The organism is Pseudomonas sp. LFS044, assembly GCF_047978245.1.
Classification (GTDB): domain Bacteria; phylum Pseudomonadota; class Gammaproteobacteria; order Pseudomonadales; family Pseudomonadaceae; genus Aquipseudomonas.
In genome coordinates this window covers 1-54,112 of record NZ_JBFPFX010000020.1, presented here as the reverse complement: position 1 = coordinate 54,112, position 54,112 = coordinate 1, and the positions used below count along the sequence as shown (strand labels likewise).

The 54,112-nt window shown below is 64.3% G+C and carries 57 protein-coding genes, 1 pseudogene and 1 riboswitch (1 of these 59 cut by a window edge); of the genes and pseudogenes, 34 read left to right on the top strand and 24 right to left on the bottom strand.

Annotated features, from left to right (window positions below):
- Positions 1–760, top strand: partial view of a glycerate kinase gene (locus ACNQPL_RS17765; RefSeq protein WP_416467416.1) — the 3' portion only. It extends 380 nt beyond the left edge of the window; the window shows 760 of its 1,140 coding nt (coding positions 381–1,140); its start codon lies beyond the left edge, outside the window; its stop codon occupies positions 758–760.
- Positions 761–792: 32 nt separating this feature from the next.
- Here ACNQPL_RS17765 and ACNQPL_RS17760 read toward each other — a convergent pair whose 3' ends face one another.
- Complete coding sequence (locus tag ACNQPL_RS17760; protein ID WP_416467415.1) at positions 793–1,980, bottom strand: MFS transporter; 1,188 nt, start codon at positions 1,978–1,980, stop codon at positions 793–795.
- A 24-nt stretch (positions 1,981–2,004) separates the two neighbouring features.
- Entirely contained in the window at positions 2,005–3,384 is a 1,380-nt protein-coding gene (locus tag ACNQPL_RS17755; RefSeq protein WP_416467413.1) for a 3-deoxy-7-phosphoheptulonate synthase class II, read from the bottom strand.
- Between the two features lie 296 nt (positions 3,385–3,680).
- On the opposite strand from ACNQPL_RS17755, the gene ACNQPL_RS17750 reads away from it, so the two are divergent.
- Genes ACNQPL_RS17750 through asnB form a run of 7 tightly spaced genes read left to right on the top strand, consistent with a single transcriptional unit; the run spans position 3,681 to position 11,617 of the window.
- Positions 3,681–4,997, top strand: a complete 1,317-nt coding sequence (locus ACNQPL_RS17750) for a phenylacetate--CoA ligase family protein (protein ID WP_416467412.1) — start codon at positions 3,681–3,683, stop codon at positions 4,995–4,997.
- Positions 4,994–6,709 (top strand): prenyltransferase/squalene oxidase repeat-containing protein, encoded by a 1,716-nt coding sequence (locus ACNQPL_RS17745; protein ID WP_416467411.1) that lies wholly within the window; start codon positions 4,994–4,996, stop codon positions 6,707–6,709. The genes ACNQPL_RS17750 and ACNQPL_RS17745 overlap by 4 nt, the downstream gene beginning before the upstream one ends.
- 9 nt (positions 6,710–6,718) lie before the next feature.
- A complete protein-coding gene (locus ACNQPL_RS17740; protein ID WP_416467410.1) occupies positions 6,719–7,126 on the top strand; it encodes a hypothetical protein in 408 nt (135 codons plus the stop codon).
- A complete protein-coding gene (locus ACNQPL_RS17735; RefSeq protein ID WP_416467409.1) occupies positions 7,123–7,407 on the top strand; it encodes an acyl carrier protein in 285 nt (94 codons plus the stop codon). Before ACNQPL_RS17740 ends, ACNQPL_RS17735 begins: the two co-directional genes overlap by 4 nt.
- Positions 7,404–8,399 (top strand): AMP-binding protein, encoded by a 996-nt coding sequence (locus tag ACNQPL_RS17730; RefSeq protein WP_416467408.1) that lies wholly within the window; start codon positions 7,404–7,406, stop codon positions 8,397–8,399. The genes ACNQPL_RS17735 and ACNQPL_RS17730 overlap by 4 nt, the downstream gene beginning before the upstream one ends.
- Positions 8,386–9,771 carry an amidase gene (locus tag ACNQPL_RS17725; protein WP_416467407.1) on the top strand — a complete coding sequence of 462 codons (1,386 nt, stop codon included), beginning with the start codon at positions 8,386–8,388 and terminating at the stop codon, positions 9,769–9,771. The genes ACNQPL_RS17730 and ACNQPL_RS17725 overlap by 14 nt, the downstream gene beginning before the upstream one ends.
- A 10-nt stretch (positions 9,772–9,781) precedes the next feature.
- Positions 9,782–11,617 (top strand): asparagine synthase (glutamine-hydrolyzing), encoded by a 1,836-nt coding sequence (gene asnB, locus ACNQPL_RS17720; protein WP_416467406.1) that lies wholly within the window; start codon positions 9,782–9,784, stop codon positions 11,615–11,617.
- On the opposite strand, the gene ACNQPL_RS17715 is transcribed toward asnB, so the two are convergent.
- Entirely contained in the window at positions 11,606–12,577 is a 972-nt protein-coding gene (locus ACNQPL_RS17715; RefSeq protein ID WP_346613283.1) for a LysR family transcriptional regulator, read from the bottom strand. The genes asnB and ACNQPL_RS17715 overlap by 12 nt on opposite strands.
- A gap of 272 nt (positions 12,578–12,849) precedes the next feature.
- Here ACNQPL_RS17715 and ACNQPL_RS17710 point away from each other — a divergent pair.
- Positions 12,850–13,482 (top strand): annotated as a pseudogene (locus ACNQPL_RS17710) (SDR family NAD(P)-dependent oxidoreductase); the annotation flags it as partial.
- Entirely contained in the window at positions 13,465–14,574 is a 1,110-nt protein-coding gene (locus ACNQPL_RS17705) for an SMP-30/gluconolactonase/LRE family protein (protein WP_416467429.1), read from the top strand. The pseudogene ACNQPL_RS17710 and the gene ACNQPL_RS17705, both read left to right, overlap by 18 nt.
- Here ACNQPL_RS17705 and ACNQPL_RS17700 read toward each other — a convergent pair.
- A complete protein-coding gene (locus ACNQPL_RS17700; RefSeq protein ID WP_346613284.1) occupies positions 14,564–15,544 on the bottom strand; it encodes a site-specific integrase in 981 nt (326 codons plus the stop codon). The genes ACNQPL_RS17705 and ACNQPL_RS17700 overlap by 11 nt on opposite strands.
- Before the next feature lie 117 nt (positions 15,545–15,661).
- Positions 15,662–15,775, top strand: a riboswitch (TPP riboswitch).
- A 78-nt stretch (positions 15,776–15,853) separates the two neighbouring features.
- Here ACNQPL_RS17700 and ACNQPL_RS17695 point away from each other — a divergent pair.
- The 3 genes from ACNQPL_RS17695 to ACNQPL_RS17685 all read left to right on the top strand — a co-directional run bounded on the left by ACNQPL_RS17695 (position 15,854) and on the right by ACNQPL_RS17685 (position 19,101).
- Positions 15,854–16,501, top strand: coding sequence for a TenA family protein (locus ACNQPL_RS17695; protein WP_416467404.1), 648 nt, complete (start codon positions 15,854–15,856; stop codon positions 16,499–16,501).
- A 2-nt stretch (positions 16,502–16,503) separates the two neighbouring features.
- Complete coding sequence (gene tenA, locus ACNQPL_RS17690) at positions 16,504–17,163, top strand: thiaminase II (RefSeq protein ID WP_416467403.1); 660 nt, start codon at positions 16,504–16,506, stop codon at positions 17,161–17,163.
- A gap of 189 nt (positions 17,164–17,352) precedes the next feature.
- The gene (locus ACNQPL_RS17685) at positions 17,353–19,101 is read left to right on the top strand and encodes a BCCT family transporter (protein ID WP_416467402.1); all 1,749 of its coding nucleotides are present in this window, start codon (positions 17,353–17,355) and stop codon (positions 19,099–19,101) included.
- A gap of 5 nt (positions 19,102–19,106) precedes the next feature.
- On the opposite strand, the gene ACNQPL_RS17680 is transcribed toward ACNQPL_RS17685, so the two are convergent.
- The 3 genes from ACNQPL_RS17680 to ACNQPL_RS17670 all read right to left on the bottom strand — a co-directional run bounded on the left by ACNQPL_RS17680 (position 19,107) and on the right by ACNQPL_RS17670 (position 21,719).
- A complete protein-coding gene (locus ACNQPL_RS17680; RefSeq protein ID WP_416467401.1) occupies positions 19,107–20,054 on the bottom strand; it encodes an ornithine cyclodeaminase family protein in 948 nt (315 codons plus the stop codon).
- On the bottom strand, positions 20,051–21,028 hold the full coding sequence (locus tag ACNQPL_RS17675) for a threonine/serine dehydratase (RefSeq protein ID WP_416467400.1): 978 nt from the start codon (positions 21,026–21,028) through the stop codon (positions 20,051–20,053). The genes ACNQPL_RS17680 and ACNQPL_RS17675 overlap by 4 nt, the downstream gene beginning before the upstream one ends.
- Before the next feature lie 76 nt (positions 21,029–21,104).
- Positions 21,105–21,719: a helix-turn-helix transcriptional regulator gene (locus tag ACNQPL_RS17670; protein WP_416467399.1), complete on the bottom strand. Its 615-nt coding sequence runs from the start codon at positions 21,717–21,719 to the stop codon at positions 21,105–21,107.
- A 278-nt stretch (positions 21,720–21,997) separates the two neighbouring features.
- Here ACNQPL_RS17670 and ACNQPL_RS17665 point away from each other — a divergent pair, with 278 nt between their 5' ends.
- On the top strand, positions 21,998–22,984 hold the full coding sequence (locus ACNQPL_RS17665) for a DNA-binding protein (protein WP_346613291.1): 987 nt from the start codon (positions 21,998–22,000) through the stop codon (positions 22,982–22,984).
- Positions 22,985–23,243: 259 nt separating this feature from the next.
- Here the strand turns inward: ACNQPL_RS17665 and ACNQPL_RS17660 are convergent, their stop codons facing one another.
- Together ACNQPL_RS17660 and ACNQPL_RS17655 are read right to left on the bottom strand one after the other, a co-directional pair.
- Positions 23,244–23,495 (bottom strand): hypothetical protein, encoded by a 252-nt coding sequence (locus tag ACNQPL_RS17660; RefSeq protein ID WP_346613292.1) that lies wholly within the window; start codon positions 23,493–23,495, stop codon positions 23,244–23,246.
- A 13-nt stretch (positions 23,496–23,508) separates the two neighbouring features.
- A complete protein-coding gene (locus ACNQPL_RS17655) occupies positions 23,509–24,009 on the bottom strand; it encodes a DUF4142 domain-containing protein (protein WP_416467398.1) in 501 nt (166 codons plus the stop codon).
- 173 nt (positions 24,010–24,182) lie between these two features.
- On the opposite strand from ACNQPL_RS17655, the gene ACNQPL_RS17650 reads away from it, so the two are divergent.
- Genes ACNQPL_RS17650 through ACNQPL_RS17640 form a run of 3 tightly spaced genes read left to right on the top strand, consistent with a single transcriptional unit; the run spans position 24,183 to position 26,824 of the window.
- Complete coding sequence (locus ACNQPL_RS17650) at positions 24,183–24,425, top strand: hypothetical protein (protein ID WP_346613294.1); 243 nt, start codon at positions 24,183–24,185, stop codon at positions 24,423–24,425.
- The gene (gene xth, locus ACNQPL_RS17645) at positions 24,422–25,216 is read left to right on the top strand and encodes an exodeoxyribonuclease III (RefSeq protein WP_346613295.1); all 795 of its coding nucleotides are present in this window, start codon (positions 24,422–24,424) and stop codon (positions 25,214–25,216) included. Before ACNQPL_RS17650 ends, xth begins: the two co-directional genes overlap by 4 nt.
- Before the next feature lie 42 nt (positions 25,217–25,258).
- Positions 25,259–26,824: a diguanylate cyclase gene (locus ACNQPL_RS17640; RefSeq protein ID WP_416467397.1), complete on the top strand. Its 1,566-nt coding sequence runs from the start codon at positions 25,259–25,261 to the stop codon at positions 26,822–26,824.
- Positions 26,825–26,876: 52 nt separating this feature from the next.
- On the opposite strand, the gene ACNQPL_RS17635 is transcribed toward ACNQPL_RS17640, so the two are convergent.
- Positions 26,877–27,590 (bottom strand): MgtC/SapB family protein, encoded by a 714-nt coding sequence (locus ACNQPL_RS17635; protein WP_346613297.1) that lies wholly within the window; start codon positions 27,588–27,590, stop codon positions 26,877–26,879.
- Between the two features lie 412 nt (positions 27,591–28,002).
- Here ACNQPL_RS17635 and ACNQPL_RS17630 point away from each other — a divergent pair, with 412 nt between their 5' ends.
- Positions 28,003–28,470 carry a sterol desaturase family protein gene (locus ACNQPL_RS17630; protein WP_346613298.1) on the top strand — a complete coding sequence of 156 codons (468 nt, stop codon included), beginning with the start codon at positions 28,003–28,005 and terminating at the stop codon, positions 28,468–28,470.
- Between the two features lie 5 nt (positions 28,471–28,475).
- Here ACNQPL_RS17630 and ACNQPL_RS17625 read toward each other — a convergent pair whose 3' ends face one another.
- Positions 28,476–29,375, bottom strand: coding sequence for a bile acid:sodium symporter family protein (locus ACNQPL_RS17625; RefSeq protein WP_416467396.1), 900 nt, complete (start codon positions 29,373–29,375; stop codon positions 28,476–28,478).
- A gap of 195 nt (positions 29,376–29,570) precedes the next feature.
- Here ACNQPL_RS17625 and ACNQPL_RS17620 point away from each other — a divergent pair, with 195 nt between their 5' ends.
- The 11 genes from ACNQPL_RS17620 to ACNQPL_RS17570 all read left to right on the top strand — a co-directional run bounded on the left by ACNQPL_RS17620 (position 29,571) and on the right by ACNQPL_RS17570 (position 38,518).
- Positions 29,571–30,458, top strand: a complete 888-nt coding sequence (locus ACNQPL_RS17620) for a Dyp-type peroxidase (RefSeq protein ID WP_416467395.1) — start codon at positions 29,571–29,573, stop codon at positions 30,456–30,458.
- 82 nt (positions 30,459–30,540) lie between these two features.
- Positions 30,541–31,449 (top strand): aldo/keto reductase, encoded by a 909-nt coding sequence (locus ACNQPL_RS17615; protein WP_416467394.1) that lies wholly within the window; start codon positions 30,541–30,543, stop codon positions 31,447–31,449.
- Positions 31,450–31,453: 4 nt separating this feature from the next.
- Positions 31,454–32,761, top strand: coding sequence for an NTP/NDP exchange transporter (locus ACNQPL_RS17610; protein WP_416467393.1), 1,308 nt, complete (start codon positions 31,454–31,456; stop codon positions 32,759–32,761).
- A gap of 112 nt (positions 32,762–32,873) precedes the next feature.
- Positions 32,874–33,056, top strand: a complete 183-nt coding sequence (locus tag ACNQPL_RS17605; protein WP_346613303.1) for a general stress protein — start codon at positions 32,874–32,876, stop codon at positions 33,054–33,056.
- Between the two features lie 62 nt (positions 33,057–33,118).
- On the top strand, positions 33,119–33,319 hold the full coding sequence (locus ACNQPL_RS17600) for a hypothetical protein (protein WP_346613304.1): 201 nt from the start codon (positions 33,119–33,121) through the stop codon (positions 33,317–33,319).
- A gap of 18 nt (positions 33,320–33,337) precedes the next feature.
- The gene (locus tag ACNQPL_RS17595; protein WP_416467392.1) at positions 33,338–34,672 is read left to right on the top strand and encodes an iron-containing redox enzyme family protein; all 1,335 of its coding nucleotides are present in this window, start codon (positions 33,338–33,340) and stop codon (positions 34,670–34,672) included.
- Entirely contained in the window at positions 34,672–35,625 is a 954-nt protein-coding gene (locus ACNQPL_RS17590) for a methyltransferase (protein ID WP_416467391.1), read from the top strand. Before ACNQPL_RS17595 ends, ACNQPL_RS17590 begins: the two co-directional genes overlap by 1 nt.
- A gap of 5 nt (positions 35,626–35,630) precedes the next feature.
- On the top strand, positions 35,631–36,836 hold the full coding sequence (locus ACNQPL_RS17585; protein WP_416467390.1) for a carboxylate-amine ligase: 1,206 nt from the start codon (positions 35,631–35,633) through the stop codon (positions 36,834–36,836).
- Entirely contained in the window at positions 36,833–37,423 is a 591-nt protein-coding gene (locus tag ACNQPL_RS17580) for a nucleosidase (protein ID WP_416467389.1), read from the top strand. The genes ACNQPL_RS17585 and ACNQPL_RS17580 overlap by 4 nt, the downstream gene beginning before the upstream one ends.
- Positions 37,424–37,521: 98 nt before the next feature.
- Positions 37,522–37,659, top strand: coding sequence for a PSPA7_2676 family Cys-rich small protein (locus tag ACNQPL_RS17575; RefSeq protein ID WP_387523939.1), 138 nt, complete (start codon positions 37,522–37,524; stop codon positions 37,657–37,659).
- A gap of 10 nt (positions 37,660–37,669) precedes the next feature.
- Positions 37,670–38,518 carry a Ku protein gene (locus tag ACNQPL_RS17570; protein ID WP_416467387.1) on the top strand — a complete coding sequence of 283 codons (849 nt, stop codon included), beginning with the start codon at positions 37,670–37,672 and terminating at the stop codon, positions 38,516–38,518.
- Positions 38,519–38,744: 226 nt separating this feature from the next.
- Here ACNQPL_RS17570 and ACNQPL_RS17565 read toward each other — a convergent pair whose 3' ends face one another.
- Genes ACNQPL_RS17565 through ligD form a run of 5 tightly spaced genes read right to left on the bottom strand, consistent with a single transcriptional unit; the run spans position 38,745 to position 44,314 of the window.
- A complete protein-coding gene (locus ACNQPL_RS17565) occupies positions 38,745–39,407 on the bottom strand; it encodes a glycosyltransferase (RefSeq protein WP_416467427.1) in 663 nt (220 codons plus the stop codon).
- Positions 39,404–40,003 (bottom strand): class I SAM-dependent methyltransferase, encoded by a 600-nt coding sequence (locus tag ACNQPL_RS17560; RefSeq protein WP_346613310.1) that lies wholly within the window; start codon positions 40,001–40,003, stop codon positions 39,404–39,406. Before ACNQPL_RS17560 ends, ACNQPL_RS17565 begins: the two co-directional genes overlap by 4 nt.
- Before the next feature lie 11 nt (positions 40,004–40,014).
- Complete coding sequence (locus ACNQPL_RS17555) at positions 40,015–40,770, bottom strand: PIG-L deacetylase family protein (RefSeq protein WP_416467386.1); 756 nt, start codon at positions 40,768–40,770, stop codon at positions 40,015–40,017.
- Positions 40,767–41,810 (bottom strand): acyl-CoA dehydrogenase, encoded by a 1,044-nt coding sequence (locus tag ACNQPL_RS17550; RefSeq protein WP_416467385.1) that lies wholly within the window; start codon positions 41,808–41,810, stop codon positions 40,767–40,769. Before ACNQPL_RS17550 ends, ACNQPL_RS17555 begins: the two co-directional genes overlap by 4 nt.
- A complete protein-coding gene (gene ligD, locus ACNQPL_RS17545) occupies positions 41,807–44,314 on the bottom strand; it encodes a DNA ligase D (RefSeq protein WP_416467383.1) in 2,508 nt (835 codons plus the stop codon). The genes ACNQPL_RS17550 and ligD overlap by 4 nt, the downstream gene beginning before the upstream one ends.
- Before the next feature lie 154 nt (positions 44,315–44,468).
- On the opposite strand from ligD, the gene ACNQPL_RS17540 reads away from it, so the two are divergent.
- Positions 44,469–44,930: a phosphotransferase system, HPr-related protein gene (locus ACNQPL_RS17540; protein ID WP_416467382.1), complete on the top strand. Its 462-nt coding sequence runs from the start codon at positions 44,469–44,471 to the stop codon at positions 44,928–44,930.
- Positions 44,931–44,987: 57 nt separating this feature from the next.
- Here the strand turns inward: ACNQPL_RS17540 and ACNQPL_RS17535 are convergent, their stop codons facing one another.
- The 6 genes from ACNQPL_RS17535 to ACNQPL_RS17510 are packed head-to-tail and all read right to left on the bottom strand — an operon-like array spanning position 44,988 to position 49,691.
- Complete coding sequence (locus tag ACNQPL_RS17535) at positions 44,988–45,368, bottom strand: Rho termination factor N-terminal domain-containing protein (protein ID WP_416467381.1); 381 nt, start codon at positions 45,366–45,368, stop codon at positions 44,988–44,990.
- Between the two features lie 19 nt (positions 45,369–45,387).
- Entirely contained in the window at positions 45,388–45,816 is a 429-nt protein-coding gene (locus ACNQPL_RS17530) for a hypothetical protein (RefSeq protein ID WP_346613316.1), read from the bottom strand.
- 29 nt (positions 45,817–45,845) lie between these two features.
- Positions 45,846–46,805, bottom strand: coding sequence for a lysylphosphatidylglycerol synthase domain-containing protein (locus tag ACNQPL_RS17525; protein ID WP_416467380.1), 960 nt, complete (start codon positions 46,803–46,805; stop codon positions 45,846–45,848).
- On the bottom strand, positions 46,805–48,007 hold the full coding sequence (gene clsB / locus ACNQPL_RS17520; RefSeq protein ID WP_416467379.1) for a cardiolipin synthase ClsB: 1,203 nt from the start codon (positions 48,005–48,007) through the stop codon (positions 46,805–46,807). The genes ACNQPL_RS17525 and clsB overlap by 1 nt, the downstream gene beginning before the upstream one ends.
- Positions 48,004–48,777, bottom strand: coding sequence for an endonuclease/exonuclease/phosphatase family protein (locus ACNQPL_RS17515; RefSeq protein ID WP_416467378.1), 774 nt, complete (start codon positions 48,775–48,777; stop codon positions 48,004–48,006). Before ACNQPL_RS17515 ends, clsB begins: the two co-directional genes overlap by 4 nt.
- Positions 48,774–49,691, bottom strand: coding sequence for a DUF72 domain-containing protein (locus tag ACNQPL_RS17510; protein WP_416467377.1), 918 nt, complete (start codon positions 49,689–49,691; stop codon positions 48,774–48,776). Before ACNQPL_RS17510 ends, ACNQPL_RS17515 begins: the two co-directional genes overlap by 4 nt.
- Before the next feature lie 265 nt (positions 49,692–49,956).
- Between ACNQPL_RS17510 and ACNQPL_RS17505 the strand changes: the two genes are divergently transcribed.
- The 3 genes from ACNQPL_RS17505 to ACNQPL_RS17495 all read left to right on the top strand — a co-directional run bounded on the left by ACNQPL_RS17505 (position 49,957) and on the right by ACNQPL_RS17495 (position 51,300).
- Positions 49,957–50,508 (top strand): ATP-dependent Clp protease proteolytic subunit, encoded by a 552-nt coding sequence (locus ACNQPL_RS17505; RefSeq protein ID WP_346613321.1) that lies wholly within the window; start codon positions 49,957–49,959, stop codon positions 50,506–50,508.
- A 166-nt stretch (positions 50,509–50,674) separates the two neighbouring features.
- Positions 50,675–50,890: a general stress protein gene (locus tag ACNQPL_RS17500; protein WP_346613322.1), complete on the top strand. Its 216-nt coding sequence runs from the start codon at positions 50,675–50,677 to the stop codon at positions 50,888–50,890.
- Positions 50,891–51,030: 140 nt separating this feature from the next.
- Complete coding sequence (locus ACNQPL_RS17495) at positions 51,031–51,300, top strand: DUF6555 family protein (protein ID WP_416467376.1); 270 nt, start codon at positions 51,031–51,033, stop codon at positions 51,298–51,300.
- A 35-nt stretch (positions 51,301–51,335) separates the two neighbouring features.
- Here the strand turns inward: ACNQPL_RS17495 and ACNQPL_RS17490 are convergent, their stop codons facing one another.
- Positions 51,336–51,506: a hypothetical protein gene (locus ACNQPL_RS17490; RefSeq protein WP_346613324.1), complete on the bottom strand. Its 171-nt coding sequence runs from the start codon at positions 51,504–51,506 to the stop codon at positions 51,336–51,338.
- 87 nt (positions 51,507–51,593) lie between these two features.
- Positions 51,594–52,208 (bottom strand): LuxR C-terminal-related transcriptional regulator, encoded by a 615-nt coding sequence (locus tag ACNQPL_RS17485; RefSeq protein ID WP_416467375.1) that lies wholly within the window; start codon positions 52,206–52,208, stop codon positions 51,594–51,596.
- A 115-nt stretch (positions 52,209–52,323) separates the two neighbouring features.
- Between ACNQPL_RS17485 and ACNQPL_RS17480 the strand changes: the two genes are divergently transcribed.
- Entirely contained in the window at positions 52,324–53,934 is a 1,611-nt protein-coding gene (locus ACNQPL_RS17480) for a hybrid sensor histidine kinase/response regulator (protein ID WP_416467374.1), read from the top strand.
- Positions 53,935–54,112: the final 178 nt, after the last annotated feature.

Genomic DNA, 54,112 nt, shown 5'->3' with positions numbered 1-54,112 from the left:
GCGTATCGTGCTGGCGATTGGCGGCAGCGCCACCAACGACGGCGGCAGCGGCATGTTGCGGGCCTTGGGCCTGCGCTTGCTGGATGCCGATGGCCAGGCGCTGGAAGAGGGTGGGCTGGCCTTGGCCGGTTTGGCGCGCATCGATGCCAGCGGCCTCGACCCGCGCTTGGCGCAGGTGCAGGTCGAAGTGGCGGCCGACGTCGACAATCCGCTGTGTGGGCCCAATGGCGCCTCGGCGATTTTTGGACCGCAAAAAGGCGCCAGCCCGCAGCAGGTGCAGGCGCTGGATCAAGCGTTGGGGCACTTCGCTGACCACTGCGCGAAGGTGCTGGGCAAGGATGTGCGTGAGCAGCCCGGCAGCGGCGCAGCCGGCGGCATGGGCTTTGCGGCCAAGGCCTTCATGGGCGCGCAATTCCGCCCGGGGGTTGAAGTGGTGGCCGAGCTGGCCGGCCTCGATGCGCTGGTACAAGGCGCCGACCTGGTGATCACCGGCGAAGGGCGCTTCGACGCCCAGACCTTGCGGGGCAAGACACCGATGGGCGTGGCGCGGGTCGCCAAGCGCCACGGCGTGCCGGTGGTGGTGCTGGCAGGTACGTTGGGTGAGGGGTATCAGCAGCTGTATGCACACGGTATCGATGCAGCGTTTGCCCTGGCCAGCGGGCCGATGACCCTGGAGCAGGCGTGTGCCGATGCGGCGCAGTTGCTGCAGGCACGGGCCGGTGATATCGGCCGGGTTTGGCGTTGTGCTGGGAAACCTTGACCCAGTTGGGATTTTGGGGGCGCTATGCGCCCCTAGGCCTCCCGTTCTACTTGCTGAAACCCAGATCGCGATTTGCCTGGCTGAGCCATCAACAAGCCCAGCGCCAGCAACCCCGCTGCAGCGCCCGCCAACGGCAGGTAAACCAGCCCAACCCGTTCAATCATCAAGCCCCCCAGCGCCCCGCCTAGCGCCGTGCCGAGGTTGAATGCGGCTATGCTCAACCCAGAAGCCACACCGGTAGCATGGGGGGCCAACTGCCTGGCAAGCCCAAGCAGGCGCAGGGTCGACAGGGTGACGATGGCAAAGAAGACTGCTCCCAGCACGCCAACCAGCAGCACCACCGCCCACGCGTGTTCACGGCCCAGGTAAAGCAGTGCCAGGTTGGCAGCCAGCAACCCCAGGGCTATTTTCAGGCAACGCCCGGCTTCGAAGCGGTCGGCCAGAACGCCACCCAGCACGTTGCCGAGCATGGTCGCGGCACCGAACATCAACATTGCCAGGCTCAACAACCTCACGCCGCCTTGCGTCACCTGCAGCAGAAACGGTGACACATAGGTCAGGAACGAAAAGGTTGCCACGCTCACCAGCATGGCGATGCCGGCTGCCGCCAGCAGCGGCCGTTGCATCAGCGCAGCCACGCCTGCCAGCCGACCGCCAGCGGGCAGTGGCGCCGCCGCTTGCCGGGGCATCAGGCGCACCAGCCCGAGCAAACTGAGCAAGCCCAGCACGCCCAGCGCGACGAAGATGGCCCGCCACGACCACAGGCTGCCGAGCAACGTCCCCAGGGGCACACCCAGGGCCAGCGCCAGGGTCAGCCCCAGCCACACCAGCGACAAGGCGCGGCCTGCGCGGGGCGCATCGACCAGTTTGACCGCCACGTCGGCCGCGACCGCCATGAAAACGCCATGCGCCAGGCCGATGACGAAGCGGACAAGGTTCACTGTCCACAACTGCTCGGCCCAGGCGAACGCCAGGCTGCCGACGGCCAGCACGGCCAAGGTCAGCGACAGTGAAGTACGGTCTCGCCAGTTGAGCAGCAAAGCGGTCAGCAGTGGCGCGCCGATGGCCGCGCCCAGGGCATAGGCCGCGATGGCCGAGCCGACGGCGGTGGTCGAAGTACCCAAGTCTTCGGCCATGGCCGAAACCAGCCCTGCCACCACGAACTCCGAAAGCCCGAAGGTGAAGGTACACAGGGAAAACACATAGATGACGGTTGGCATGGGGTGAACGTAATCCTTACAGGTTCAAGGGCGCTGTCGCCACGTGGTGGCGTCAAGGCTCACGCGCAGCGCAAGTTCCATGGCCTGATCGCGATTGAGCCGCGGGTCGACCTGGCTCACATAGCGCCGGGCAAGGTCAGCAGGTTGCAGGTCAGCGGCGCCGCCCAGGCATTCGGTGACGTCGTCACCGCTGGCTTCCAGGTGCAAACCGCCCAGGGCCGAACCATGGCGAGCATGCACAGCGAACGCGCCGGCGACCTCTGCGAGCATGTCGTCGAAGGCGCGGGTCTTGGTGCCGCAGGGCAGGGTGCGGGTGTTGCCGTGCATCGGGTCGCACAGCCACAGCACCTGTGCACCGGTTGCCTGAACCGTTTCGATCAGCGGCCCCAGGTGGTCTTGCAGGTGGGCAGCGCCCAGGCGGTGGATCAGCGTCAGCCGGCCAGGTTCGTTGGAGGGGTTGAGCCGTGCGATCAACCGCGGTAGCTGCTCCGGATCGGTATCAATACCTACCTTCACCGCCACCGGGTTGGCCAGCCCGCGCAGGTACTCGACATGTGCACCGTCGGGTTGTGCGGTACGCAGGCCGATCCAAGGGAGGTGGGTGCCCAGGTTGAACCAGTCGCCATTGCTGTGTTGACGGGTCAGCGCCTGTTCGTATTCCAGCAACAGGGCTTCGTGGGACACGTACAGCTCACGGTGCAGGAATTCGCCCGGCTGGGAGCCTGCCAAGGTGCGCATGAAACGCAGGGTGCCATGGACTTCTGCCAACAGCGGGCGAAGCCGCTGCTGATCCTGCGCCTGTACGAGCCAGTCGAGCGGCCAGCATTCGGCGGGCAACAGGTTGTCGATGCCCTGCGCCTGCAGCGTGTGCAGGTGTTGCAGGGTCAGCGCCGAGTGGGCATGCGCCTGCAACAGGCGCTGCGGGTCAGGCCGACGCGCCTCAGGGCTGAAGGAATACTGGTTGACGATGTCGCCGCGATACACCGGCAGGCTCACGCCATCACGCTGCTCGATATCACTGGAGCGAGGTTTTGCATATTGCCCGGCGAGGCGACCAATCTGCACGATCGGCAGTTGCAGGCCGTGCATCAGTACCTGGCTCATCTGCTGCAGCAGCGCCACTTGCCGCGTGCTTTGCGCAAGATCGTTGTGCTCGAAGCGCTCGGCGCAGTCCCCCAGTTGCAGGACGAACCGCTTGCCCTGTTGGGCCTGGGCGAGCAATGCCTTGAGCTGCAGGATGCGCTCCGCGCCCAACAGCGGCGGGCGCAGTGCAAGCGCGTCGAGTGCCTGGCGCAAAGCGTGCGGGTCGTCATAGCAGGGTTGTTGCAGGGCAGTGCAGCTGCGCCATGAGTCGATCGTCCAGGTTGCCTGGGCGTCCGCCACTGCGGCGGTGGGGGTCAGCATGGTGTGTCTCTCCTGAGAGGTGCTTCGCTTGATCTGCCTGGGGAGCAGCTGGCGGCGATAGTGCGCAGGGCGGACACGGCTTGGGAAATACATTAAATATCTTTGTCTGATATCTCACCGGGTTTGCGAGGTGAATCGACGCTAAAGACCAGAAAATACCCCCGTACCAATCAGAATAAACCGGGTTATAGTGTTGAATAATACTTTTGAACTATCACCGCCGGGTTCAAATAAGTATTTTACTTGGGCCGGGCACTCGCCAATTCTCTGCGCTGTTTATTCGAGAGGGCGAGTCGATGTTAGTTCACAGCGACCAGGATTACGGCGTACTGAAGGACGCGGAACGCGAGCTTCAGCTGCAGGCGGGGCACATTCCCGACGCCGCATTTTATGAACGCAAGTTGCAAGCAGTATGGACGCGAGCACAACACAGCGCCCACTACGCACACATAGGCCAATACAGTTACAGCGCGTTCAAGCACTTGCCACCGACGGCCAAGGGCTTACTCAAAAGCCAGCCGCTGAACTTCTGCACGGTCGAACTTGGCGAGGCAGCGAAGTATTACGCGACCACCGGCACGACCGGCGAGCCGACGCCGACGCCGCGGTTGAAAGAGGACATCATCTGGAACGCCGTCAGCGTCGCCAGCCACTGGCGCGCCGTGCTGCGCCCCGGTGCGCGGGTGGCCAACCTGATGCCATCGGACATCGTCCCGGTCGGCGACCTGATCGCCAACGTCTGCGAATACCTGGACGTTTCCCACGTGCGCCTTTACCCGTTCACCACCGGTATTACCGACTGGGAGCGGGTGTGCAAAACCTTCGATACCTATAAGCCGACGGTGCTGTTCATCGCCCCCGGCGTTCTGGTGCAACTGACCCGCTACCTGAAACAGCGTGAAATGCTGCAGACGTTCGCGGGCTCCGTGCGCGCGATCATGTTGCTTGGCGAGGTCAACACCCAGCCGTTCCGTGAGCGCCTGGCGCGGTGGTGGCGGTGCGAGGTGTTCGACGCCAGCTACGGCAGTACCGAAACCGGTACCCTCGCGGCAGTGGGCGAAGACCTGCACATGCGCCTGGCCACCGCCACCAATTACTTCGAACTGCTGCTGCCCGATGGCCGTCTGGTCACCCCGGCTGAAGGCCTCACGGGCCGGCTGGTGGTGACGCCGCTCAACCTGTATGCCCGGCCGCTGTTGCGCCTGGATACCGGCGACAGCGTGACCATCACCACCCCCTGGGAGCCGGGCCGGGCCAGCCCCGGCCTGCTGATCAACGGGCGCGACAGCGACAGCATCGTGGTTGGCGGTGTAGCCCTGGAAATTCGCGCGGTCGAGGAGGTGGTATACGGCGCTTGCGATGCCACCGGCTATGTCATCGAAGTGGATCGCCAAAGCGACAGTGCTGCGCTGATTCTGGAGCGCGATGTTGGTTGGGACATCAGCCAGGAAGCCCAGCTGCAGGCCGATTTGCTGGAGCGGTCCGAGCAGCACATGGGGCTGCGCTGGAGCCGGGTGCTGTTCGTCAACAACCTGTCGGCGCTGAACAAGAGCGGTGCATCGCAAAAGAGCTGGAAGAAGACCAACCTGCGCTTTGTCGGTGACCAGCAATGATGCCACCGCGGTTTCCCCAAGGGCAGGGCCTGGGCAACGGCCAGCCGGATTTGTGGTGCACCTATGCTGCGATACGCACCTTGGCATGGGTCGAACGGCTCGACCAGGCCGACGCACCGGCGCTGCAGGCGTACATCCAGTCACGGCGCAACCGAGATGGCGGCTTTGCCTGGAGCAAGGGCATGCCTTCGGATGCCTGGGCCACCTTCTACTGCACCGAAACACTGCACGACCTGGGCGTTGCAGTGGAACGCCGTGACGAGACGGCGGCGTGGCTGCATACACTGTTCGACGGCGACGCCTACGCCATGTGCCCGGGGCAGACGGCCGACGTCTGGGCCAGCCACTATGCGCTGCGGACCTTGATCGAAGTTTGCCAGGGCCAGGTGCTGGACACCAAGCGCCTGTACGCCTGGCTGGAGGGCCTGCAATGTGCCAATGGCGGCCTCAGCTGGTCCGCCGATTTTGCCCGGCGCAACCTCGCCGATACCCGCGCCTGCTTCTATGGTGTGATGGCCGCCCGCGCGCTGCAACGCCAAGGCTTGCCGGCCCCCCAATGGGACCTGCCACGGTTGATCGGCTGGTTGCAGGCGCAGCAGATGGAGTGTGGCGGTTTCCGCTTCAGCGAAGCGGCACAAGTACCCTGCCTGTGGGCGACCTATCGCGCCACGGCCAGCCTCGCGGCCCTGCAGGCGCAGCCACTGGGCCGCCGGCGCTGCGCGGAATGGATCGACAGCTTGCGCGGCCCGACCGGCGCCTTCGTGCGCTGGGCAGGTTATGACGGTGAGGATGTCTGGGCAGCGTTCTGTGCCGTAGGGTCACTGAAGGCCATGGGTGAGCCGATGGCGCAGCTGGCTGACGAGGTGGCTGCCTTCGTTGCAACCTTGTCGATGCCCCAGGGCGGCTACACCTATCGCTTGGCTGACACCGCGCACGACGTGCTCACCACTGCGGCTGCGCTGCTGGGTGAAAGTCTGCCGGCGGCGCAGCGCGATGGCGCCTTGCGCTGGATCGAAGGCTGCCAGATGCCCAACGAGCCGGGGATCATGTACATGCCCGGCCGGGGCGCCGAGGTGCGCTGCACCAATTGGGGCCTGGCCGCCGGTGCCTTCGTTGGCAGGCCTGGGCCGCGCCAGGCAATCGGCCACTGGCTGGCCTCGCTGCAGAACCCTGATGGGGGCTTCGGCTTCTGGGAGGGGCGCGGTTCGGACATGGTGTCTACCGCCTCGGCCGTGGCGATCCTGCGCCAGTTGGGCGACAACAGCGGTGTCGATCGGGAGGCTCTCGAAACCTACGTGGCCAGCTGCCGGCAGGTGCAGGGTTATGCATCGTTCCCGCGTGGCGAAACTTCATTGCGCGCCGGCCTGCAGGCACTGGCGTGCCTCGCCTACATTGGCCACGACGTCACGCAGGCAGCCACCGAGCTACTGGCCGCCTACAAGGTGCGGCAGGGTGGTTTCGCCAACCAGGGCCAGCGCATTCCCGACCTGCTGAGCACCTACCAGGCCGTGGCACTGGCCGCTGACCTCGGCCTGACGGTGGACCTGCCGCATTTGCGGTACTTCCTCGACAAGGTCTGCGGCCCCGCGGGCCACGCCTGGTCACCGCTGTTCCTGCAAGGGGTCGATGCCTTGTCGGCCTGCCTGGGCCGCCTGCTCGAGGCCTTTGCCGAGGGCCGACAGCAATGCCTGCCCAGTTTGCAGTTGTCGTAAGGACCTGACATGCCAACCCTCAATGTTTCCAGCGCAGCGCTGCAACCGCTGGCGCGCAAGCGCCTGGCCCTGGCCTTTACCCGGCTGCTCAAAGCCCTTGGCGCAGAGACTGCTCACTGCATGGTGTTCTTCAACCCGTTGCCGGAGGCGTGCGTGTTCAGCGCCGGCATGCCGCTGCCGATCACCGACCACGATGGCTTGCCGGCGCAGTTCCATGTGCGCATTACCCTGGCTGCGGCGCGCGACCGGCAGGCCCACCAGGCGCTGGCCGAAGGGCTGCACGCCTGCCTGCGCACGCACTACCCCAACGCCTTCATCTACCTGCATTTCGACCCGATCCTGCCCGAGCACGTGTTCTTCAGTGCCGGCGCGGAATTGATCAACGCTGCCCACCCACAAGGAAAGACCGGCTCGTGAACGACCTCAGCATTGAACAGCGCATTCGTCAGACCCTCGCCCAGTTGCTTGGCGATGAGGTCGACGCAATCGACAAGCGCGACAGCTTCCGCGACTTCCTTGGCGAGCGCTTCGACAGCCTGATGGCCGTCGAGGTGATTACCGCCATCGAGGGCTGTTTCGACATCGAGGTGGATTACCTCAGCGACGATGTGCGCTTCTGGTTTGAAACCCTGGAAAAAATGGAGCAATTCGTCGGCCAGAAACTGGAAGATCAACTGACCCTGCAGGCCACCGAGTGAGCGCCGAACATCTGTTTACCACCTCCGGCTCCACCGGCGCGCCGCGCCAATGGCTGCGCAGCGTGGCGCAGATGGAGCGCGAGGCAGCCTTGATCCTTGGCCGCTGGGCCCCGGATGCACGGGAGATTTTCTCCTTTGCGCCGGCCAGCCACAGCTACGGGATGATCCTCGGTGATGTCGGTGCGCGGGTGTTGAACGCGCACCTGCACACCTGCTCGTTGGAGCAGCAACGGCTGCCTGCCCTGGATGGCGAGTGCCCGTGCGTGATCCTCGCCATTGCCAGTACCTGGCGTGTGCTGCCGGCGCTGCTGGCCAAGCTCTCGGCGCGCCGTGCGGTGCTGGTGGTGCACAGCGCCTCGTTGCTGCCACCGGACGCCCTGGCCACTGTGCAGCGCCATGCCGGGCCACGCGTGCGCTTTGTCGAACTGCTGGGCTCCACCGAAACCGGCGCCATGGCTTACCGCGAGCTGCAGGCACATAGCAGCCCGGAGCAGGCCTGGACGCTGCTCGACGATGTCACGTTGCTGAGCACGCCAGGCCAGCCGCGTGCACTCGAAGTGGCCAGCCCGCGCATCGCTCGCGAGCACGGCCAACCGCGCCCTGCGGCCACGTACTGCTGCGATGACCAGGTGCTGGCCCTGGATGCACGCCGCTTCACGTGGCTGGGCCGGGCGAGCAGCCTGATCAAGGTCAACGGCCTGCGTGTCGATCTGGCTCGCCTGACCCGCGACCTTGGCCAGCAGCTGAACTGCCCGACGCTGGCCTGCGTGGCGGTGCGTGATGCGCTGCGCGGCGAAGCGTTCGAAGTGCTGTTCAGCTCCGTCACGCTCAGCGAACGCGCGGTACTGGATGCGTTCAGGCAACTGCCCCCAGGCCATCCACGGCCCGTTGCCGTGCGCCGCGTCAGCGACCTGCCTTTATCCGCCACCGGCAAGCCAATGCCGTGGGCGGCCACAACGACTGTCAAGGAATACACCCATGACCCACGCTAATACCCAGGACACCATCACCCAGTACCTCAGCAACTGCGGCGCCGATGCCAGCCGCGGGCGCGAGCAGCCCGAATACCTTGGGCTGAGCCTGCGCAAGCGCCACGAATTGCTGCAGCGCACCCCCGCGCTGGCGGCCGACTGGGCGGCCCAGTACGGCCACTGGTCGGTGCATGCCGACAGCCACTACCGTTGCCTGACCAGCACCCGCGAAGCCCTGGCGCCGTGGTACCGTCTGGGCGTCAAGGACACCGTCGACGTCGCCGGCCTGCCGACCCGCCTGGGCCTGCGCAGCTACCGCCACTACCCGCAGCGCAGTGCCGAGGCGCTGACCTTCCTCGACCCGCGCATCGCCCTGACCAGCAAGGTTGCCACCACCGAGCTGAACATCGCCTTCGGCGCCGGCTGCCGTAACCCGCATTTCCCGAGCATCGACCCGTCCGGCTCCAGCACGGGGTCTGCGGTTTCGGTGGCGGCGGGCCTGTGTGATATCTCGCTGGGCACCGACGTGCTGGGCTCGGTACGCTGGCCGGCCTCGCACTGCGGCATGGTCGGCCTGCGCATGACCCAGAAGGCCGCGAGCCTGGCCGGGGTGTTCCCGTTGTCGCCACGCATGGATGCACTGGGCTGGGTCACCCGCAGCGCAGACGATCTCGATGTGCTGTTCCCGCTGCTGGGGCTGGAGCCGCTGCTCGGCCAGCAACAACCCCTCAAGGACCGCTACCGGGTCGCCATCCTGGAGCACGCGCTGGACCCGGCGCTGACCAGCCCGGCAATGCTCGACATGCTCGGCCAGGCGCGTAGCGCGCTGGCAGACCTGGGCATGGCGCCCGGTGAAGTCGCCATGCCCGAGCTCTGGGCCTGCCGCGGTGACGCCTGGCAACTGTGCGCGCGTGATGCCTGGCTGGCTTCGGCGGCTTGGGCGCGGCGCTTCGACTGCGAGCTGCACTGGTCCACGCTCAGCGCACTGCAGGTAGGCGAGGGCGTCAGCGACAGCGACTACCAGCGCATCCACCAGCGCATGGACACCCTTCGCGGCGGTATCGACGCCTGGTTCGACCAGGCCCAGGTGGACTTCGTGGTGTTCCCCATGGACCCTAACCGGCCGTTCGACCGACGCAACCCGCAGCCAGGCGACTCGACCATCCCGTCGCCGGCCGAACCTGGCTATGAACAGAAAATCAGCTTCACCCCGCTGGCCAGCTTCAGCGGCCTGCCGGCCATCACCGTGCCGATCTGCCTGAGCGCCGACGGCAAAGCGCCGCTGGCCGTGCAGATCATGGGCCGTCGCGACAGCGAGCGGCAGCTGCTGGACATCGCCAAGCGCCTGCAAGCCGTCACCGGCCTGCTGCCAACCCGCCGTCTTCAGGTTTAAGGAGCGCAGCATGTGCGGAATCACAGGCTGGGTGGACTACACCCGCGACCTGGCCCAGGCCACCTCGGCGCTCGGCGCCATGACCGATACCCTGGCCCTGCGCGGGCCGGATGCCAGCGGCAGCTGGCTGCATCGCAATGCCCTGCTGGGCCACCGGCGCCTGGCGATCATCGACCTTGGCGGCGGCGTACAGCCGATGACCTACCGCTGTGCCGGCGGCGAGGAAATCGCCCTGATCTACACCGGCGAGGTCTACAACCACAACGCACTGCGTGAGCAGCTACAGAAGGCCGGCCACCCGTTCCATACCCGCAGCGACACCGAAGTGGTGCTGCATGCCTACCTGGAGTGGGGGGAGCAGTGCTGCGAGCACCTGAGCGGCATGTTCGCCTTCGCCGTGTTCGACGGGCGCGACGGGCACTTCCTGCTGGTGCGTGACCGCCTGGGGGTCAAGCCGCTGTATTACGCCCGCCATCAGCAGGGGCTGCTGTTCGGTTCGGAGGTCAAGGCCATTCTGGCGCACCCGGAGTTCACCAGCGCGCTGGATGTGGTCGGCCTCGTTGACGACCTGAGCTTGTCTCGCGGCACCGTGCGCACAGCCCTGCGCGGGGTCAGCGAACTGCCACCGGGGCATCGTCTGTCCTGGCGGCCCAACGGGCAGCCGAAGCTCAGCCGCTACTGGCAGTTGCAGCGGCGCGAGCATGCGGATGATCTGGCCACCACCGTGGCGCGCACCCGGGAGCTGCTCGGTAATGCGCTGGGCGAGCAGTTGCATGCCGACGTGCCGGTCTGCTCGCTGCTGTCTGGCGGGCTGGATTCGACCATCCTCACCGCCATGGCGCAGCAACGGTTGCAGGCGCAGCAGGGTGGCGCGGTCAATTCGTTCTCGGTGGACTTCGTCGGCCAGGCCGAGCAGTTCCAGAGCGACGAATTCCGGCCGGAGCGCGACCAGCCCTACGCGCTGGCGGCCGCCGAGTACATCGGTAGCCACCACCAGACCATCCTCATCGACAACCGCGAGCTGGTCGCAGGCCCCGCACGCAGGGCGGTGTACCGGGCCAATGACTCGGCGGCCACCTTCGGCGACGTGGACACCTCGCTGTATCTGCTGTTCAAGGCCATCCGCGGGCATTCCACGGTAGCTATCTCCGGCGAGGCGGCGGACGAGGTATTTGGCGGTTACGCCTGGTTCCGCGACCCGCAGGCCATTGCGGCGCAACGCTTCCCGTGGCTTTCGCGCATGCAGTTGCTGCAGCCCGAACTGATCAACCCCGATTTCAACCGCCAGTGCAACTTCGTTGATTACCAGAGCAGTTGCTATCACCAGGCGCTGGACAGTGTCGAGCACTTGCCAGGTGACAGCCCGCAGGAACGGCGCATGCGCGAGCTGTGCCACATGCACCTGCAGCGCTGGCTGCCAATCCTGCTCGACCGCAAGGACCGCTTGAGCATGGCCGCCAGCCTGGAGGTGCGGGTGCCGTTCACCGACCATCAGCTGGTGGAGTACGTGTACAACGTGCCGTGGGCGATCAAGGGCAAGGACGGCGAAGAAAAATGGCTGCTCAAGCAGGCCTGCAAGGACATCTTGCCGCCGGCCGTATTGCAGCGGCGCAAGAGCCCGTACCCGACCTCGGCCAACCTGGCCTACGAACGGTTCCTGCGTGAGCGTGCCCAGGGCTTGCTGGCAGAGGCCGGCAGCCCGGTGTTCGCGGTGATCGACCGGGGCCGGCTGGCGGCTGAATTGCGCCATGCGGAGGGTTATTTCAATTCGCAGCTGCGCCGCAACAACCTGGAGACGGCCTTGGCGCTGGATGCCTGGCTGCGCGAATACCGCTTAACGCTGTAGTTCGCGGTTGTCGCTACCATCCAGCATCACCGGGTTCTGGATGGTGTCGGCATAGCGCCGCGGCGCGCCCAGGTCGAGCATGGAAATGAAACTGCCCAGGGCCGGGGACGCGTTCTGGATGTTCCAGTTCATGTACAGGCCCATGGTCGGCGTAGGCTGGTCCTTGATCGGCCGGATCGGGCGGAACTGCACGCGGTCGCGCAGGGTGGAATAGGCGATCGACTCCGGCACCAGGGCCACGCCGAAGCCGCAGGCCACCAGGCCGATCAGGGTATGGATCTGCGCCGCTTCCTGCACCACCTTGGGGTAGAAACCGGCCGATTCGCACAGGGCGATCAACTGGCTGTGGTAGCCGCTGCCCAGTGCCTGCGGGGTGAACACGAAGTCCTCTTCGGCAAAATCGCGCAGGTCGACCACCGGCTGCTGCGCCTTGGGGTGGCTGGCGGGGAGGGCCATGACGATCTGCTCGTTGAGCAGTAGCCGTGATTCGATGGTGTCCGGCGGCATCGGCAGCTTGCGCATGAAACCGATGTCCGCCTCGCCAGCCATCAACGCCTTGGCCTGGGAAGCCGAGGGCATTTCGCGGATGGTCAGCCGCACGTTCGGGTAGATTTCGCGAAATTTTTTCAGGGTATTGAGCAGTGACTCGTAGTAAGCGATGGAAATAGCGGTGATGGTCAGCTTGCCGCAGATCCCTTCCGAGACGTTGCGCGCGTACTCGATGCCTTGCTCCAGCTCCTTGAGCGTGCGGTAAGCGGTTTCCAGAAACGCCATGCCGGCCGCGGTCAGCTTGACCCCCCGCTTGTTGCGCAGGAACAGGCTGAAACCCAGCTTCTCTTCGAGTCGGTTGATCGCCTGGCTCAGGGGTGGCTGCGCCATGTGCAGGCGAATGGCTGCCTTGTGAAAGTGCAGCTCCTCGGCCACGGCAATGAACTGCCTGAGCAAACGTGTCTCGATCATGCTTACGTTCCTTCATCGAGTCGAACGGGCGCCAGGAAGGCGTTTTCCGGCGGCCGACCCTGCAAGGCGGCCATCATAGTGCGTGACATCGCGGCGACAAAGCCTCTGCTGCCATCGCCTTTTGTAGGGCATCACGCGGGTGGCTGGCGTACATCGGCATGTGGCGGGTTTCAGGTGATATCTCGGAGATATCAAAGTTGCATGCTTTTAATATTAAGTCATTGATTTTTTTATTGTTATCGTAAAAAAAGGAGAATCGGAAGGGCTCTACAATGCCAAGCACAGACCCATTCAAGAATAAAGTGGCCATCGTCACCGGTGCCGCCCAGGGCCTAGGCCTGGATTACGCCATGGCGTTGGCCGCACGCGGTGCGCGGGTGGTCATCAGCGACCTGGGCACTGACCGTTCCGGCGAAGGCCAGGACCCGGCGGCCGTCAGCGTTGCCCTCGACGCCCTGAAAGCCAAGGGGCACGACGTGGTCGCCCATGTCGGCCACCTGGAAAACGAAGAAGAATGCCGCCAGCTGGTCGAGCTGGCCATCAGCCATTTCGGTGCGCTGGACATCCTCATCCACAACGCCGGCTGGGTCGATTACCAAGGCATCGAGACCCAGGAGCAGGCGTTTCTCGAACGCGCCCTGGGTATCAGCGTGCATGCCCCGGTATGGTTGGCCAAGCACGCCTGGAAGCACCTCAAGGCCTCCGAAGCGCCGCGTATCGTGCTGACCACCTCGGACCGCGCCATGTACCAGCGCTACGCCCAGCCGGGCCTGGTTGCCTATTCGGCGGGCAAGATGGCCCAGGTGGGCATCATGAATGCACTGAGCATGGAAGGGCTGGAGCACGGCATCCTGGTCAACGCGATCTCGCCGGTGGCCAAGACCCGCATGTGGGGCGTGACCCAGCCGCCAGAAGAGCTCAAGCCAGAATGGGTGACACCAGGCGTGCTGTACCTGGCCAGCCCGCTGTGCCGGGACACCGGCTACATCCTGCGCGCCAGCAATGGCCAGTTCACCGCCACGCGTTTCAGCGAAAACAGCGGGGTCAGCTACCCGCGTGACCTGGCGCGGGTTGAAGCGTCCAGCCTGGCCGAAGTGGCCGAGCGCTGGAGCCGCATCAAGGAATGCCACTACGTGCCGATCAAGGTCGCCAACACCCGCGCCGACCTGGGCGAGAGCCCGGTGTGGGATGCGCGCACGGGCGCGCTGTATTTCGTCGATATCACCGGCGGGCGTATCCACCGGCTGCTGCCCGATGGTGAGGTCGAAAAACTGTATGAATCGGCTGCGCGCATCGGCGCCCTGGCGCTGACCGACCAAGGCAACCTGATCTTCACCGAGGACGCCAGCGTTGCCATCCTCGATGTGGCGCCGGGCAAGGTGCGCCAGTACTCGATGCCGGTGCACCACCGCCCGAGCTACCGGTTCAACGATGGTGCCTGCGACCCACACGGGCGCTTCGTCACCGGCCTGATGGACGAGGGGCCAAGCGGCAAGACCGGCGCTTTGTTCCGCTTCGACGGCGAGCTGCACGATGAGGTGATCCACGACGGCTTGTCGTTGCCTAACGGCATTACCTGGTCGGCCGACGGCCAGACGGTATTCTTCGTCGATTCCGTTGCCCGCGCGATCTACCGCGCCGAATACCTGCCCGAAGGCCGACTGGAGCAGGTCAGCCTGTTCGCCGAAACGCCGGCCGAGCTGGGGCGCCCGGACGGTATTGCGCTGGATCGTGAAGGCGGGCTGTGGGTGTGCCAGTTCAATGGCAGCTGCCTGTTGCGCTATGACCGCCACGGGCACCTGACCGACCAGGTGGTGATGCCCGTGCCGCGCCCGACCAGCGTCTGCTTCGGTGGCGATGGCATGGACACGCTGTTCATCACCACGGCTCGCGTCGGCATGTCGCCGGCAGAGCTGCGCCACTACCCGGACGCCGGTGACCTGTATGCGATCCGCCCGGAAGTGGGCGGCATCGCGCGCTACACCTTCAAGGAATAAGCGCTTGCACCTGGCTGGCCGGTAACACGGCCAGTTCGCCAAAGCGCTGGGCCGAGTCGATGTAGCGCAAGGCCGACTTGGCGTCCTTCCAGCCCACGTAACTCATCAGCGACTTCAACTCCCAGCCGTTGGCCGTGGCCCAGGTGGCAAAGCCGCGGCGCAGGGAGTGGCCGGTGTACAGCGCGGCGGGCACGCCGCCGCGTTCGAGCATGCGCCGCAGCAGGCCGACCAGGCTGTTGCTGTTGAGCGGTGTGTCGCTCAGGTTGCCCCAACGGTCGAGCTTGCGAAACACCGGGCCGTGGGCGATGCCGGCGACTTCCAGCCATTGCAGGTAGGCCGTGACCGGGCACAGCGCCTTGAGTGCCGGGGTGCGATGCTGCACGCCGAGGGCTTCTCGGTCGCCCTTGCTGCGTGGCAGGAACAGGGTGATGCCGACGCCGGCCTCGGCCTGGATATGCTCGACGCGCAAGCGCGCCAGTTCATCACCGCGAAAGCCCCGCCAGAACCCCAGCAGCAGTAGTGCGGTATCGCGCCTGGCGCGGCGCAACGCCGGCAGGTCGTGGTGCTCGCGGGCCTGCCGGGCTTCTTCTGCAAAATGTTCGACGGCAGTTTGCAGGTGCTGCAACAGCAGCGGCGCGGCCTGCTTCGGCGGCGTCGGGTGCAAGGTGCGGATGCCGCGCAGCACCTGGCGTACCAGCGGCGCCTTGGTCGGGTCGGGGAAGCCTTGGCTGATGTGCCATTGGCTTAGCGCTGCCAGGCGTTGGCGCAGGGTGCTGACCGCATGCTGTTCGGCATGGTCGGCCAGGTAGCGGGCAATGCTGTCGGCAGTGGCCGGCAGAAAGCCGCCCCAGTGCGCCTCGTAGTGCTCGATGGCGGCCTGGTAGCTGCGGCGCGTGTTGTCGCGGGTGGCGGCGCGTACGTAGCGCTCGATGTCGGTCATGGTCGGCGGTGTGGTGATAGACAGTGACACCATAAAGCTTATTGGTTTGCCTGTCCCGGCCCTTTCGCGGGGCTAGCCCACAGATGCGTGACTGGCAGCTCTGGTGACTGGGCCCGTGACAATGCCCGTGCAAGTGCTGTATACCTGCACCCCACCAAGGGGAGTCCGGCAACGGGCTGAGAGACCGCTGGCATTGCAGCGCGGTGACCCTTAGAACCTGATCCGGATCATGCCGGCGAAGGGATGGGACTGCCGACCTGCCTTTTTGCCGGCCTCACTGCGAGGCCGCTCCATGCACCAACGCAACGGTCTCGCTGTCACCCCATGGAGGACAGCACCATGACCTCACGCTTCACCGAAACCCTGCGTCGCCAGAACGAGCCCACCTGGTCGGCTGCCGTTGGCCACCGCTTCGTCCGCGAACTCTGCGCCGGCACCGTGGCGGACCCGATCATGGTTCGCTACCTGGTCCAGGACCATCGCTTTCTCGACAGCTTCCTGACCCTGCTGGGCGCTGCCATTGCCAGCGCCGACACCTTCGAGGCGCGCCTGCGTTTCGGCCGCTTCGCCGGGATGATCTCCAGCGACGAAAACACTTACTTCCTGCGTGCGTTCGAGGCGCTGGACGTCAGCCCCGCGCAGCGCACCGAACCCAAGGACACGGTACCCACTGAAGGCTTCAAGGCAATCATGCGCGAGGCTGCAGCCACCCGTTGCTACGCAGCGGCGCTGGCGGTGCTGAACGTTGCCGAAGGCCTGTACCTGGACTGGGCGACCAAGGCAGCCAAACCACTACCCGGTAATTTCGTGCATGCCGAATGGATCACCCTGCACGACAACCCGGCGTTCGCCGAATTCGTCGGTTTTCTGCAAACCGAACTCGACCGGGTAGGGCCGCAACAGGCTGCACTGAGCAGCGACTTCTTTGCGCGCACCGTGGCCCTTGAGCTTGCCTTCTTTGACGCGATCTACGACGAGGAGGCCTGACCATGGATATCTTTGCGCGCCTGAAAGCTGCCACCGCACCGCAGTGGTCCAGTTACGTGGACCACGATTTCGTGCGGCAGATGGGTGAGGGCACCTTGAGTGAGGACGCCTTCCGGACATACCTGGTACAGGACTACCTGTTCCTCATCCAGTTCGCCCGCGCCTGGGCCCTGGCCGCCTACAAGAGCCGCCTGCCGGCCGACATCCGCGCCGCCCAGGCGACGCTCGGGGCGATCCTCGATGAAACCGAACTGCACCTGCGCCTGTGCGCCCGCTGGGGCTTGTCGCAGGCCGATATCGAGGCGGCGCCGGAGCACCAGGCGACGGTGGCTTACACCCGTTATGTGCTTGACTGCGGCGCGGCCGGTGACCTATTGGAGCTGCACGTGGCGTTGGCGCCGTGCGTGATTGGCTACGCCGAGATTGGTCGCACGCTGGCGGCGCAGATCGGTGACCTGAGCAACCACCCTTACCGGGAGTGGATTGGTGAATACGCGGGCGACGGGTATCAGGGGGTGGCGGCCAATGCACGCAAGCACCTCGATGAGCTGGCGGCACGCAGCATGACCGAGCAGCGCTTTGTCGAACTGGCGGGGGTCTTCGGCCAGGCTTCGCGGCTGGAGGCGGATTTCTGGCAGATGGGGTTGGATAGCGCAGCTTGAATGCTGCGGCATTTTTGTGGGAGTGGCAGGTCGTTGATTGGACGTGCCACGACGGTCCTGGAATAGGGGGCGTCAATTCGGGCACTGGATAATCACGGGGCCTCCCCTGTGGCCGACCCCGGTTCTAGCGCAGGCATCGCTCGCAACTAAAACAACAAAAGCCTGCAGCAAACCGAAAAGGGCCCATCGATGGCAACGCAAGAGAACGTTGAAACACCGGCGCTCGGCGTCACCGACCCGTCCAAGACTGCCGAAGCCAGGCAGGACCGTCACCTTGAAGGCAAGCTCGACTGGGTGGTGTTCGGCTTCACCAGCCTCCTGGCCATCGCTTTCATCCTCTGGGGGTTCGTCAACCAGGCAAGCCTCGCCGCCAGCGCATCCACGGCGCAGTCCTGGGTCATCGTCAATTTTGGCTGGTTCTTCGTCCTCACCTCGACCTTCTTCGTACTCTTCGTGCTGTGGCTGGCCGCCAGCCGCTACGGCCGAATTCCATTGGGGCGTGATGGCGAAGCGCCGGAATTTCGCACGGTGTCCTGGGTTGCCATGATGTTCAGCGCGGGCATGGGCATCGGCCTGATGTTCTTCGGCGTGGCCGAGCCGCTGTCGCACTACGTATCACCGCCGCCGGGCACTGCCGCCGGGCAGTCCGACGAGGCGCTGCAGGTGGCGATGGCCACCACGCTGTTTCACTGGTCGCTGCACCCCTGGGCGATGTACGCCATCGTTGGCCTGGCGATCGCCTATGGCACCTTTCGCCGCGGGCGCTCGCAGCTGATTTCCACCGCGTTCCGGCCCTTGATGGGCAAACATGCCAATGGCCCCATCGGCCGGGTGATCGACATGATGGCGATCTTCGCCACCCTGTTCGGTTCGGCGGCGTCGCTGGGGCTCGGTGCCCTGCAGATCGCCGGCGGCCTGGAATACAACGGCTGGATCGAAAACCCCGGCAAGCTGTACTACATCGGCCTCATCACGTTGCTGACCATCGCTTTCGTTGCCTCGGCGGTGTCGGGCATCGGCAAAGGCATCCAGTGGCTGTCCAACACCAACATGGTGCTGGCACTGGCGCTGGCGGTGTTCGTGTTTCTGGTCGGGCCGACGCTGTTGATGCTCAACCTGCTGCCAACCTCGATCGGCGTCTATATAAAGCTGCTGCCCGAGATGATGGCGCGCACCAGCGCCAGTGGCGGCGATGCGATGGACAGCTGGCTGGCCAGCTGGACGGTGTTTTACTGGGCCTGGTGGATTTCCTGGACGCCCTTCGTCGGCATGTTCATCGCCCGTATCAGCCGTGGACGCAGCATCCGCCAGTTCGTCAGCGGCGTGCTGCTGGTGCCAGGCCTGGTCAGCCTGGTGTGGTTCAGCATTTTCGGCGGTGCCGGCATCGATGCGCTGCGTGAGGGCACCTTCGTGCTGGTCGACGGCGCGGTGAACAGCAACCATGCGCTGTATCAGCTACTCGACAGCTACCCGTTTGCAGCAGCGACTTCGGTACTGGTGATGATCCTTGTGGCGATCTTCTTCGTCTCTGGCGCCGATGCGGCCTCGCTGGTGATGGGGACCTTGTCCGAACACGGCACCACGGAGCCCTCGCGGCGCACCGTGATTTTCTGGGGCGCACTGACCGGCACCGTGGCCGCCATCATGCTGGCCATTGGTAACTCGGGTAACCCGGGTCAAGCGCTTACGGGCCTGCAGAACCTGACCATTGTGGTGGCGCTGCCCTTTGTGGTGGTGATGGTGCTGTTGTGCCTTGCGCTGTACCGCGACTTGCGCAAGGACCCGATGATGCTGCGCCACCTGCGCGGCAGCGAGCTGATTGAAAAAGCGGTGCTGTACGGCGCGGTCAAGCACGGGGAGGAGTTCTACATCGTGGTGCAGGAGAAAAAGGCCTCGCCCAAGGCATCACGGACAGAGGCTGAAGTTTCGCAATCGTAGCGCGCTCACATACCCAGTGAGGCCAGCGCGCAGCTTGAGATCTGGGCGTCCTGCACGGCCACGCCAGTCAGGTCGGCCAGGGTGATCTGCCGATCGTTGTCACGGCCTGGCGCGCGGCCTTCAAGCAGCGCGCCAAGCTCTGCCAGCTGGTGCACGCCGATCAGGCCGGCGTTCAGTGCATGGGAGGCTTCACCGTAGTGGCTGCATTGGTAAATGGAGTCGACAATGATGCGGTTTGCCCGTGCGACCAGTACCGGGTCGAGCTCTTGCTTGCCCGGTGCGTCTGCGCCTACGGCAGTAATATGCGTGCCAGGTTGCACCCAGTCGCTGTGCAGCAACGGTGCGCGCGAAGGTGTTGCACAGACGATCAGGTTGGCGTTGCGTGCCACCCCTTCAACGCTGCGCGTGATCTCGGTTTCATACCCCAGACCCTCGGCGAATGCACTGTAATCAACCAGCGCGGCCTCGCTGCGCCCCCACACGACCACCTTGCGACAAGGGGTGACGGCAGCCAACTGTTCCAGCTGCATACGCGCCTGAGTGCCAGTGCCGAGTATGCCGATGGCGTTGACCTTCGAGGGGGCCAGCAAGCGGGCGGCGATGCGCCCGGCCAGCGCGGTGCGGATACAGGTCAGCCAGCCCTCGTCCTGCAGCAAGGCAATGGGCTGCCCGGTGGTGGCCGAGATCACCATCATCAAGCCGTCGTTGCTGGGCAGGCCTTTGGCTGGGTTGTCATAGAAGCCAGTCGACACCTTCACCGTGAAGGTGTCGCTGCCTTCGACATGCGCAGATTTGATGCAGCAGTCGCCGTTCGCCTGGGGGAACGCGAATGCCTGCACCGGCGGCACCTGGGCCTTGCCTTGCGAGAAGGCGATGAAACCTTGCTCAAGGTGCTGCACCGCCAGGTCCAGGTCGAGCCGGGCAATGATCTGTTCTTTATTGAAGACTTTCATTGGACGGCCTCGAGGAATTTCTCCAGCACGATGTTGCGGCCGCAAATCACCACGGCTACACGCTTGCCACGGTAGTCCTTGGCCAGCTTCTGCATGCCGGCCACCGCGACACCTGCCGCGCCTTCGATGATCCAGCGCTCAGCGCTGGCGACGTCACGCATCGCTGCCTTGATTTCTGCTTCGTTGACCAGCACGGTGCGGGTCAGCAGTGCTTGGCACAGCGGGAAGGTGATGGCGCCGGGTTCGACACCGCCGGCCGTGCCGTCGGAGATCGTATCGGCTTCTTCCATCTCGATGATGCTCCCGGCTTCGAGTGAACGCTGCAGCGTGGGCGCGTTGGCCGGCCAGCAACCGATGATGTCGATGCCTGGGTGGCGTGCACGCAGCGCAGCGCCGATGCCCGCGATCATGCCGCCACCGCCAACCGCGACGAACACTGCATCCAGATCGGGGGCCTGTTCGAACAGCTCCATGCCGATGGTGCCTTGGCCGGCGATGACCTGCGGGTCGTTGTAGGGCGAGACGAAGGGTTTGCCCTGGAGCGCGGCCTGCCGTGCGGCTTCCAACTCGACGCCCAGCGGGTCGAGGTCGAGGCTGACCACCTCGGCGCCGAGCGCCCGAATGGCACCGAGCTTGTAGGCGGACGCCGAAGTGGTGGTGTAAACGGTGACCGGCACCCCCATGACCTTGCCCGCCAGGGCGAGCGCTTGCCCGTGGTTGCCCGACGAGGCGGTGATGACGCCCAGCTTGCGTTGCGCGGCCGGCAGCAGGCGCAGCTTGTTACTGGCGCCGCGGAATTTGAACGAGCCGGTGTGTTGCAGGTGTTCACATTTCAGGTAGACGCTGCATTCGGTCAATGCCGACAGCCGGGCGCTGTAGGTGAGCGGGGTGACACTCACCTCAGGGCGCAGGGCCTGGTGTGCTTCAGCGATGGCGTGGTGCAGGGAGGCGAGGTATTGGGCATCGACGGGCATGAGAACAGAATCCGCTTGTGGAATATGAATCCACAATAGACTCAATATCCACAATGGACAAGTGCTGGACACCTATTCAGACGGGCTGATCCCGCAGCTCCTTCAAGTATTTGTAAACGGTCGCCCGGCCCATGTTCAGCACATTGGCCACATAGTCGGCACCGCTGCGGCCTTCGAATGCGCCTTCGGCATGCAGCGCCTCCACCAGGGCGCGCTTCTCCTTCATCTTTAGTGTGCGCAGCGACAGGTTGCGCGCCTGGAGCCAGGCGTGAAGGAAGGTGTTGATGCGCTCCTGCCAGTCATCCTTGAACAGTGCGTCCGGTTGCGGCACCAGGCGGCTGATCTGGAAGAACGCATCGAGTGCTTCGCGGGCCTGCTCCAGCACCGAGAAATTCAGGTTGATGCACAACAGGTGCTCAGCTTCGCCGTTCGGGTTGTACAGCACGGTGGTAATGGAGCGGATCTTCTGGCCGTCCCAGTTGAGCTTCTCGTAAGGCCCCAGCTTGGCAGCGTTGCGAAAGTCGCCCCGTTCAAGGTCCAGCGCCGAGTCGTCACCCAGTGCACGCTTGGAGAAGTTATTGGCGATGTGGACCACCGTCTGGCTCTTCACCTCGTGAACGATGACCTCTGCGTGAGGGAAGAGCAGCAGCGCGATGCTGTCGGCGATTGCCTTGTAGTTTTCGATGTTCATCTTGGGCCAAGGGTAGGGGCTTGATTGGGCGCATAGCCATTTTGTCCATGGTGGACTCAAGCGCCACCTAACTTCAAGGCGCCTGCAAACCCACTTTTCAGCGCCTTTCGTACTGCTACCGCTACCTCAGCCCAGCTAAACCACCTTTTGCACAGCATCTCATGCGATAAGCCGTGATTATTAAGCCTTAGTAGTCGCTTGAATTAATGCCTAAAAAAAGACAGAATTGATACGTAAATACATGGTACGTACCACAGCACGAAATCGTAGGAGCAAACATGGCCCGGGGCGGCATCAACAAGGCGGTAGTGCAGCAGGCAAGGCAGGTGCTGATCGCCCGGGGTGAGTACCCCAGTATCGATGCAGTACGCATCGAGCTGGGCAACACTGGCTCGAAGACCACCATTCACCGCTACCTCAAGGAGCTCGAAGGGGTTAAGCCTGCGGCGCTGCAGGGCACACCTGCGTTGAGCGACACGTTGGCAAAACTGGTGGCGCAGCTGGCAGAGCAACTGCAGGAAGAGGCGGACGCGCGGGTCGAGCAGGCGCAAGCCAGCTTCAACGAACAGCGCGAACAACTTGAAGCCCAGTTGCAACTGACTCAGCAGGCGCTGGCCGCTGCGCACCAGCAACAGCAGATCCAGGCCGCCGCCCTGGCCGCCGAGTCGGAGCGCTTGAGCGCTACGCAAAGCACACTGCAAGCCGAGCAGCTGCGCGGCGCCAGCCTCAACCAGGCACTTGGCGAGCTGCAGGTACGCCTGGCTGACAAGGAGGAGCAGGTGCGTTCGCTGGAGGAGAAACACCGGCACGCACGCGATGCATTGGAGCATTACCGCAGCGCCAGCCGTGAACAGCGCGAGCAGGATCAGCGCCGTCACGAAGCGCAGGTGCAACAGCTACAGGTCGAAATGCGCCAGCTGCAACAGGGGTTGATCGTCAAACAGGATGAATTGACCCGGCTGCACCGGGACAACGAGCGCCTGCTTGGCGAGCACCGTCAGGCGAGCAGCGAACGCAAGGTTCTGGATGACCTGCTCGAGCAGCGCGATACACAGATCCAGGGCTTGCGCACGATTCTGGCCCAGGCGCAGGGCGCCAGCGATGAAATGCGCCGACAGCTGCAGGCGCAAAACCAGAGCTTGGAGGAGAAGCGGGTACTGTGTGCGGAGCAGGGCAGGCAGTTGCAGTTTCTGGAAGACCAATTGCTCAAGCGCGATGAAGCACTCAAGGCACACCCAACCATTACCGAACGCGAGCCCAAGTAATTTTGTGGGCGATTAACCAGCCCTTCGGGCTGCGCTGTCGCGCAGAGAACAAAGCCCGCGAGTGTTCCGCGGTGGATGGCACCGGCTTCGCCGGTGTTCGCGGCTGAAGCCGCTCCTACAGGGTCCTCGCCAAATCAGTTAGTTAGCGTTTGTGCCAGGAGAGCGGGCTTGCCCCGCGAACACCGGCCAGGCCGGTGCCATTCACCGCGGCGTTTGCATCGTACACAAACCCGCTCCCACAGAGCCTTGCCAGGCGGGTTTAACCCTCAACCTGCTTTGCTGCCTCAACGCCGGCCGCAGACAGCTTGATCGGGTAACTGATGCTCAACGGCTGGTCATTGTCGCTAACCACGCTGCCGTCCTGGATCAACCCGTGCTGCTGCAAGGTATGGAGCACATCAGCGACCGCCTTCTCGCCGCGGTAGTTGTCGAGCACTTCCTTGCCCAGCCCGTGCGGGTGGGCATGCAGCAACCGAGTGAGGATTTCGCTGCGCAAGCTATCGTTAGTCATCTGGGTCCTCCAATTACTTGCCGTGGGTGGCCTGAAGCGCCTTGGCTTGCTCCAGGTGGTGCTCCAGCGTAGGCAGCGTTTCACTGGCGAAAGCCTTCAGCTCAGCCTTGTCGGATGAGGCGGCTTCCTTCTTGAACAGCTCCACGGCTTTCTCGTGGGCATCGACCTGATTGTTGACGTAAGACTTGTCGAACGACTCCTCGCGCCATTCGAGGATCATCTTCTTGACCTTATCGGTCAGTGCAGCCTCGTCTGGCACGCTGATATCGAGTTTTCGGGCGATGTCGCCAAGTTTCTGGTTGGCCTTGGTGTGGTCGGTGACCATCTGCTGGGCGAAGGTCTTGATCTCGGCGTTCTGGCTTTTCTCCAGCGCCAGGTTACCGGTGACCATCTCGGCGATCCCGGCCTCGGTGGCCGCGTCGACGAAATCATCGGAGGACGCCGCCAGTGCCTGCCACGACGCCATGCCCAGCACCAGCGACAAACCTGCGCGCTTGATGAACAGATTGTTCATGTTTCACTCCTTGCTATCGGTGGCGCGACCTCAGTGTCGCTAACGGTTGAGCCGCGCGCAGGGCCATAGGTTTAATTTTTTTTTGCGGCCAGGGCGACCACCACGGCATTGCGGTTGAACGATGCCCGGCAGCTAAGCTCACACATTCAAAGGTTGCCGCAAAGGAGCAGAGGATGAGCATCGAACGCAGCATTCCCGAGCTTGAAGCCTGGTACGCGCAGTACGACGATGACAGTTACCGGCGCGAATCGCCGGATGCCTATCACCATGAACTGGTGCGCACGGCCGAAGCGCTGCGCGACGATGGCGCCATCGACTGGGACGACTGGCTGGCACTCAAGGCGCTGGCGGATGAAGCCCACCTGGGCGCGCTGCAAGCGGCGGTGCAGGCCCATGTTGAAGACCCGGACGCATGAAAGCGCTGCGCATCGCCACCTTCAATATCAACGGCATCCGTAGCCGCCTGCCGGCGCTTCTGGCGTGGCTGGAGAGGGAACAGCCCGATATCGCTTGCTTGCAGGAACTCAAGGCAGCCGATGCCCAGTTTCCGGGCGACGCCTTTGAGGCGGCGGGCTATGGCTACCTGCATCACGGCCAGCCGTCGTGGAACGGGGTGGCGATCCTGGCGCGCGACAGCCAGCCTTTGGAAGTGCGCCGCGGGCTACCGGGCATGGAAGACGACGACCAGAGCCGTTACCTGGAGGCCGCAGTGCACGGGGTGCTGGTTGGGTGCCTCTACCTGCCCAACGGCAACCCGCAGCCGGGGCCGAAATTCGACTACAAACTGCGCTGGTTCGAATGCCTGAACGCCCACGCACGCGGCTTGCTGAGCAGTGGCCACCCAACGGTGCTGGCGGGCGACTTCAATGTGGTGCCGACTGATTTCGACATCTATGACCCGAAATCCTGGCGCAAGGATGCCTTGCTCCAGCCCGCGTCCCGCGATTGCTACCAGTCGCTACTGGAGCAAGGCTGGACCGACGCCCTCCGCGCGCTGTATCCCGAAGAGCGCATCTATACCTTCTGGGATTATTTCCGTAACCACTGGGCACGCAACGCCGGGCTGCGTATCGACCATCTGTTGCTCAACCCGCAGCTTGCGCCCTACCTCAAGGCGGGCGGGGTCGATGCCTGGGTACGCAACGAACCCAAGGCCAGCGACCATGCGCCGACGTGGATCGAGCTGGGCACGCGCAAGCAGCGCTGAACTATAGTGGTAAGCGGCGAACGCTTGAGGGCAAGGACTTCCATGAGTGCGGCCAACAACCAGGACGATGACGGGCTGTTCGGGGTACCCGGTGAGGGGCGCGCGGTAGCGCTGTTCCGCCTGGTATTGACGTTCATGGCCGTGGTGATGATGACCTTCGTGTTGATCGAGGGTTGGCGCATCTGGCGCGACTACCGGCACGCCTTCACCAATGCCGAGAACATGGTCAGCAACCTGGCCAGGGCCACCGCCCAACATGCGGAGGACGCCATCCGCCAGGTCGACGCCATTACCGCAGCACTGGCCGAGCGCCTGGAAGGCGATGGCTTCAGCCACCTTGACCGGCCGCGCCTGCACGCCTTGCTGGCGCAGCAGAAGGCAATCATTCCGCAGTTGCAGGGTTTGTTCGTGTATGGGGCGGATGGCAGCTGGATCGTTACCGACCAGGCTGCGATTCCGCCCAAGGCCAATAATGGCGACCGTGATTACTTTGTATTCCACCGCACCCATACCGACCGCAACGTGCGCATCGGCTCGGTGGTGCGCAGCCGCTCCAGCGGCGACCTGATCATTCCCATCTCGCGCAGGCTGGACAACCCAGACGGCAGTTTCGCCGGGGTATTGCTGGGGACCATCAAGGTGGATTGGTTCGTGCGCTACTACGGTGACTTCAGGATCGACGAACGCGGCGCGCTGGTGCTGGCCAAGCGCGACGGCACCATTCTGGTCCGCCGGCCCTTCGTCGAGCAGGTGGTAGGCCGCAGCCTGGCTAAAAGCGAAATATTTCGCGATCACTTGCCCTATGCCAGCGAGGGGCTGGCCGAGGCGGTGGCGGTAGTGGACGGAACACCGCGCTTGTACGCTTATCGGGCACTGACCAGTTACCCGTTGGTGGTGGAGGCAGGCTTGTCCCGTGAGTCGATCATCGCGCCCTGGCGGCATGATGTATTCAAGTCGGTGGCGGTCTTGCTGTTATTGCTGGTGGGGTTGGGCGCGTTTGGCTGGGTGGTACTGCGCCAGTTGCGCGAGCGGATTGCCATCGAACGGGCACTGCACCAGGCGCATCAGACCCTCAGGTCGCTGGCCCTGACCGACAGCCTGACCGGCCTGGGCAACCGCCGCAGGCTGGACGCGGTGTTCGAGGCAGAGATACGCCGGGCGAGGCGCCACGGGTATGCGCTGGCGCTGGTGATGCTCGACCTGGACTATTTCAAACTGTACAACGACCGTTATGGCCACCCGGCGGGTGATCAGTGCCTGCGGCGGTTCGCCGAGTTGTTGCAGCAGGCATTGAAGCGGCCGGCCGACCTCGCCGTGCGCTATGGCGGTGAAGAATTTACCGTGTTGCTGCCGGACACCGACGTGCAGGGCGCCGAACTGGTTGTCGAAGACATCATGCAGTTGCTGCGCCGCCAGCTGATCGAGCATGCCGCTAGCCCGCTGGGGCGAGTGTCGGCCAGCGCCGGAATTGCCGTAGGCCACCCGGCACTGGATGCGAGCACCCCGGAAAGCCTGATGGCGGCAGCCGACAGGGCGTTGTACCAGGCCAAGCAGCAGGGGCGCGACGGGTACACCGTAGCAGGCAGCATGGCGATGAGCGCCGGGTAGCGCTGGGCAGTGTAATCAACCAACGAGCAGACGCATTGACATCAAGCGCTCCTTAGTCCGTCGCCAATACCTGCGCTTGCAGCTGCCAGCGCACCGAACTGACACCTTTCTCCAGGCTCACGCGGCTGACCAGCCGCTCCAGCTGCGCCGGTGCCTGCGGGTTGCCGAGCAGCTCGGCGCGAACTTCCAGGCGCGCGGGGTTGGCCAGGTCTTCGCTGTGCAGCGACTGCAGGCGCAGCTCCGGGTCGCCCAGGCTGTGCAGCATCAGGCTGCGCACCTGGATTTCATCCTCGGCGCGGCATACTACGCGCACTTCGTAGCGTTGTTCGACCTCGCTGGCCGGCAGCACCTCCTGCCGGTCCAGGCGTTGCGCGATATCACGCAGCAGAATGTTGGCACACAGCACCACCAGGCTACCCAGCGCCGCTTCAAGCAGCAGGCCCAGGCTGCACAGCACCCCGACCGCCGCCGTGCACCACAGGGTGGCCGCGGTGTTCAGGCCGCGCACGGTCAAACCGTCGCGCATGATTACGCCGCCCCCCAGAAAACCGATGCCCGACACCACATAGGCCGCAACCCGTGAGGCATCGGTGGGCGCCATGCCCGGCACCGCCTGGGTCATCAGTACGAACAGGCAGGCGCCGGTGCTGACCAGCGCATTGGTGCGCAGCCCGGTCAGGCGTTGGCGCAGTTGGCGCTCGGCGCCGATCAGGGCACCCAGCAGCAAGGCGATGCTGACACGCAGCAGAAATACTTTCCAATCCATAGCGAACCTCTTGCGCGGGCACGTGCCCGCTCTGACGCCACGTCAGGTGGCGCGGTTGAATAACCAGAAATGCGCAGGACCACGAAGAGGAAGAAGAGAGGAGGGGCTCGAGCCTTGGTTGGCTGGAGCAATCCACCGTCTAGCCGGTAGCGAGACAGTGACAGGAAGCTGCCGGACTAGCTCGCCGAGTGGGCCTGTCGCAAGCGACTGGGGCTACTGTCCAAAGCGGGGCTCCTGTTGAGGGATGCAAAATTGCGGGGTGGACCTTACGCCCCGGTTCACGCAGGGTCAAGGGTAAAAACATGACAATGGCTTCATAAGGAAATGCCCTACAGCCGGTCACTCCCACATGGAAAAAAACGCCGCTAATCGGTACCCTTGCGCCATTCTTCGTCATCCCCCGGACCGTTACATGCTGTTCAACTTCGTCGTGCTGATCGGCACCCTGGTGGCCATGGAAGGTGTCGGTACACTGGCGCACAAATACATCATGCATGGCTGGGGCTGGTGGCTGCACCGCTCGCACCACGAGCCGCACCTGGGCATGCTCGAAACCAACGACCTGTACCTGGTGGCCCTGGGCCTGATCGCCGCCGCGTTGATGGCGCTGGGCAAGGCCGGCCATGCTCCGTTGCAGTGGGTCGGCGGCGGGGTGGCGAGTTACGGCGTGCTGTATGTGCTGGCGCACGATGGCTTTTTCCATCGGCACTGGCCACGCAAGCCGCGCCCGATCAACCGTTACCTCAAACGCCTGCACCGCGCCCACCGGCTACACCATGCAGTCAAAGGGCGTACGGGCAGTGTGTCGTTTGGGTTCTTCTACGCACCACCGCTGAAGGTGCTCAAACGGCAACTGCAGGCCCGGCGCAGCCGCAGCTGACGCCGTCAGTTCGCCGTTTCACCCTTGCCTTGCGGCGCTACCGCTGCCTGCCCGCGGCTTACCCACCAGCCAAACCCCGCCGCCGTGAAGAACATGATCAGGCTGTACAGTGCCGCCGGCACCGCCATGGTCGGGTTGTTCAGCAGCGACGGGCTCAAGGCCAGGGCAATCGCCAAGGTGCCGTTGTGAATACCGATTTCCATGCCGATGGCGATGGCCTGGCGTTTGGGAATACTCAACAACCGCGGCACCCAGTAACCGACAGCCAGGCTGATGACGTTGAACAGCAACGCCGCCAGGCCGACCACGGGTGCGTATTCGACCACGGTCTGCCAGTCCTTGGTCAGGGCCAGCACGATGGTGAATGCCAGGAACAGCGCGGCCACCAGTTTCATGGGCTTTTCCATGCGTGCGGCAAAACCTGGCGTCCAGCGCCGGATCATCATGCCCAGGGCGACCGGCAGCAGGACGATGGCGAACACCTGCATGACCTTGGCAAATTGCAGCGGGATGGCCTGGTCCGACGCCATGAACCAGATCAGCGACAGGTTTACCAGCAGGGGCATGGTCAGGATTGCGATCAACGAGTTGACCGCCGTCAGGGTGATATTCAGTGCCACGTCACCGTGCGCCAGGTGGCTGAACAGGTTGGCGGTGGTGCCACCGGGTGAGGCTGCCAGCAGCATCAGGCCAACGGCCAGTGCCGCTTCCAGCCCGAACCCATTGGCAATCAAAAAGCACACCAGCGGCAGCAGCAGGATTTGGCAGCCCAAGCCGATCAGCACTGGCTTGGGATACTTCACCACACGGGCGAAGTCGGCCAGGGTCAGCGACAAGCCAAGGCCGAGCATGATGATGCCCAAGGCCAGCGGAAGAAACGTGGACAGCAAGGGCGAGGCGGTCATGGGCAATCACTCGGGCATGGGATCAAGGCAGTCTAGGCCGCGCCTGAACGATAGCTAATTGCAATGCGCCAGCACTTGGTAACCTTTTGTTACTGCAATCTCGCCAGGCCCGGTGCCATCACGCTTGTATGCCGCGTTGCGATAGGCTGCCGCGCGCAGTAGCATGCCGCTTTTTTCACCTAGGATTAGCCTGTCATGCCGTTCCAGCAAGGTCTGCTTGCCACCCCGGTGCCGGCACAAGCCCGCCACCTGTTCTTCACCCTGCATATGCCCGAAGCTTTGCCAGGCGCACTGGATGCTCTGTTGCCGCACGTCGATGGCCAGCGCCTGATCGTCGGCATCGGTGCCCCACTGGCCAAGGCCCTGGGCCGTGAAGTGCCCGGCCTGCGCCCATTCCCGCAGCTGGATGCGGCAGTGGAGAACCCAAGCACCCAGCATGCCCTGTGGCTATGGCTGCGCGGTGATGAACGCGGCGACCTGCTGCTGCAGGCCCAGGCCTTGGAACAGGCACTGGCCCCGGCCTTGCGGTTGGCCGACAGCATCGACGGCTTCCTGCACCGTGGCGGCCACGACCTGACCGGTTATGAAGACGGCACCGAGAACCCGGTTGACCAGGCTGCCGTCGAGGCTGCCATCGTTGCCACCGAGCAGCCGGGGCTGGCAGGCTCCAGCTTTGCCGCCTTCCAGCTGTGGAAGCACGACCTGGAATACTTCAAGTCGCTGCCCCAGGCCGACCAGGACAACATCATCGGCCGTCGCCTGAGCGACAACCAAGAGCTCGACGATGCGCCGGAATCGGCCCACGTCAAGCGCACCGCCCAAGAAAGCTTCGCACCCGAAGCGTTTATGGTGCGGCGTTCGGTAGCGTGGGCGGACAGCCGCGGCGCCGGCCTGGCATTCGTCGCCCTGGGCCACAGCTTTGACGCGTTCGAGGTGCAATTGAAGCGTATGAGCGGCCTGGAAGACGGCATCATCGACGGCCTGTACCGTTTCAGCCGCCCCCTGACCGGTGGTTTCTACTGGTGCCCTCCCATGACCGCGACGAGCCTGGACCTGAGCCTGCTGCTGCAAGCTGATCACTAAACATCCAGATACAGAATCACCTGCCAGGGTGGGGCGATGCGGCTAGCCTTGAAAGTTTCCGACTCATAATGGGAGCTTTGCCATGTATGCACGTCGCGATGTCCTACGTGCCGGGGCGGCTTTGGGCCTGCTTGCCACCGTGCCTTGGCTGCATGCGGCACCTTCTGCCGGGTTGCTGACACGCAAGGTCCCGTCTACCGGCGAGGCCTTGCCGGTGATTGGCGCCGGGACCTCCGGCAGCTTCGAAGTCGAGGCCGGCTCTGCCGAGTACTTACAACTCAAGCAGGTGCTCAAGGCGTTTTTCGACGGGGGTGGCAAGGTCATCGACACCTCGCCGAACTATGGCGGCGCCGACAGCATTCTCGGCCAGTTGCTGGAGGAGGGCGGTTGGCACCGGCAGTGCTTCATCGCCACCAAGATTGCCGCCGACAGCCGCGCCGATGCCCAAGCGCAATGGGCCCAAAGCCTCAAGAGCCTGCGCACCGACAAGGTTGATTTGCTGCAAATCCACAACCTGCGCGACTGGCAGACGCAACTGCCCTATGCCCGTGAACTCAAGCAACAAGGCAAGACCCGCTACGTCGGCATCACCCACTATTTGAACAGCGGCCAGGACGAGGTTGCGCGCATCGTGCGCAAGGAGCCGCTGGACTTCATCCAGATCAACTATTCGGTCAATGCGCCACAGGCCGCGCGTGAGCTGTTGCCGCTGTGCCAGGAAAAGGGCATTGCAGTGCTGATCAACCGCGCGTTTGACGACGGCCGGCTGTTCGCCAAGGTCAAGGACCAGCCCTTGCCAGCCTGGGCCGCAGAGGCGGGCATCGGCAGCTGGGCGCAGCTGTTTCTGAAGTTCGCCATCAGCCACCCGGCCGTGACCACGGTGATCCCGGCCACCGGCCGGCCCGATCGCCAGCTCGACCAGCTCAAGGCCGGGCACGAACCACTGCTTACCCAGGCGCAGCAGCAGGCGCTGATCAAGCAGTTCGGCTGACGCCATGGCCAACTGGCGCAAAGGGCTGAACATCCAGCCCGGGGAAGGCCCTGCCGTCGCTGCAGGCCTGGCACTGTTCTACCTGCTGTTCACCGGCTATTTCATGCTGCGCCCGGTACGCGAAACCATGGGCGTAGCAGGCGGTGTCGACAACCTGCAATGGCTGTTCACCGGCACCTTCATTGCCACGCTGGCTTGCCTGCCGCTGTTCGGCTGGCTGGCCTCAAAAGTGCGTCGGCGGCACATCCTGCCCTGGACCTACGGCTTCTTCGCCAGCAACCTGCTGCTGTTTGCCGTGCTGTTTGCCCGCGCGCCGGACGATCTGTGGAATGCCCGGGCGTTCTACATCTGGTTGTCGGTGTTCAACCTGCTGACCATCTCGCTTGCCTGGAGTGTGCTGGCCGACCTGTTTTCCACCGAGCAAGGCAAACGCCTGTTCGGCCTGCTGGCGGCCGGGGCCAGCCTGGGCGGCCTCAGCGGGCCAATCTTCGGCACGCTGCTGGTTGCGCCTCTGGGCCATGCCGGCCTGGTCGTGCTGGCTGCGCTGTTTCTGCTGGGCAGCATGGCCGCAGCGGTTTACCTGCAGCGCTGGCGCGATCGCCACCCATTGCCGGCTCACAGCGCCCAGCCGGCCTCCAAACCCTTGGGCGGCAATCCATTCGCCGGCGCCACCGCAGTGCTGCGCTCACCGTACCTGTTGGGGATTGCCCTGTTCGTCGTGCTCCTGGCCAGCGTCAGCACCTTCCTGTACTTCGAGCAGGCGCGGATCGTCAGCGAAACGTTCACCGACCGCACCCGCCAGACCCAGGTGTTCGGCCTGATCGACAGCGTTGTCCAGGCGTTGGCAATCCTTACCCAGGTGTTCATTACCGGCCGCCTGGCCAAACGCATGGGCGTGGGCGTGCTGTTGGTGGCCGTGCCCTTGGTGATGGCGGCCGGGTTCCTGTGGCTGGCCCTTGCGCCGGTATTCGCGGTGTTCGTGGTGGTGATGGTCGTACGCCGCGCCGGCGAATACGCCCTGGTGCGGCCCGGGCGGGAGATGCTGTTCACAGTGTTGCCGGCCGAAGACAAGTACAAGGCCAAGAACTTCATCGACACAGTCGTCTATCGCGGCGGCGATGCACTGAGCGGTTGGGTCAAGCGCGGGCTGGATGTGCTGGGGGACCATCCCCAGCTGGCCATGATCATCGGTGCCGTGCTCGCGCTGGCTTGGGGCTTGACCGGTGGTTGGCTCGGGCGGCGGCAGCGGCAGCTGGACGCGAGCGCACCGGCATCCCCTGGCGCACCAAATACTCCACCGCCGCTTATTTAACGCCACCGGTCCGAACCCTTCGCAATAAAACGAATGTCTCGATATCGCTGAACTCCGAACCTATGTACGGCAGTTGCGCCGTGCATCCCGAAGTCACATGAGGTTTCGCACCATGGACAAGAAAGAAAAGGGCAGTACCGGCAGCCAAGGTGGTCAAGGCAACCAAGGCGGTACCAAAAACCCAGGGAACTTCGCCAATGACCGCGAGAAGGCATCCGAAGCCGGACGCAAAGGGGGCCAACAGTCTGGTGGTGGCCACACCAACGACACGAGCCGCAAGGGCGGCCGTTCGTAAGTGACGTAGCGCAGTGCCGGGGCAACCTGGCACTGCGGTTCACCTGCACACGAGGACATCCCATGCGCTTGATACCGATTATGGGCCTGCTGGGCAGCCTGACCCTGGTTGGCGGCTGTTTTGATCGCGACGCCGATCACCCGGCCAAGGACGCCGACCAGAGCAAACCTTCCCTGCAAATGCAGCAGAACACCGAAAAACCCGCACCACAACCTGCGCCAGGCCCCGAGCCAATGCCGCAGCAGCAAGGCCAAAGCCAGTAATCATTCGAGGAGTGCGGTATGACGGCCCTTACCCGCAACGATTCACCTTTGGCGCCAGCCACGACCGCGCATCCAACCCTCGCCGAACGCTACCAGGCATTGCTGGCTGGCACTTCCAGCGACACCCACCATTGGCTTGCCGAACAACTCGCCTTGGCCCGCGAGCTGGCAGACGACCTGCCGGACAGCCCAGACCAGCTGCATGCCTGGAGCGCGCGTCACGCCGCACAGGTAGCTGCGGATTACGCCTACTACCTTGAGCAACGCGCGCAAGGCGCGCCACGCCATTATTTCACCCATCGCGCCCAGGCGTTGTGGTTCCTGCAGCAAGTGGCGCCGACCAAGGCGGTCGATGGTGCCTGGCTGTTCAGCGCCTTGCGCCACTGGCAAGACCCGCGCTTTCACGGCTTGATACGCACCTACCTTGAAGAGCTGGGCGACGGTGACCCGCGTTGCAACCATGTGTTGATCTACCAGCGGCTGCTCAGCCGGCTCGGTTGCCTCGAGCCCGTGTCGCTGGATGACGCGTGCTATTTGCAGGGCACCTTGCAACTGGCGCTGGGTGCCTGCGGTGACGACTACCTGCCGGAAGTCATCGGCTACAACCTTGGCTATGAACAGCCACCGTTGCACCTGCTGATCACTACCTACGAGCTGGCAGAGCTTGGCATCGACGGCCACTACTTCCAGCTGCACGTGACCATCGACAACGCCGCCAGCGGCCATGCCAACAAAGCCATAAGCGCGCTGCAGCAACTGTGCCCGCGCGAGGGCCGCGAACTGTTCTACCAGCGGGTCAGGCACGGTTACCGCCTGAACGATCTGGGCACCGACACGCCGACGCTCATCAGCCGCTTCAACCTCGACGCCCAGTTACTGGCAGCGCTGGAGCGCAAGCGCCTGTTCGGGCAGTTCATGCACGCCGACCGTTGCCGGCTGCAGCAGCGCACCGTCAACCAGTGGCTTGCCGAGCCCGGGGCGCTGCCGGCATTTTTGCAGGCCTTGCAAGCACAGGGCTGGATCAAGCGCGGCATGGACCCTGCCCAGAGCCGCTGGTGGTCGCTGATCGAAGGCCCGAGCGCGCCGATGTTCGGCGTTTTCGATGCATACGAGAAGCAGCTGTGGCACGACTGGATAGCAAACGGCTGGCAAGCGCCGCTGCGCCGCGTGCCCCCAGGCAGCTGGGAGGCAGCACTTGGGCAGGAACCGCCGCCTGCCACGCGCAAGCAGTCGATGAACATCGACACCCTGATCGCGCAAATGGCCGGTAATCGTCATGCATTGCCAGACGGCCTGCAGGCCACTCGTACCTACCTTCATGTAACCGGCCTTGCCCAGGAGGGCCCGCACTGATGCTACCCGACCCGCACCAGGCCCAGGCCGATGCAGCGCTGCTGCAACTGGGGCGGCGCCTGCGCGCCGACGGCTATCGTTTCACCTGTGTGACGCCCGCTACCCATGCCCGTAACAACGCCAGAGCCGGGGCGCAGCGTGCGGCTAACATGCGCGATGTGTTCGGCTGGAGCCGTGCGTTCATGCCCTCGCTGATATCCGCTGACGCGCTGGAACAGCTGCGCACCGCGCAGGGAGTCGATGATGACGGCGAGCTGCTGCGCAGCCGGGTGCGCTGGTCCAGCCTCGATGACCTGTTGCTGGTGCATTCTGCCTACCCGACCGAGGCCAGCGATGCGGTGTTCTTCGGCCCCGACAGCTACCGCTTCGCCCAGGTCATCCACGACCACCTGCAACGCAGCCCGCTACGCGTCGAACGCGCCGTGGACATCGGCTGCGGCAGCGGCGTGGGTGCCTTGCTGATCGCTCGCGCCGTGCAGCACGCACACGTCAGCGCCGTGGACATCAACCCGCTGGCTCTGCGCTACACGGCGATCAACGCCGAGCTGGCGGGCGTGACCAATGTTGCCATTCAGCCCAGCAATCTGCTCGACGCCCTTAGCGGCAACTTCGACCTGATCGTGGCCAACCCACCGTACATGCTCGATCACAGCCAGCGCACCTACCGCCACGGTGGTGGCGACCTTGGCGCGGCGCTGTCATTGCGCATCGTCGAGCAGGCCTGCGAGCGCCTGACCCCGGGTGGGTCGCTGCTGCTCTACACCGGCGTGGCCATTGTCGAAGGCCGCGACCCTTTGCTCGAAGCCATTCGCCTGCGCCTGGCCGGCCCGGAATGGGCCTGGGTGTATCGCGAAGTGGACCCGGACGTATTCGGCGAGCAATTGTCAGCGCCAGGGTACGAGCGCGTCGAGCGCATCGCGGCCGTGGCCCTGACCGTCAACCGCAGCGCTTGACCCCCATGGACCGGGCGTGCACGTTCGGCATCGAAGAAGAATACCTGCTGGTCGGGCTCGCCAGCCGGCGAGTACACGCCGCGCCATCGCCTGCCCTCAATCGGCAGTGCCAAGAAGTGTTGGGCAGTTATTTCGCCGAGGAAATGTTCCGCAGCCAGATAGAAGTGGCATCGCCGGTTTTCGGCAACCTGCACGAGGCGCGCAATTTTTTCACCGACAGCCGCCAGCTGCTCAACCAGGTGCTCGGGCAACATGGCGTGGGCCTGTACGCCGCTGCCAGCCACCCCAATGCACCCTGGCAGCGGCAAAAACCCAGGGCTACGCCGCACTATCGGCAGCTGTTCGCCGATTACCAGCAAGTGGCCCGGCGTAGCCTGCTCAACGGGCTGCATGTGCACGTGGGTGTTGCGCCTGGCTTTGATCGCATGCAACTGATCAATCGGCTGCTTTACTGGCTGCCGTTACTGCTTGCCATGAGCACGTCGTCACCCCTGTGGGCAGGCCAGCAGACCGGCTACATGAGCTACCGCCGGGTAATCTGCGGCGAGTGGCCCCACATGGGGCTGCCGGAGCCACTGGCGGATTGGGGCGCGTACCAGCGCTATCGGGCATTGCTGCAACGTACCGGGGCGCTGGCAGCGGATGGCGATTTCTGGTGGGCGGTCAGGCCTTCGCGACGTTTTCCGACCGTGGAGCTACGCATCTGCGACGGCTGCCCGTTGCTTGAAGACGCCCTGTGCCTGGCCGGCCTGTTCCGCCACCTGGTGGAGCACTGCCTGGTGCCGCACCCGGCCATGGCGCCGTTCAGCCGCGAATTGCGCTGGGTTACCCAGGAAAACTACTGGCGGGCGATGCGCTACGGGCGCAGCGCCACATTCATTGGTATTCACGCCCAGCAGCCGGTTACCGCGTTGGCGTGGCTTGCGCAGATGCAGGCGTGCTTCCCGGTCGACACCGTGGACGCCGAGCGCTCGTTCGAACATGCCCGGGGGATTTTGCGCGCAGGGACCAGCGCCGACCGCCAGCTCGGCTGCCTGCAGCAAGCGATAGTGCGCGGTGCCAGTGCAGCCCAGGCCGTGAATAGCGTGGTAGACCAGGTCCTGGCTGAAGCAAACCCCAGCTGCAGCCCAGCAGCGGCGCTTGCATTCCGGCAGGGTTCGCCGACAATGGCGGCGCCCCCTGCAAACCATTCGGACCTGCCCGCTCCATGATGCTGATCAAGCAATTCCCTGATATTTCAATGGCCGACACCCTGTTCGTTTTCGCCCTCGAAGCTGAGGCCGGCAACGTTTTTGCCCAGATGAACACTGTGTTCACCGGGATCGGCAAGGTCAACGCCGCCATCGCCCTGACCAAGGCCATCCACCAGCGCAAGCCCAAGCTCATCGTCAACCTGGGCTCCGCCGGTAGCCAGGGGCATGGCAAGGGGTCGGTGGTGTGCTGTACGCGCTTCGTGCAGCGCGACATGGACGTGACCCCGCTGGGCTTTGCCCGCTACCAGACGCCGCTGTCGGATACCCCGGTGGTGCTGGAATATGGCCATATGATCCCTGGCCTGCCCGTGGAAACCTGCGGCAGCGGCGACAGCTTCGAGATCAACCACGGCGATGCGCCCTACGACGTGGTCGACATGGAGGCCTACGTGCTAGCGCTGATTGCCCGCAACGAAGGCATTCCCTTCGTCTGCCTCAAGTACATCTCCGATGACGCCGGCAGCGAGGCGGCAGACGATTGGTCGGTGCAGGTGCACCTGGCCGCCGAAGCCTTCCAGCGGGTGCTGTTCAGCGCGCCGGGCTGACCATCTGCCCGGCCGAACGCTGACTGGATCAAACCTTCGCGGCGCTGTGCAGTCACTTCAAGTAAGCGCCCGACATTCACGGGCCGAGGAGGTGGCTGATGACATTTGTCTGCCTGCTGCGTGGCTGCCACTGGCGTGCCATGGCCAACCCTGAAGTGACTGGGCTGCGCTGCCAGCTCTGTGAACGCTGCGGCGCGGTGCGCTACTGCCAACCCGGTCAACCCGTGCAACCTTAGGAGGCTCGCCATGGCCAGGGCAATCTGGAAAGGCGCTATCAGTTTCGGCCTGGTGCATATCCCGGTCTCCCTCAACACTGCCGTGCGCACCGAGCGCATCGATTTCGACTGGCTCGACAAGCGCAGCATGGAGCCGGTGGGCTACAAGCGGGTCAACAAGGTGACCGGCAAGGAAATCGACAAGGACAACATCGTCAAGGGCGTGGAATACGAGAAGGGCCGCTATGTGGTAATCAGCGAGGAGGAGATCCGCAAGGCGCGGCCTGAAGCGACCCAGACCATCGATATTTTCTCCTTCGTCGCCGCCAGCGAAATCCCTCTGCAGCAGTTCGACACCCCGTATTACCTGAGCCCGGACCGCCGTGGCGGCAAGGTGTACGCGTTGCTCCGTGAAACCCTCGAAAGCACTGGCAAGGTGGCGCTGGCCACGGTGGTGCTGCACACCCGCCAGCACCTGGCGTTGCTGCGGCCGCTGGAGGACGCACTGGTGATGATCACCCTGCGCTGGCCCGAGGAAGTACGCGGGCTGGACACCCTGGAGCTGGACAAGAGCGTGACCGACACCAAGGTCGACAAGCGTGAGCTGGACATGGCCAAGCGCCTGGTCGAGGACATGAGCGGTGCCTGGGCGCCGGACGAATACCACGACGCGTTCCGCCAGACCATCATGGACCTGGTGGAAGAGAAGGCCAGCAAAGGCAAGATCAGTGTGGTCGACAAAGGCGAGGGCGGCGATGCCGAGAAGAGCGCCGACATCATCGACCTCACCGAACTGCTCAAGCGCAGCCTTGGCGGCAAGGCTGCCAAGAAAGCGCCGGCGGAGAAGAAACCCGCCAAGCGGCCGCGCAAGGCGTCTTGAAAGCAGGGCCGGCCTCTGCGCGGGCAAGCTCGCGCCTATGAATCAGAGCACGCAGAGCCCAAAGCCCGCGAGCGCGCCGCATTCTCTGTAGGAGCGGCTTCAGCCGCGAAGCGAGCGCCGCGGTGGATGGCACCGGCTTTGCCGGTGTTCGCGGCTGAAGCCGCTCCTACAGGATCCCCGCCGAATCAGTAAGTTAGCGTTTGTTCTGTGAGAGCGGGCAAACGCGCTACAGAACCTGAGCCTGCAAATCCGCCAGAAAATCCCCAAACCCTTCCCGGGCGCGGCTGTCCACCCGGCTGCTGGTGGCCACACTGTGCCTGGCCGTCCACACGATCTGTGCACCACTGGCCTCCAGGTCGCGCACCAGTTGCACATCCTCGTGCGCCGGCAGCGGCTGAAAGCCGCCTACACGTTCATAGGCGCGGGCACACACACCCAGGTTGGCGCCATGCACATGCCGATGCCCCTCGCACGCCTGATAGCCACTGCGGTACAACTTGCGCAGCGCAGCGCGCTGCCAGGGCTGCCAACGCTCGATGTGCACCGTGCCGCACACCACCTCGGCCGTGCAGGCCAGCTGCGACAGCAGCCAGTGCGGCGGCACCTGGCTGTCGGCATCGGTGCAGGCCAGCCAGCTGGCACCCTGTTCCAGCATCAGGGCTGCGCCTAGGCGGCGGGCCATGCCCACGCTGCCTGCTTCCACCGCCAGCGTCTGGATGCCAAAGCGCCTGGCCACCGCAGCACTGCCGTCGACGCAGCGGTCCAGCACCACCAGCACCTCGACCTGATGCCCCGCCTGCTCGGCCAAGGCAACGGCTGCAGCCACAGCCTTGAGGCACCGGCCCAGCCGGCGGGCTTCATTGTGTGCGGGGATGACCACGGCGATCATGAGCATGTCTCGTCGAGGTCGACCACGCTGGGCTCGCATGACCAGTACTCCAGCAGAAAATCTGCCTCTTCATGGCGCAGCACCGGGTACAGCGGCAGGTGCTTGGCAAGCATCTGGTGAACTTCGCGGCCATCCTGCGGGCAGCCGGCGATCGGGTGGCGCCAATGGCAGGCGAGCAGGCCGCCGTCGTAAGTCAGGCTGGCGACGGACTGCTCGATCACTTGCAGCCAGTCGGTCGGGTCCAGGTAATAACCCATTTCGCTGAGCACGATCAGGTCGAAACTGCCGCCGGGCCAGTCCCCCGGCAGGCAGCCCGTGACCACCGAGGCATTGTGCACACCCGCCAGGCGCTGGCGGGCCAGCGCTACAGCGGTGGGGTTGAGGTCCTGACACAGCAGCTCGGCGCAGCGTTCGGCCAGGCCGGCGCTCAGTTCGCCATTGGCGCAGGCAGGCTCGAACACGCGCTGGTAGCACTGCCGCGGTAGGCTGGCCAGCAGCAGGTCACGCTTGCGCCGCTCGTACCAGCGGGTGCGAAAAGCCCAGGGGTCTTCATTGTTGGCATACAGGTCGGCGAAATACTGCGCATCGAGGCTCATCAGCTATCCCCTTACATGAACACGAGTTCGAACGGTTGCAGCAGGCAATCGAGCAGGTGCGCGGGCAGCACCGGCGGCCGGTTCTGGTCCGGCTCCAGTTGGCTGTGGTGCGCGGCCAGCGCGTGGCGCTTGCGCGCCACGCGGGTTTCGTCCAGTTCCAGCCGATGCGCGCGGGGCCAGGGCAGGCGCGGGTCGTCAGGCGTCGCCCAGTGCCAGGCCCACACCGGTACCTCGACCAGTTGAACCTTGCGGGCCAGCGCCGCTTGCGCTGCCGCACGGCCAAGGGCTTCGTGGTCGCAGTGGCCGTCGCCTCGCCAGGTGGTCATCAGCACGTCATCGGGCCTGAGCAACTGGTTGAGGTGGTTGACCAGAAAGGCCTCGTCGCGGGGCAACGCACCGTCCTTGAGGTGCAGCCGCCGCCAGTCCAGCTGGTTGACGTCAAGGTCGAGCTGCTGCAAGGCGTGCCGGCTTTCCAGTGGCCGCTGGCGGCGCAGGCGGTGTTCGGTCCAGGTTGCGGAATCGGGGTGGCTGCCCTCACCGTCGGTAGCCGAGATCAGCAGCAGGTCTTGCTCGCGGCCGTGCAGGCCAGCCAGCAAACCACCCGCCATGAGAATCTCGTCATCCGGGTGCGGGGCAAGCAACACCAGGCGTCGCCCGGGTGGCAGCAGTTGCTCGGGCTTGATCCAGGTGGCCCGCGCCAGGTGCGCCGACTGCTGCCAGTCTGCCCAGGGCGTGCCTGAACTGGCCTGAATGAGGTTTTCCGTCATAGTTGCCAGGCTCCTGCCGGCACCTGGGCCAGCTGTTGTCCAAGGGCGGCCAGGTCGCGCTCGGCGTGGCTCTGGCGCAAGAACACCGGCAAGTCGGCGCTCAGCCGGGCGAAATGGCTGCTGCGGCAAAACGGTGTTGCACCCAGCGCGCGGCCGACGTGCCGGATCACCTGTTCAACCGCCTGTTCTACCTGGGCACGCGCCCGACGAACTTCGAAACTGGCATCGGCCGTGGGCTGGCGGTCGATCCACGCGGCGCATTCGCGCAACGCGGCGCGGGCGCCGTATAACGCTGCATCCACGGCGCCCAGGTGCGCCTGGGCATGGGGGTCGGGCCGGGGTTTGCGGCACTGTTCCCGCAGGTAATCCGCCAATGCCTCGGCGGCGCCATACCAGCAAGCGGCGATGCCGGCACCGCCATGCCAGAAGCCTGGGCGCGACAGGTACTGGCCGGGCTGGCCGACTGCAATCCCCGGGGCGTCGTCAAACTCGATCTCCACGCTGGTGGTGGTGCCCATGCCGACCGCTTGCCAATTGTCGATGTGCAGGCGCTGGCGGGTGTGGGCCAGTTCGATGGCGACCAATTGCGGCTGGTCGTCGTCGCCCCAGGCGGTGATCAGCGCCCGGTCGATCTGCAAGGCCCCCGAACACCAGGCCTTGCGCCCGGCCAGGCGCACCTGGTCGCCATCGCGGCTGACGACACGGGCGCGGGCATCCGGCGGTTCGGCGGCCCACACGCCCCAGATGGCATCCCCCACCAGGTGAGCGCTGCCACATTCGGCGAGGATCGCCAGCGCGTCGGTATGGCCCTCGTACAGCTTGGCCAGCGCCAGGTCGCAACCGGCGACCCGGGCCAGGGTTTGCCAGCGCTGCAGCGTGTGGCCCTGGCCGGGCAAGGGCAGCAGGTCGAGGTGGTCGGCCAGCAACGCCTGCATCAGTTGCGCAAGCTTGGTGTCCAGGTTGAGGGCCTGCGGTCGTTCGCTGAAAGTGCGCAGCAAGCTGTCGAGATTGCTCAAGTTGAAGTCCTGAATGATGCTCATGCCATCCCCATCTGTTTGCGCATGCGTGCGGTGATCGATTGCCGGGTCTTGGCCATGTCCGCCCAAGGGTCGTCGACCTCGGCCAGGCGTTCGTCCAGGTTGCCGATGTGCCACTGGTTGGCGCCCTTGAGCTGGGCCAGCTCCTCGCGCCAGATCGGCACCGACACGGGCAGGCCTTCGCGTGCCCGCAGGGAATAGGCGCAGGCCGTGGTTGCCCCTTTGCCGTTGCGCAGGTAATCGATGAAGATCCGCCCGACCCGGTTTTTCGGCCCCGACACCGCGCTCAGGCGGTCAGGGAACAGCTTGGCCAGGTAATTGACGATGGCATGGCTGAAATCCTTCACCTCGTCCCAGCCGGCGCGCCGGGTCAGCGGCACCACCAGGTGCATGCCTTTGCCACCACTGGTCTTGAGAAAGACCGTAAGGCCAAGCTCGTCGAGCAGGGTCAGCGCCAACTGGGTAGCTTCGATCATCGCCTTCCAGGGCAGTGCCGGGTCCGGGTCGAGGTCGAGCACGAAGCGGTCGGGCTTGTCGAAGTCCTTGTCGGTCGCGTTCCAGGTGTGCAGTTCGAGCATGTTCATCTGCACCGCGCCCAGCAAGGTGTCGGGGCGGTTGATGACCATCGCCGCCTGGCCGGCCTGGGCCTTGTCATAGCTGACCACATGGGCGATGTGCAGCGCGTCGGCGTTTTTCTGGAAGAACAGATCGCCATTGAGCCCCTCCGGCGCACGCACCAGCGCCACTGGGCGGCCCTTGAGCTGCGGCAGCAGCCACTCGCTGACCCCGGCGTAATATTCGGCAACGTCCCGCTTGGTGGCGCCGATACTGGCGTCGATCACCCGGTCCGGGTGGGTCAGGCGCAAATCGCCCATGGCTTCGGGTGCTTTCGCGGGCTTGCGTTTGGACACGGTCTTGGCAGGCATGGCGCGCTCCAGGTCGATGGCGCTGGCAGGTTTGTCATCGCGCAGGCCGTGGAACACCGAGTGGCGCACGATGCCGTCCCGGGTCATCTGCGCGTACGCCACCTCGGCCATCAGTTGCGGCTTGAGCCAGTGCACGCCCCGGGCTTCGGCACCTGTGGGCGGCCGGGGCAGGGCGGGCTTGGCGATTTCCAGGGGTTTGAGGCGACCATGGATGCTGGCGAGCGTGGCAGCGCTGAAGCCCGTACCCACCTTGCCGGCATACTGCAACTCACCGCTGGCCGGGTCATGCAGGGCCAGCAACAGGGCGCCGAAGCCGCTGCGGCTGCCCTTGGGGTCGGTGAAGCCGACGATCACGAATTCCTGGCGCTGCTTACACTTGAGCTTGACCCAGTCGGCGCTGCGCCGGCCGCTGTACGGGCTGCCGGCGCGTTTGCCGATCAGGCCCTCGAGCTCCATACGGCAGGCGCTGTCTAGCAGAGACGCCACGGGCTGGTCGAAGTCGGCAGAGAAGGCCAGCACCTCAGACGTGTCCTGCTCCAGCAGTTGGCGCAGGGCCTCGCGCCGGTCCTCGACAGGCTGCTCGCGCAGGTCTTCGCCGCCAAGGAAAGGCAGGTCGAACAGGTAATAGATGATGTGCTCGTCCTGTGCGGTATCGAATGCATTCTGCAGGGCCTGGAAATCAGCCGTGCCGTTTTCGCCGTTGACCACCATCTCGCCATCCAGCCAGGCAGCATCGACGCCCAATGCCCGCAGCGCAGCAACCTGCCGGGGCATCTTGCTGCTCCAGTCGTGGCCGTTGCGGGTAAACAGGCGCACATCGTCGCCTTCGATGCGGGCGAGGATGCGGTAGCCATCGAACTTCACTTCATAGCGCCAGTCGCCAGCGGGCGGCGAATCGACCAAAGTCGCCAATTGAGGCTGCAAGGTATCGGGCAAGGCCGTTTTATGGGCGGCGCGGGTACGCTTGCGCTTCGCAGGTTTGGCAGGTTTGGCGGCTTTATCGGCTTTGGCCGCACGGCGCGGTACCAGCGTGCGATCGCTGAGCACACTGTCGGGTTGCGCATCGACAATGCTGTACTCGGCTTCGCTGCGCGCCTGGCCGTCATGCGACTTGACCAACATCCACTGTTCTTTCTTGCCGCCCAGGTGGGTGCGGAACAAATTCCACACGCCACTGAGCTTCTCGCCCTGCAGGCGAAAGCGCAGCTTGCCCTTGGCATAGGCTTCATGGGCGTCACCCTCGGGCTCCCAGATACCCCGGTCCCAGACGATCACGTCGCCGGCACCGTAATGCCCCTCGGGGATGCTGCCTTCGAAATCGGCATAGTCGAGGGGGTGATCCTCCACATGCACGGCCAGGCGGCGAACTTTCGGGTCGAGCGAGGGGCCTTTGGGGATCGCCCAGCTTTTCAGGGTGCCGTCCAGCTCCAGGCGAAAGTCGTAATGCAGGTGGCTGGCGTCATGCTTCTGGATGCAAAACTGCAGGGCATGTGCACCTTTGGCGCGGCCGCGCTTGCCACTGGGCTCGGGGGTGGCATTGAAGTCGCGCTTGCGCGCATATTCCTGCAGGGGCTTGGCCATGACAGGCTCCAAAATAGGGGTCGCGGTCTTTAATTAGGGAGGCAGTGGGCGGGGTGGTAGTTCAAAATTTCATTTCAGCGTCGGTGCGAAAAACTCTGAATCTTCGGCGGTGATGTGGAGTCGACCGCATACACCCCGCTGACGGAGAGCCGATATGAGCCAACCCACTGACCGCAAGCCTTACACGCCCAGCGAGATCGACGACACCGAAGACCGCATGGGCAGCGTTCACGAGCTGGACTTCAGCGAACGCAACGATGACCGCCAGGGGCGGATTGGCGACGAACGCCCGGCAGCTGAAGTGGACAAGGAGTTCCCCCCAGGTCGCGTCGCGCAAAGCGGCATGACCGGCGGTGAGGCGCTGACCGAGAGCCTGCACGAGGACAATGTCACCGACGACGACCTGAGCCCCGACACGCTGTTTGACGAAACCGGCGCGCGAGACCCCTATGAACCGGGCGATGGCGATGGGCCTGCCGACCAAAGCCTGCGCCAGGTCGATGCGGATGAGATTGGCGGGGGCATTGGCCTGGACGAGGCCGAGCTGGCGCGGTCTGCGCCGCTGGATGGTGAGCCCTGGACGGATGACGTGGTTGATGAGCAGCCCAAGGGCTGACCTTTCGCGACAGGGTCGATGACATCGACTAAAGGTTCGGCCCTGTCGCACTCCGTTTTACGATCGGTACTTAGCCAAAGCCTCTAGCAAATCGGCCTTGCGCATGGTCGACCGCCCGGCAATGTCGTGCTTGCGGGCGCGTTCCATCAACTCAGCCTTGGTCATGTCGGCCAACTGCTGCCCCGGGCGCGGCGCACCTTTACGGGTTGCCGCCGCGCGTTTGGCCGAAGACTCACGCGCCTTGGCCTTGGCGGCCGGGCTTTTCGCCTGACCGCCGCCGCCCTTGCGCTCGCCGCCGCCGGACTGCTTGTTGACCGTCGCCCAGGCACGCGCCTCGGCCTCATCTTTGGAAATGCCCTTGGCCTCATAGCCCTCCTCGATATGCTCGGCCTTGCGCTTTTGCTTGTCGGTGTACTTGTCTTTGTCGCCACGTGCCATGTCTGCTTGCTCCCTTCACTCAGTGCGTCTGCCAGATCCCGTCGTTGCGCTCGCAGTCGGCGCGTGCCTGGCCCAGACTTGGGGTGTCGTAGTAGTAGGTGATCACCCGGGCGTCCTTGGGTAGCGCAGGCTTGGTCGAGGGCTCACTGCGGCCTGCCGACTTGGGGTTGGCCAGGCTTTCCTGGGTCAACGGTGCGATGCAACTGCCGACGCTGCCGTCGGCGCAACGTGCCACCTTGTGTTTCTCGGTGCTGAGCATTTCCTTGCTTTCGTTGCTGCACGACCAGTTGATCGCTTCAGCCGGCATGTTGCTGTAGCTGTAACAGGTTCGGCCTTCCACCGGCTTGACCGCTTCGCTTGAAGAGCGGGTCATGACCTCGCAGGCTTCGGCCAATACCTCGCCGCTGGCCAGGCTGCCTAGCATCACCATCAGCAGGGTTAGACGCATGTGTCACCTCCCGGGCACCTGGCCCGCGTTCAGGTCTTGCGTAATGTCGCTTCGCCGCGTTGGCGCATGGCCCGCGCGCGTTTCTCCAGTACCAGGTAGGTGATCACCGCCAGCAGCAGAGGGATCAGGTAGTAGAGGGTGCGGTAGCCCAGCAGCGCTGCCACCAGCGTGCCCTGGCCCAACTGACCGTGCAGCAGGGCGAGAAACACCGCTTCGAGCACCCCGAGCCCTGCGGGAATGTGCGCCACAACGCCCGCCACGCAGCTGATCAGCAGAATGCCGAGCACCGAGGGGTAGAACAGGTCATCCGGCAGCAACCAGTAGATCAGCGCCGCCATCAAGGCCCAGTTGCTCGCGCCCAGCGCCACCTGGCACAGCGCCAGGCGCAGCGAGGGCAGGGTGATCTCATGCTCGCGCACGCGCCAGGTGCGGCGCTTGGCGAAGCCACAGGCCAGCAGGTACGCCAGTGCAATGCCCAGCAGCAGAAAGCCGATCAACTGCAGCCCGGTCACGCCCACCGCCCAGCTTTCCGGCAGCTTGACCAGCCGCAGCGCGAACACCGTGCCGGCCAGCAGCATGTAGCCCATCCAGTTGGTCAACAGGCCCAGGGTCAGGATTTTGGTGATGGTTGCGGTATCCAGCCCCAGGCGCCCATACAGCCGGTAACGCAAAGCCACGCCACCCACCCAGGTGGTGAAGTTGAGGTTGAACGCGTAGCAGACGAAGGCGATCGGCAATACCTGGCGCGCTGGCAGGTGATGCCCGGTGTAGGCCCGCGCCAGCAGGTCGTAGCTGGCAAAGGTCAGGTAACTGCACAACGCCAGCCCCAGGCCGATGATCAAGGTACTCGGTTTGTAGGCAACGAGGGATTGGCGCACCTCGTTCCAGTCCAGGTTGCGCGCCAGCAAAAATAGCAGCACGGGAATCAGCACGATGAACAGCAGGGTAAGCAGGCGCTTGCCCCAGGTGTGCCACGGTTTATGCGTCATCAGGTGTTGCCCTCGTGAAGGTCGCCCTGGGCCTGCATTTCCGGCTGCACCGAGTGCAGGCGCTGACGGTGCGCTGGAAACCAGCCGGCAATGCGCGGGAAGTAACGGGTGAGGTGGAAACCGATGAAGATCAGCGGTGCCCGCCACCAGTAACCGCGGATCATCCGTTCCAGGGTCACCGCTTTGCATTGTTCGCTGGCCAGGGACGTCAAGTGCTCATGCAGGTGCTGGTTGAACGCCCGATCGCGGATCAGCAGGTTGGCCTCCAGGTTGAACGACAGGCTCAGCGGGTCGAGGTTGCTCGAACCCACGGTCGACCACTCATCGTCCACCAGGGCGACCTTGCCGTGCAGGGGCCGTTGGCAGTACTCGTGAATGTGCACGCCGTCACGCAACAGGTAGTTGTAGAGCAGCCGTGACAGCGCGCGCACCCAGCGCATATCCGGTTGGCCCTGCAGAATCAGGGTTACCTGCACACCCCGGCGTGCCGCATTGCGCAGTTCGCGCAACAGCCGATACCCCGGGAAGAAGTAGGCGTTGGCCACCACGATACGCTGGCGGGCTGCGCGCAGCGCTTGCAGGTAGCACGCCTCGATATCGGTGCGGTGCCGGGCATTGTCGCGTTCCACCAGCACCGCGCTGACCTGGCCAGCAGGCGCGGTAAGCGGGCGCACCTCGCTGGGCGGGTCGAGCACCGGGCCCATCAAGCGTTTACTGGAGGCATGCACCTGCGCCACCACCGGGCCGCGGACCTCCACGGCATAGTCCTGCTTGGCCATCGGGCCAAAATCGCCCAGGTGATCGGCGCTGTAGTTGATGCCGCCGATGAATGCCCGCTCGCCGTCGACCACCACGATCTTGCGGTGCAGGCGGCGGAACAGGTTGGTGCGCATGCCCGCCACGCGTGGCTGCGGGTCGAATGCGTGGAAGTTCACGCCGGCTTCGGTCATGGCCGAGATGAACCCATCCGGCAGGTCTGCCGTGCCATAGCCATCGACTGCAAGTTCCACGCGTACGCCACGGCGTGCGGCGTCGATCAACACCTGCTGCAGCTGCTGGCCGACCTTGTCGTCGAAGATGATGAAGGTTTCCAGCAGTATTTCTTCCCGTGCCTGGCCCATGGCCTCGAACACGCGGGGGTAATAGTCTTCGCCATTGATCAACAGCTCGACGCTGTTGCCCTCTACCCAAGGTCTGTTCACAAATCGATCTCCGCGGCCAAGGGGGCATGGTCAGACAGGTGCGACCATGGGTATTTCGACAACACCTGCGCTTTGCTCGCCTTCGCGTTGCGCAGGTAGATGCGGTCCAGGCGCAGCAGCGGCAAACGCGCGGGGAAGCTGCGTGCCGGGCTGCCAAAGGCTTCAACCACATGCGGCGAGAGTATGGCATCGGCTTTCAGGCGCCAATCGTTGAAGTCGCCCGCGATGATCACCGGCGCATCGGCCGGCAGGCTGTCCAGCAGCTCGAGCAGCAGGCCCACCTGACGCTGCCGGTGCGCCTCGCGCAAGCCCAGGTGCACACAGATCGCGTGTACCTCGTCATGGCCTGGCACATCCAGGCGGCAGTGCAGCAGGCCGCGCTCTTCGTTGCCACGGATCGACACGTCGAGGTTGCGGTGGTCGGCGATGGGGAATTTCGACAGCAGTGCATTGCCGTGGTCACCGTGCGGATAAACGGCGTTGCGCCCATAGGCGAACTGCGGCCACATGCTGTCGGCGAGAAACTCATACTGCGGGGCCTCGGGCCAGGCTGGGTGGCGCAGCGCATGCTGCTGGTGGCTACCGTGCACTTCCTGCAGGAACACCAGGTCGGCCCCGGTCGCGCGTACGGCCTCACGCAGCTCCGGCAAAATGAAGCGGCGGTTCAGCGCGGTAAAGCCCTTGTGCACATTGATCGTCATCACGTTCAGGCGGTGTACCGTGGTAATGCGGTCGATGATGCAACCGGGGCTGGGCAGGGTCTTGTTCACAGGGCCACCTCCGGCTCGACGCCGGGCTCGGTCACCAGCTCACCGTCCAGGGCCAGCTTTTGCAGCAGGCGCCGGGCATCGAACGGGGCGTGAACCTTCTGGTCGTTGTCGAAGTAGCAGTAGACATCCCGCGAGGCCCGCCGCCGTGGCGGCTTGTCAACGATCAGCTGGGCATCGTCTGGTTGCTCGCCCTGGCTCCAGCGCAGGATCCGCTGTTTCCAGTGGCGCAGGGCACGGGCGGTATAGCCACTGCTGTAAAGCTCGACATCACCGTGCAGGCGCATGTACACGAAATCGGCGGTCACGTCCTCGACACACGGCCACTTGCCCGCGCTGTCGGCGACTACCAGGGCCACGCCGTGCTTGCGCAGCATCTGGACGAAGGCTTCACAGAGGAAACTCTCGTTACGGATCTCCACGGCATGGCGCAGCCGTGCATTGCCACGGATGTCGGTGCTGCCATTGCCTTCGAGGCGCTCGGCGCAGTGCCGGGCACAGGCCCGGGCTGCGTGACGGTCGCGGGGCAGCAGCTCGAGGAAGCGAGAAAACCGGGCCTCATCGAACTTCATGTTGGGCGGGAATTGCCACAGGATCGGCCCGAGCTTGCTGCCAAGCAGCAAGGGGCCGGACGCAAAGAAATTCGCCAAGGGCTCCTCGATATCCTTCAGCCGGCGCACATGGGTGATGTAACGCGGCCCTTTGACTGAAAACACGAAGTCCTCGGGCGTGTCATCGTGCCAGTGCCGGTAACGTTCCGGTGTCTGCAGGCTGTAGAACGAGCCGTTGATCTCGATGCTGTTGACCGCCCGGGAGGCAAAGGCCAGCTCGCTTTCCTGCCGCAGGCCCTTGGGGTAGAAGTCTTTGCGCCAGGGGCCATAGCGCCATCCGGATATGCCGATACGGATCTCGCTCACACTGTCATCCTCATTGCTGTCCCTTGAATAGCGACCCGCCGCCAACGCAAACGGTTCCAGGGTGTGTGACCAATGGCCGGCAGGCCTGCGCAGGGAACTTTGCGCCCGTCAGCGTTTCCACCGAAGGACAGAGTGCCGAGGACCGTTGGCATGGAATTCGACCGTTTCGCCCAAGCCCTGGCCAACTGGGCCCTCCAACGAGGATGACGCGCGCGATTGATGGGTTGCCCGTTCATCTGCAATGACCGCCACCCTGGAGGCACGCATGGCCAGACACATCATCCACTTCACCGGCCCGATCAATTCTTCTACCTGCGGCAACCTGATCAACACGTGCTCCAAGGTGTTGCAGCAAGGGGCCGAGGTTGTTCAGTTGAACATCGCTACCATGGGCGGGGAATGCAGCTACGGCTTTACCCTGTACAACTTCCTGCGCACGTTGCCGATACCCGTGCATACGCACAACCTGGGCACCGTGGAGTCGATGGGCAACATCCTGTTCCTGGCGGGCGAGCATCGCACCGCCTGTGCCCACAGCAAGTTCCTGTTCCACCCGTTCCACTGGACGCTGCACGGCTCGATAGACCATGCACGCATGGCCGAGTATGCGATGAGCCTGGATTACGACTTGCGCCTGTATGCAGAAATCGTGGCCGAGCGCACGCAAGGCAGCCGCGAGGTGCTGGATGTGCCGCGCTACCTGATGGCGTATCCGCGCATTCTTGGGCCCAAGGAGGCGCTTGAGAGCGGGATGATTCATGCCATCGACGAAATGCCCATCGAGGCTGCGTCCACCCAGTGGAGCGTGCATGCCTGAAAGCGCCTCAGGTGAAAAATGGCGCGCAAGCATTTGCCTTGCCGATGTTTCGCGCCACCCGTCAGCTGCGGCCATCTGGATTGAGCAGACGCGTGCCAAGCCGGTTCGGAAACAAGGCATGGCACAGATTCATGCGTCATTCCATCCAAACGCAAGGAGAAACGACATGGCTCGTGATCAAGAGCGGACCGGACAACGTGGCGGCACCAAGGAAACCAACCCGGGCAACTTCGCCAATGACCGCGAACGGGCGTCCCGAGCTGGCCACAAAGGCGGCCAGGCGTCGGGCGGCAACTTTGCCAACGACCGTCAACGGGCATCCGAAGCCGGCCGCAAGGGTGGGCAGAACAGCCACGGCGGGGGCCGCCAGCAGCACGGTTAAACCGCAGCGGCGCGCCAGGCCCGCTGGGGTATGCCCGGCGGGTTTGCTAACCGTGCAATTGTTCGACAATTTTTTTGAATCTTTCCAGGCGGGCATCACTCAATGAAGAAGTCATCCATGGAGAAGAGGAGGGCCCCGTGATGCCTAACCCCCAGCTGTACATCATCGACTACCAACTGCATGGCGAGCCACGCAGTTTCATCATTCGCATGGAGCGGATGGACAATACCGAAGCCTGGCATTGGGCTAGCTGTGATGCGGGTATCGGCATCATTCCCAAGTTCGGCCGCGAAAAAATCAAGAAGGTCAGCCGGCCGATGGCCGAGCGCTACGGCATAACCGCCGTCAGTTGGCGGATATCGGGAGGCAAGCCGAGCCAGTCGGTTGGCGATTCTGCAGTTATCAGCTAAATGAGGGAGCGGGCTTTCAGGCCCGCTCCAACGCGTCATGCACCCGATTCCGGGTCGCTGGCAGGTACCCCAGGGCGGTTTTGCTCATCATCGGCGACGTTCGGGTCGGCATCCGGATCATCTGCCCGGTCGTTGCGTCTTTCCGGCTCCAGTTCGGGCCAGTCATCCTGGGCATTCCCACCGCCCATTCGCAGTGTCTCGTTCATAACGCTCTCCTTGGTGGCATGTGCACGTTAGAGTGCCTATGCCCCGTGGATGATCGTGCTGCACGGGCGCCGTCCCGACCAGCGGCGTCAGGTGCCGGTGTACTTGACCGCCGCCGCCGTGCGCGAGGTGACGTTCAGCGCCTTGAGCAACGACGACACATGAATGCGCACGGTAAACGGCGAGATATCCAGCGCCCGGGCGATTTCCTTGTTGGTCTTGCCCTGGGCGATCAGCCGCAACACCTCGTGCTGGCGGTGGGTGAGGTGTTCCAGCTCGGCGTCGCTGCCCAGGTTTGGCAACAACCCTGACGGTGCGTACTTGACCAGCACTTCACCTTCGCGGATGGCCAGGATCGCCGCGCCGATTTCATCCGGTGCAATGCTCTTGCCAATGAAACCGTCAACGCCACTGGCCATGACCAATTCGATCAGCGATGGCTCATCGACCATCGAGACGACGATCAGCGTGGTGCTGCGTAGTTGCTGGCGCAGGTCGACCAGGCGGTCGATACCGGTCAGGCCAGGGAAGCGCAGGTCGAGGATGAGGGTATCGGGGGCTTCGCCCTGCTTGGCCAGTTCGAGCACCTGTTGCAGGTCGCCGGCTTCTTCCAGCAGGGCATCCGGCAACACCCGCTGCACGGTACGGGCCATCGCTTCCCTGAACAGCGGATGGTCATCCGCCACAATGATGCGGCACGTCACGTCCTGACACTCCCTGTGAACGCCGGTTTTCCGGGTCGTGCTAATTTAGCAGGTGACAACGGCTAGCGTCGCGCCGAAATGGCAGATATGCGACCCCGTGCACAGGGACGTCACCATGGACTACAACAAGAACAACGAACTCGACCAGGCCAACCTGCGGGTCATCGTCGCCAGCTGCGCGCTGGTGTACATCACCGTGCTGGGCTTTCTGCCCGGCCATTCGCTGCAGGACTACCTGCCGGTCATCTACTACATCGTCAGTTTCATCCTGTTGTCGATCGGCTTGCGCCAGGCCATCGCCCGCTGGCCGGGGCATTACCCGTGGCGGCGTGTGCTGGGCATCGTGCATGACTATACCGGCACCTGTTTTGGCCTGGTGCTGGGGGGCGAAGCGGCGTTGCCGCTGTATGCGGTGATGGTCTGGGTGAACCTGGGCAATGGCATGCGTTTCGGCACCCGCTACCTGATCATCGCCACCGTGCTGGCGCTGACGGCGCTGCTGGTGGTGTACCAGCTGAACCCTTATTGGCAGGCCAACCCGTTCATGGTGCTGATGTTGCTGACCACCAGTACCGTGATTCCGATCTATGCCCACATGCTGCTGGAGCGCACCCGCAAGGCTTCGGAGCTGGCGATGGCCGCCACCCGGGAGAAATCGCGCTTCCTCGCCCAGGCCAGCCACGACCTGCGTCAGCCAATCCACTCCATCGGCCTGTTCACCGCCTGCTTGCGCGAGGCGCCCTTGGGCGACCAGGAGCGGCGCCTGGTGGACAGCATCGACCGTTCGCTGCTCAACGTGTCGCAGCTGTTCCGCTCGATTCTCGACCTGTACACGCTGGACAACGGCCGCGTGCAACCCAAGTGCGAAACCTTCGCCCTGGGTGATTTTCTTGCCGACCTGCTGCGCCAGAACGCCGAAGCGGCCCGTTGGGCCGGTGTGGAGATGCGCTTGCGCTCTTGCCGGCACTGGACCCGCGCCGACCGGGGAATTCTCGCGACCATGGTGCAGAACGTGCTTTCCAACAGCTTCAAGTACGCGGCCCATCGGCCTTTGCTGGTTGCTGTTCGCCGCCACGGCGACGGGCTGGCCATCGTGGTGTATGACCAGGGGCGGGGCATCGCCGATGAACACCAGGGGCTGGTGTTCGAGGAGTTCTACCGCGTACGCCAGGTGCGGGACAAGGATGTCGAAGGCGTTGGGCTGGGGTTGTCGATCGTCAAGCGGCTGGGGCGGTTGATGGGCTTGCAGGTGCGCTTGCGGTCGCGGCTGGGCCGAGGCACGGCGGTCAGCCTGCAGGGTTTACCCCGGCTAGCTGCGCAAAAACCGGCGCTTGGCGTAGAGCAACAGGCCGTGCAGAACGCGATGCTCGGCGGGTTGCGGGTGTGCCTGGTAGAGGATGACCACAACGTGCTGCGCGCAACCTCGGCGCTGCTGCAGCGTTGGGGCTGCGAGGTGGAGGCGCACAGTTCGCCGATGGGGCTGAGCAGCCAGTGTGAGGTGATCGTGGCCGATTATGACCTGGGGCAGGAGGCCACGGGGGTCGATTGCATCGAAAGCCTGCGGCAACAGCGGGGCTGGGAGGTGCCGGCGTTGATCATGACCGGGCATGACCTGGAGAGAATCCAGGCGGTGGTGCAAGGGCGCAATATTGCCATTTTGTCCAAGCCGGTGAGGCCGGCGCAGTTGCGGGCGGCGCTGCGGGGGATGCGGGGGGGTGTTGTTTGAAGGCGAGCCTGTCATTCGATTTAGAGTAGTGCGCATCGCTATGCGCTTGCCTTGGGACCTTTAGCGTCCTTGAGATCGAGCGCCGCCCGCGCGGCGCATCGCGGGCAAGCCCGCTCCTACATTTGTTGCAACGTGCCATGGCCTGTGAGGCCATAGTTGCCAGCCTTGTTGGCATGAC

Coding starts and splice junctions, on each gene's coding strand:
- ACNQPL_RS17760 (WP_416467415.1), bottom strand. CDS start 1,980: ATGCCAACCGTCATCTATGTGTTTTCCCTGTGTACCTTCACCTTCGGG.
- ACNQPL_RS17755 (WP_416467413.1), bottom strand. CDS start 3,384: ATGCTGACCCCCACCGCCGCAGTGGCGGACGCCCAGGCAACCTGGACG.
- ACNQPL_RS17750 (WP_416467412.1), top strand. CDS start 3,681: ATGTTAGTTCACAGCGACCAGGATTACGGCGTACTGAAGGACGCGGAA.
- ACNQPL_RS17745 (WP_416467411.1), top strand. CDS start 4,994: ATGATGCCACCGCGGTTTCCCCAAGGGCAGGGCCTGGGCAACGGCCAG.
- ACNQPL_RS17740 (WP_416467410.1), top strand. CDS start 6,719: ATGCCAACCCTCAATGTTTCCAGCGCAGCGCTGCAACCGCTGGCGCGC.
- ACNQPL_RS17725 (WP_416467407.1), top strand. CDS start 8,386: ATGACCCACGCTAATACCCAGGACACCATCACCCAGTACCTCAGCAAC.
- asnB (WP_416467406.1), top strand. CDS start 9,782: ATGTGCGGAATCACAGGCTGGGTGGACTACACCCGCGACCTGGCCCAG.
- ACNQPL_RS17715 (WP_346613283.1), bottom strand. CDS start 12,577: ATGATCGAGACACGTTTGCTCAGGCAGTTCATTGCCGTGGCCGAGGAG.
- ACNQPL_RS17705 (WP_416467429.1), top strand. CDS start 13,465: ATGTGGGGCGTGACCCAGCCGCCAGAAGAGCTCAAGCCAGAATGGGTG.
- ACNQPL_RS17695 (WP_416467404.1), top strand. CDS start 15,854: ATGACCTCACGCTTCACCGAAACCCTGCGTCGCCAGAACGAGCCCACC.
- tenA (WP_416467403.1), top strand. CDS start 16,504: ATGGATATCTTTGCGCGCCTGAAAGCTGCCACCGCACCGCAGTGGTCC.
- ACNQPL_RS17685 (WP_416467402.1), top strand. CDS start 17,353: ATGGCAACGCAAGAGAACGTTGAAACACCGGCGCTCGGCGTCACCGAC.
- ACNQPL_RS17680 (WP_416467401.1), bottom strand. CDS start 20,054: ATGAAAGTCTTCAATAAAGAACAGATCATTGCCCGGCTCGACCTGGAC.
- ACNQPL_RS17675 (WP_416467400.1), bottom strand. CDS start 21,028: ATGCCCGTCGATGCCCAATACCTCGCCTCCCTGCACCACGCCATCGCT.
- ACNQPL_RS17670 (WP_416467399.1), bottom strand. CDS start 21,719: ATGAACATCGAAAACTACAAGGCAATCGCCGACAGCATCGCGCTGCTG.
- ACNQPL_RS17665 (WP_346613291.1), top strand. CDS start 21,998: ATGGCCCGGGGCGGCATCAACAAGGCGGTAGTGCAGCAGGCAAGGCAG.
- ACNQPL_RS17660 (WP_346613292.1), bottom strand. CDS start 23,495: ATGACTAACGATAGCTTGCGCAGCGAAATCCTCACTCGGTTGCTGCAT.
- ACNQPL_RS17655 (WP_416467398.1), bottom strand. CDS start 24,009: ATGAACAATCTGTTCATCAAGCGCGCAGGTTTGTCGCTGGTGCTGGGC.
- ACNQPL_RS17650 (WP_346613294.1), top strand. CDS start 24,183: ATGAGCATCGAACGCAGCATTCCCGAGCTTGAAGCCTGGTACGCGCAG.
- xth (WP_346613295.1), top strand. CDS start 24,422: ATGAAAGCGCTGCGCATCGCCACCTTCAATATCAACGGCATCCGTAGC.
- ACNQPL_RS17640 (WP_416467397.1), top strand. CDS start 25,259: ATGAGTGCGGCCAACAACCAGGACGATGACGGGCTGTTCGGGGTACCC.
- ACNQPL_RS17635 (WP_346613297.1), bottom strand. CDS start 27,590: ATGGATTGGAAAGTATTTCTGCTGCGTGTCAGCATCGCCTTGCTGCTG.
- ACNQPL_RS17630 (WP_346613298.1), top strand. CDS start 28,003: ATGCTGTTCAACTTCGTCGTGCTGATCGGCACCCTGGTGGCCATGGAA.
- ACNQPL_RS17625 (WP_416467396.1), bottom strand. CDS start 29,375: ATGACCGCCTCGCCCTTGCTGTCCACGTTTCTTCCGCTGGCCTTGGGC.
- ACNQPL_RS17620 (WP_416467395.1), top strand. CDS start 29,571: ATGCCGTTCCAGCAAGGTCTGCTTGCCACCCCGGTGCCGGCACAAGCC.
- ACNQPL_RS17615 (WP_416467394.1), top strand. CDS start 30,541: ATGTATGCACGTCGCGATGTCCTACGTGCCGGGGCGGCTTTGGGCCTG.
- ACNQPL_RS17610 (WP_416467393.1), top strand. CDS start 31,454: ATGGCCAACTGGCGCAAAGGGCTGAACATCCAGCCCGGGGAAGGCCCT.
- ACNQPL_RS17605 (WP_346613303.1), top strand. CDS start 32,874: ATGGACAAGAAAGAAAAGGGCAGTACCGGCAGCCAAGGTGGTCAAGGC.
- ACNQPL_RS17600 (WP_346613304.1), top strand. CDS start 33,119: ATGCGCTTGATACCGATTATGGGCCTGCTGGGCAGCCTGACCCTGGTT.
- ACNQPL_RS17595 (WP_416467392.1), top strand. CDS start 33,338: ATGACGGCCCTTACCCGCAACGATTCACCTTTGGCGCCAGCCACGACC.
- ACNQPL_RS17590 (WP_416467391.1), top strand. CDS start 34,672: ATGCTACCCGACCCGCACCAGGCCCAGGCCGATGCAGCGCTGCTGCAA.
- ACNQPL_RS17585 (WP_416467390.1), top strand. CDS start 35,631: ATGGACCGGGCGTGCACGTTCGGCATCGAAGAAGAATACCTGCTGGTC.
- ACNQPL_RS17580 (WP_416467389.1), top strand. CDS start 36,833: ATGATGCTGATCAAGCAATTCCCTGATATTTCAATGGCCGACACCCTG.
- ACNQPL_RS17575 (WP_387523939.1), top strand. CDS start 37,522: ATGACATTTGTCTGCCTGCTGCGTGGCTGCCACTGGCGTGCCATGGCC.
- ACNQPL_RS17570 (WP_416467387.1), top strand. CDS start 37,670: ATGGCCAGGGCAATCTGGAAAGGCGCTATCAGTTTCGGCCTGGTGCAT.
- ACNQPL_RS17565 (WP_416467427.1), bottom strand. CDS start 39,407: ATGATCGCCGTGGTCATCCCCGCACACAATGAAGCCCGCCGGCTGGGC.
- ACNQPL_RS17560 (WP_346613310.1), bottom strand. CDS start 40,003: ATGAGCCTCGATGCGCAGTATTTCGCCGACCTGTATGCCAACAATGAA.
- ACNQPL_RS17555 (WP_416467386.1), bottom strand. CDS start 40,770: ATGACGGAAAACCTCATTCAGGCCAGTTCAGGCACGCCCTGGGCAGAC.
- ACNQPL_RS17550 (WP_416467385.1), bottom strand. CDS start 41,810: ATGAGCATCATTCAGGACTTCAACTTGAGCAATCTCGACAGCTTGCTG.
- ligD (WP_416467383.1), bottom strand. CDS start 44,314: ATGGCCAAGCCCCTGCAGGAATATGCGCGCAAGCGCGACTTCAATGCC.
- ACNQPL_RS17540 (WP_416467382.1), top strand. CDS start 44,469: ATGAGCCAACCCACTGACCGCAAGCCTTACACGCCCAGCGAGATCGAC.
- ACNQPL_RS17535 (WP_416467381.1), bottom strand. CDS start 45,368: ATGGCACGTGGCGACAAAGACAAGTACACCGACAAGCAAAAGCGCAAG.
- ACNQPL_RS17530 (WP_346613316.1), bottom strand. CDS start 45,816: ATGCGTCTAACCCTGCTGATGGTGATGCTAGGCAGCCTGGCCAGCGGC.
- ACNQPL_RS17525 (WP_416467380.1), bottom strand. CDS start 46,805: ATGACGCATAAACCGTGGCACACCTGGGGCAAGCGCCTGCTTACCCTG.
- ACNQPL_RS17505 (WP_346613321.1), top strand. CDS start 49,957: ATGGCCAGACACATCATCCACTTCACCGGCCCGATCAATTCTTCTACC.
- ACNQPL_RS17500 (WP_346613322.1), top strand. CDS start 50,675: ATGGCTCGTGATCAAGAGCGGACCGGACAACGTGGCGGCACCAAGGAA.
- ACNQPL_RS17495 (WP_416467376.1), top strand. CDS start 51,031: ATGCCTAACCCCCAGCTGTACATCATCGACTACCAACTGCATGGCGAG.
- ACNQPL_RS17490 (WP_346613324.1), bottom strand. CDS start 51,506: ATGAACGAGACACTGCGAATGGGCGGTGGGAATGCCCAGGATGACTGG.
- ACNQPL_RS17480 (WP_416467374.1), top strand. CDS start 52,324: ATGGACTACAACAAGAACAACGAACTCGACCAGGCCAACCTGCGGGTC.